The sequence below is a fragment of the Nocardia alba NBRC 108234 genome, from assembly GCF_001612665.1.
GTDB lineage: Bacteria > Actinomycetota > Actinomycetes > Mycobacteriales > Mycobacteriaceae > Nocardia > Nocardia alba.
In genome coordinates, this window is sequence record NZ_BDAX01000004.1 from 55840 (window position 1) to 113510 (window position 57671).

Annotated in this window: 53 protein-coding genes (2 of these 53 only partly in view); 31 read left to right on the forward strand and 22 right to left on the reverse strand. The window is 68.2% G+C overall.

Annotated elements, in window-relative coordinates:
- On the forward strand, positions 1-402 hold the 3' portion of the coding sequence (locus tag NA12_RS33565; protein ID WP_132370169.1) for a hypothetical protein. Its footprint begins 12 nt before the window's first position; 402 of the gene's 414 nt are visible here — the last part of the coding sequence; its start codon lies beyond the left edge, outside the window; it ends in the stop codon at positions 400-402.
- A gap of 9 nt (positions 403-411) precedes the next feature.
- On the opposite strand, the gene NA12_RS07625 is transcribed toward NA12_RS33565, so the two are convergent.
- Positions 412-834: an acyl-CoA thioesterase gene (locus NA12_RS07625; protein ID WP_067447785.1), complete on the reverse strand. Its 423-nt coding sequence runs from the start codon at positions 832-834 to the stop codon at positions 412-414.
- A 7-nt stretch (positions 835-841) separates the two neighbouring features.
- Positions 842-1774: an AraC family transcriptional regulator gene (locus NA12_RS07630; protein ID WP_067447787.1), complete on the reverse strand. Its 933-nt coding sequence runs from the start codon at positions 1772-1774 to the stop codon at positions 842-844.
- A 94-nt stretch (positions 1775-1868) separates the two neighbouring features.
- Here NA12_RS07630 and NA12_RS07635 point away from each other — a divergent pair, with 94 nt between their 5' ends.
- Positions 1869-2714, forward strand: coding sequence for an NAD(P)H-binding protein (locus tag NA12_RS07635; RefSeq protein ID WP_067447789.1), 846 nt, complete (start codon positions 1869-1871; stop codon positions 2712-2714).
- Between the two features lie 104 nt (positions 2715-2818).
- Positions 2819-4141 carry an MFS transporter gene (locus NA12_RS07640; RefSeq protein ID WP_067447991.1) on the forward strand — a complete coding sequence of 441 codons (1323 nt, stop codon included), beginning with the start codon at positions 2819-2821 and terminating at the stop codon, positions 4139-4141.
- Here NA12_RS07640 and NA12_RS07645 read toward each other — a convergent pair.
- Positions 4131-5825, reverse strand: coding sequence for a nitroreductase family deazaflavin-dependent oxidoreductase (locus NA12_RS07645; RefSeq protein WP_132370167.1), 1695 nt, complete (start codon positions 5823-5825; stop codon positions 4131-4133). The genes NA12_RS07640 and NA12_RS07645 overlap by 11 nt on opposite strands.
- A 104-nt stretch (positions 5826-5929) precedes the next feature.
- Between NA12_RS07645 and NA12_RS07650 the strand changes: the two genes are divergently transcribed.
- Positions 5930-6505 carry a TetR/AcrR family transcriptional regulator gene (locus NA12_RS07650; RefSeq protein ID WP_067447791.1) on the forward strand — a complete coding sequence of 192 codons (576 nt, stop codon included), beginning with the start codon at positions 5930-5932 and terminating at the stop codon, positions 6503-6505.
- Between the two features lie 23 nt (positions 6506-6528).
- Here NA12_RS07650 and NA12_RS07655 read toward each other — a convergent pair whose 3' ends face one another.
- The gene (locus NA12_RS07655; RefSeq protein ID WP_067447793.1) at positions 6529-7686 is read right to left on the reverse strand and encodes a DUF5925 domain-containing protein; all 1158 of its coding nucleotides are present in this window, start codon (positions 7684-7686) and stop codon (positions 6529-6531) included.
- A gap of 96 nt (positions 7687-7782) precedes the next feature.
- Here NA12_RS07655 and NA12_RS07660 point away from each other — a divergent pair, with 96 nt between their 5' ends.
- Entirely contained in the window at positions 7783-9348 is a 1566-nt protein-coding gene (locus NA12_RS07660; protein WP_067447795.1) for an MFS transporter, read from the forward strand.
- 118 nt (positions 9349-9466) lie between these two features.
- On the opposite strand, the gene NA12_RS07665 is transcribed toward NA12_RS07660, so the two are convergent.
- Complete coding sequence (locus NA12_RS07665) at positions 9467-10180, reverse strand: DUF8020 domain-containing protein (RefSeq protein ID WP_067447797.1); 714 nt, start codon at positions 10178-10180, stop codon at positions 9467-9469.
- A gap of 153 nt (positions 10181-10333) precedes the next feature.
- Here NA12_RS07665 and NA12_RS07670 point away from each other — a divergent pair, with 153 nt between their 5' ends.
- Genes NA12_RS07670 through NA12_RS07695 form a run of 6 tightly spaced genes read left to right on the forward strand, consistent with a single transcriptional unit; the run spans position 10334 to position 15311 of the window.
- Positions 10334-11332, forward strand: coding sequence for a FecCD family ABC transporter permease (locus NA12_RS07670; RefSeq protein WP_067447799.1), 999 nt, complete (start codon positions 10334-10336; stop codon positions 11330-11332).
- Positions 11329-12384 (forward strand): FecCD family ABC transporter permease, encoded by a 1056-nt coding sequence (locus NA12_RS07675; protein WP_067447801.1) that lies wholly within the window; start codon positions 11329-11331, stop codon positions 12382-12384. Before NA12_RS07670 ends, NA12_RS07675 begins: the two co-directional genes overlap by 4 nt.
- Positions 12385-12396: 12 nt before the next feature.
- On the forward strand, positions 12397-13203 hold the full coding sequence (locus NA12_RS07680) for an ABC transporter ATP-binding protein (RefSeq protein ID WP_067447803.1): 807 nt from the start codon (positions 12397-12399) through the stop codon (positions 13201-13203).
- Between the two features lie 37 nt (positions 13204-13240).
- The gene (locus NA12_RS07685; RefSeq protein WP_084472481.1) at positions 13241-14239 is read left to right on the forward strand and encodes an ABC transporter substrate-binding protein; all 999 of its coding nucleotides are present in this window, start codon (positions 13241-13243) and stop codon (positions 14237-14239) included.
- Between the two features lie 13 nt (positions 14240-14252).
- Positions 14253-15092 carry a siderophore-interacting protein gene (locus NA12_RS07690; protein ID WP_067447808.1) on the forward strand — a complete coding sequence of 280 codons (840 nt, stop codon included), beginning with the start codon at positions 14253-14255 and terminating at the stop codon, positions 15090-15092.
- A gap of 3 nt (positions 15093-15095) precedes the next feature.
- Positions 15096-15311, forward strand: coding sequence for a phosphopantetheine-binding protein (locus NA12_RS07695; protein ID WP_067447810.1), 216 nt, complete (start codon positions 15096-15098; stop codon positions 15309-15311).
- A 52-nt stretch (positions 15312-15363) separates the two neighbouring features.
- Here NA12_RS07695 and NA12_RS07700 read toward each other — a convergent pair whose 3' ends face one another.
- Positions 15364-17070 (reverse strand): (2,3-dihydroxybenzoyl)adenylate synthase, encoded by a 1707-nt coding sequence (locus NA12_RS07700; RefSeq protein ID WP_084472482.1) that lies wholly within the window; start codon positions 17068-17070, stop codon positions 15364-15366.
- A gap of 30 nt (positions 17071-17100) precedes the next feature.
- Here NA12_RS07700 and NA12_RS07705 point away from each other — a divergent pair, with 30 nt between their 5' ends.
- The 6 genes from NA12_RS07705 (at position 17101) to entS (ending at position 30813) form a co-directional block, all read left to right on the forward strand.
- On the forward strand, positions 17101-17889 hold the full coding sequence (locus NA12_RS07705) for an SDR family oxidoreductase (protein WP_067447812.1): 789 nt from the start codon (positions 17101-17103) through the stop codon (positions 17887-17889).
- Positions 17890-17961: 72 nt separating this feature from the next.
- The gene (locus NA12_RS07710) at positions 17962-19032 is read left to right on the forward strand and encodes an isochorismate synthase (protein WP_243655061.1); all 1071 of its coding nucleotides are present in this window, start codon (positions 17962-17964) and stop codon (positions 19030-19032) included.
- 35 nt (positions 19033-19067) lie between these two features.
- Positions 19068-19736 carry an isochorismatase family protein gene (locus NA12_RS07715; protein ID WP_067447816.1) on the forward strand — a complete coding sequence of 223 codons (669 nt, stop codon included), beginning with the start codon at positions 19068-19070 and terminating at the stop codon, positions 19734-19736.
- 250 nt (positions 19737-19986) lie between these two features.
- Entirely contained in the window at positions 19987-28515 is an 8529-nt protein-coding gene (locus NA12_RS07720) for a non-ribosomal peptide synthetase (protein ID WP_067447818.1), read from the forward strand.
- A gap of 37 nt (positions 28516-28552) precedes the next feature.
- Positions 28553-29551 (forward strand): ABC transporter substrate-binding protein, encoded by a 999-nt coding sequence (locus tag NA12_RS07725; protein WP_067447820.1) that lies wholly within the window; start codon positions 28553-28555, stop codon positions 29549-29551.
- A complete protein-coding gene (gene entS / locus NA12_RS07730) occupies positions 29548-30813 on the forward strand; it encodes an enterobactin transporter EntS (protein ID WP_067447822.1) in 1266 nt (421 codons plus the stop codon). The genes NA12_RS07725 and entS overlap by 4 nt, the downstream gene beginning before the upstream one ends.
- On the opposite strand, the gene NA12_RS07735 is transcribed toward entS, so the two are convergent.
- The 4 genes from NA12_RS07735 to NA12_RS07750 all read right to left on the reverse strand — a co-directional run bounded on the left by NA12_RS07735 (position 30810) and on the right by NA12_RS07750 (position 34895).
- Positions 30810-31895 carry a mechanosensitive ion channel family protein gene (locus NA12_RS07735; protein WP_067447824.1) on the reverse strand — a complete coding sequence of 362 codons (1086 nt, stop codon included), beginning with the start codon at positions 31893-31895 and terminating at the stop codon, positions 30810-30812. The genes entS and NA12_RS07735 overlap by 4 nt on opposite strands.
- Positions 31896-32044: 149 nt before the next feature.
- Positions 32045-33457 (reverse strand): NAD(P)(+) transhydrogenase (Re/Si-specific) subunit beta, encoded by a 1413-nt coding sequence (locus NA12_RS07740; RefSeq protein WP_067447826.1) that lies wholly within the window; start codon positions 33455-33457, stop codon positions 32045-32047.
- 17 nt (positions 33458-33474) lie between these two features.
- The gene (locus tag NA12_RS07745) at positions 33475-33777 is read right to left on the reverse strand and encodes an NAD(P) transhydrogenase subunit alpha part 2 (protein ID WP_056818017.1); all 303 of its coding nucleotides are present in this window, start codon (positions 33775-33777) and stop codon (positions 33475-33477) included.
- Positions 33777-34895, reverse strand: a complete 1119-nt coding sequence (locus NA12_RS07750; RefSeq protein ID WP_067447828.1) for a Re/Si-specific NAD(P)(+) transhydrogenase subunit alpha — start codon at positions 34893-34895, stop codon at positions 33777-33779. The genes NA12_RS07745 and NA12_RS07750 overlap by 1 nt, the downstream gene beginning before the upstream one ends.
- 404 nt (positions 34896-35299) lie before the next feature.
- On the opposite strand from NA12_RS07750, the gene NA12_RS07755 reads away from it, so the two are divergent.
- From NA12_RS07755 to NA12_RS07765, 3 genes are read left to right on the forward strand one after another with little or no spacing between them, the layout of a single operon-like run.
- Complete coding sequence (locus tag NA12_RS07755; RefSeq protein WP_067447830.1) at positions 35300-35752, forward strand: HIT family protein; 453 nt, start codon at positions 35300-35302, stop codon at positions 35750-35752.
- On the forward strand, positions 35749-36588 hold the full coding sequence (locus NA12_RS07760; RefSeq protein ID WP_067447832.1) for a maleylpyruvate isomerase N-terminal domain-containing protein: 840 nt from the start codon (positions 35749-35751) through the stop codon (positions 36586-36588). Before NA12_RS07755 ends, NA12_RS07760 begins: the two co-directional genes overlap by 4 nt.
- Positions 36588-37229 carry a Type 1 glutamine amidotransferase-like domain-containing protein gene (locus tag NA12_RS07765; RefSeq protein ID WP_067447834.1) on the forward strand — a complete coding sequence of 214 codons (642 nt, stop codon included), beginning with the start codon at positions 36588-36590 and terminating at the stop codon, positions 37227-37229. Before NA12_RS07760 ends, NA12_RS07765 begins: the two co-directional genes overlap by 1 nt.
- Here the strand turns inward: NA12_RS07765 and NA12_RS07770 are convergent.
- Positions 37218-37724, reverse strand: a complete 507-nt coding sequence (locus NA12_RS07770; protein WP_067447836.1) for a GtrA family protein — start codon at positions 37722-37724, stop codon at positions 37218-37220. The two genes, NA12_RS07765 and NA12_RS07770, sit on opposite strands and share 12 nt — an antisense overlap.
- A gap of 57 nt (positions 37725-37781) precedes the next feature.
- The gene (locus tag NA12_RS07775) at positions 37782-38093 is read right to left on the reverse strand and encodes a hypothetical protein (protein ID WP_067447838.1); all 312 of its coding nucleotides are present in this window, start codon (positions 38091-38093) and stop codon (positions 37782-37784) included.
- Positions 38094-38356: 263 nt separating this feature from the next.
- Between NA12_RS07775 and NA12_RS07780 the strand changes: the two genes are divergently transcribed.
- From NA12_RS07780 to NA12_RS07790, 3 genes are read left to right on the forward strand one after another with little or no spacing between them, the layout of a single operon-like run.
- Positions 38357-39730, forward strand: coding sequence for an FAD-binding oxidoreductase (locus NA12_RS07780; protein WP_243655060.1), 1374 nt, complete (start codon positions 38357-38359; stop codon positions 39728-39730).
- A 42-nt stretch (positions 39731-39772) separates the two neighbouring features.
- Positions 39773-40888, forward strand: a complete 1116-nt coding sequence (locus NA12_RS07785) for a metallophosphoesterase (RefSeq protein WP_067447840.1) — start codon at positions 39773-39775, stop codon at positions 40886-40888.
- Positions 40889-40941: 53 nt separating this feature from the next.
- Positions 40942-41226, forward strand: a complete 285-nt coding sequence (locus NA12_RS07790; protein ID WP_067447843.1) for a GNAT family N-acetyltransferase — start codon at positions 40942-40944, stop codon at positions 41224-41226.
- Positions 41227-41349: 123 nt separating this feature from the next.
- Here the strand turns inward: NA12_RS07790 and NA12_RS07795 are convergent, their stop codons facing one another.
- The 3 genes from NA12_RS07795 to NA12_RS07805 all read right to left on the reverse strand — a co-directional run bounded on the left by NA12_RS07795 (position 41350) and on the right by NA12_RS07805 (position 43961).
- The gene (locus NA12_RS07795) at positions 41350-42510 is read right to left on the reverse strand and encodes an acyl-CoA dehydrogenase (RefSeq protein ID WP_067447997.1); all 1161 of its coding nucleotides are present in this window, start codon (positions 42508-42510) and stop codon (positions 41350-41352) included.
- Between the two features lie 174 nt (positions 42511-42684).
- Complete coding sequence (locus NA12_RS07800) at positions 42685-43344, reverse strand: TetR/AcrR family transcriptional regulator (RefSeq protein WP_067447844.1); 660 nt, start codon at positions 43342-43344, stop codon at positions 42685-42687.
- 35 nt (positions 43345-43379) lie between these two features.
- A complete protein-coding gene (locus NA12_RS07805; protein ID WP_067447847.1) occupies positions 43380-43961 on the reverse strand; it encodes a TetR/AcrR family transcriptional regulator in 582 nt (193 codons plus the stop codon).
- Positions 43962-44045: 84 nt separating this feature from the next.
- Between NA12_RS07805 and NA12_RS07810 the strand changes: the two genes are divergently transcribed.
- Positions 44046-44984: an alpha/beta fold hydrolase gene (locus NA12_RS07810; protein ID WP_067447848.1), complete on the forward strand. Its 939-nt coding sequence runs from the start codon at positions 44046-44048 to the stop codon at positions 44982-44984.
- A gap of 94 nt (positions 44985-45078) precedes the next feature.
- Here NA12_RS07810 and purE read toward each other — a convergent pair whose 3' ends face one another.
- Both purE and NA12_RS07820 read right to left on the reverse strand, forming a co-directional pair.
- A complete protein-coding gene (purE, locus tag NA12_RS07815) occupies positions 45079-45588 on the reverse strand; it encodes a 5-(carboxyamino)imidazole ribonucleotide mutase (protein ID WP_255284068.1) in 510 nt (169 codons plus the stop codon).
- A 43-nt stretch (positions 45589-45631) separates the two neighbouring features.
- Positions 45632-46837, reverse strand: coding sequence for a 5-(carboxyamino)imidazole ribonucleotide synthase (locus NA12_RS07820; protein ID WP_255284069.1), 1206 nt, complete (start codon positions 46835-46837; stop codon positions 45632-45634).
- A 57-nt stretch (positions 46838-46894) separates the two neighbouring features.
- On the opposite strand from NA12_RS07820, the gene NA12_RS07825 reads away from it, so the two are divergent.
- Positions 46895-47437, forward strand: a complete 543-nt coding sequence (locus NA12_RS07825; RefSeq protein WP_067447850.1) for a GtrA family protein — start codon at positions 46895-46897, stop codon at positions 47435-47437.
- 1 nt (position 47438) lies between these two features.
- On the opposite strand, the gene NA12_RS07830 is transcribed toward NA12_RS07825, so the two are convergent.
- The 3 genes from NA12_RS07830 to NA12_RS07840 all read right to left on the reverse strand — a co-directional run bounded on the left by NA12_RS07830 (position 47439) and on the right by NA12_RS07840 (position 50091).
- The gene (locus NA12_RS07830; protein ID WP_067447852.1) at positions 47439-48746 is read right to left on the reverse strand and encodes a sensor histidine kinase; all 1308 of its coding nucleotides are present in this window, start codon (positions 48744-48746) and stop codon (positions 47439-47441) included.
- A 6-nt stretch (positions 48747-48752) separates the two neighbouring features.
- Complete coding sequence (locus tag NA12_RS07835; protein WP_056818039.1) at positions 48753-49451, reverse strand: response regulator transcription factor; 699 nt, start codon at positions 49449-49451, stop codon at positions 48753-48755.
- Between the two features lie 106 nt (positions 49452-49557).
- On the reverse strand, positions 49558-50091 hold the full coding sequence (locus tag NA12_RS07840; RefSeq protein ID WP_067447854.1) for a PH domain-containing protein: 534 nt from the start codon (positions 50089-50091) through the stop codon (positions 49558-49560).
- A gap of 149 nt (positions 50092-50240) precedes the next feature.
- On the opposite strand from NA12_RS07840, the gene NA12_RS07845 reads away from it, so the two are divergent.
- Positions 50241-51209: an acyl-ACP desaturase gene (locus tag NA12_RS07845; RefSeq protein ID WP_067447856.1), complete on the forward strand. Its 969-nt coding sequence runs from the start codon at positions 50241-50243 to the stop codon at positions 51207-51209.
- Between the two features lie 35 nt (positions 51210-51244).
- Here the strand turns inward: NA12_RS07845 and NA12_RS07850 are convergent, their stop codons facing one another.
- Positions 51245-52033, reverse strand: a complete 789-nt coding sequence (locus tag NA12_RS07850) for a biotin--[acetyl-CoA-carboxylase] ligase (RefSeq protein ID WP_067447859.1) — start codon at positions 52031-52033, stop codon at positions 51245-51247.
- Between the two features lie 123 nt (positions 52034-52156).
- Here NA12_RS07850 and NA12_RS07855 point away from each other — a divergent pair, with 123 nt between their 5' ends.
- From NA12_RS07855 to NA12_RS07865, 3 genes are all read left to right on the forward strand, one after another.
- Positions 52157-53797, forward strand: a complete 1641-nt coding sequence (locus tag NA12_RS07855) for an acyl-CoA carboxylase subunit beta (protein ID WP_067447861.1) — start codon at positions 52157-52159, stop codon at positions 53795-53797.
- Between the two features lie 129 nt (positions 53798-53926).
- The gene (locus tag NA12_RS07860) at positions 53927-54256 is read left to right on the forward strand and encodes an acyl-CoA carboxylase epsilon subunit (RefSeq protein WP_067447862.1); all 330 of its coding nucleotides are present in this window, start codon (positions 53927-53929) and stop codon (positions 54254-54256) included.
- 22 nt (positions 54257-54278) lie between these two features.
- Positions 54279-54914 (forward strand): nucleoside triphosphate pyrophosphatase, encoded by a 636-nt coding sequence (locus NA12_RS07865; protein WP_067448003.1) that lies wholly within the window; start codon positions 54279-54281, stop codon positions 54912-54914.
- Here NA12_RS07865 and NA12_RS07870 read toward each other — a convergent pair.
- Positions 54840-55604, reverse strand: a complete 765-nt coding sequence (locus tag NA12_RS07870; protein WP_067447864.1) for a helix-turn-helix transcriptional regulator — start codon at positions 55602-55604, stop codon at positions 54840-54842. The two genes, NA12_RS07865 and NA12_RS07870, sit on opposite strands and share 75 nt — an antisense overlap.
- Before the next feature lie 148 nt (positions 55605-55752).
- Between NA12_RS07870 and NA12_RS07875 the strand changes: the two genes are divergently transcribed.
- Both NA12_RS07875 and NA12_RS07880 read left to right on the forward strand, forming a co-directional pair.
- On the forward strand, positions 55753-56643 hold the full coding sequence (locus tag NA12_RS07875; RefSeq protein WP_067448004.1) for a sulfurtransferase: 891 nt from the start codon (positions 55753-55755) through the stop codon (positions 56641-56643).
- A gap of 189 nt (positions 56644-56832) precedes the next feature.
- A protein-coding gene (locus NA12_RS07880) for an acetyl/propionyl/methylcrotonyl-CoA carboxylase subunit alpha (RefSeq protein ID WP_067447866.1) crosses the window boundary here: on the forward strand, positions 56833-57671 show its start. Its footprint extends 976 nt past the window's final position; the window shows 839 of its 1815 coding nt (coding positions 1-839); the start codon lies at positions 56833-56835; its stop codon lies beyond the right edge, outside the window.

The window sequence follows — 57671 nt, forward strand, 5'->3', positions numbered from 1 at the left end:
AAGGTTCGGACGACGACCGGTGGATTTCCGGTATGCGATGGTTTCAGACCATGTTGCGCGCAGGAACATCCGACAGTCCGCCCGAAATTTTTCGGCGAGGTAGCGGCGAGATCGCTCGATTCCTGCCACGATGGTGTCGCCGGTCACGATCCGCTGACCGGCGGAGGTCTACGCGGAGATCCGGCGATGGCGCACCTGGTGTATTTCAAGAAGATTCGCGACGAGCTCACCGAGGTCGAGTACCTCTGGGGGCCGAGTCGAGATGAACTCGACTCGTCCCTGGTGATCGACAAGACGACCTTCGCCGCCCTACCCGGGCCACCCGACTCACCCGCGGGCCAGATCATCCTGCGCGCCCGCCGCGGCAGCGACTGGCCCGAGGTCGGCGTCATAGCCTCCTGAACGCCGTCCTCAGTGCTGGTCGGTGACGAGCTCCGCGGCCGCGGCCCGCACGACCTCGGGGATCGCCACCGGTTTGCGAGTCTCGGCATCGACATAGACGTGGACGAATTCGCCGGTCGCGGCGAGCTCGGGTCCGGTTTCGCCCGCACGGAAGATCGCCAGATCGTAGGTGATGCTCGAGTTGCCGAGGCGGGCGATCCGCAGACCCACCTGGAGCTGGTCGGGAAAGCTGACCGACCCGTGGAATCGGCACGAGGTCTGCGCGACGACGCCGAGCGCGGGCAGCGCGGTGATGTCGGTGCCGGTGGCGCGCATCAGCCAGGCGTTCACGGCGGTATCGAAGTAGGAGTAGTAGGTCACGTTGTTCACGTGACCGTACTGGTCGTTGTCGGCCCACCGGGTCGGCATCGGCCACAGGACGGGATAGCTCATCGGGCCATCATGCCGCGCTCGCCTGCCGGTGCTCGCGCGGGCTCACGCCGAAGTGTCGTTTGAAGGCGGTACTCAGGGCGAAGGCGCTGCCATATCCGACCTGGTGGGCGATGGACTCCACGGTCGCGTCTGATTCGGCGAGCAGGTCGGCCGCGAGCGAGAGTCGCCATTCGGTCAGAAAACTCATCGGCGGTTCCCCGACCAGCTCGCTGAACCGGCGGGCCAGCGCGGCACGGGACATGCCGACCGCGTCGGCCAGCGCGACCACCGTCCACGGGTGGGCAGGATTGTGTTGGAGCAGACGCAGGGCCTTGCCGACCAGTGGATCACCGTAGGCGTGGTACCAGGCGGGGGCGTCGTCGCGGGCGAACCAGGCGCGCAGGGCGGCGATGAGCAGCAGGTCGAGTAGCCGGTCGAGGACGGCCGTTTGCGCGGGCAGGTCCTTGGTCGCCTCGTCGACGAGCAGGTCGAGCAAACGGGTATCGAGCTCGCCGCGCGGCAGCACCGCCACCTGCGGCAGCGCACGCAGTAGCCGTCGGCTCACCGCGCCCGCCGATTCGTAGGTTCCGGTGACCATCAGCGTCTCACCGTCGATATCGGTACCCCACTGACGAACACCCAGACTCAGTGTCTCGCACAGGATCTCACCCTCGGGCGTGGTGGTGACCTGCCCCGGCCGGATGACGACCTGTGGTTCGGTCGCCGGATCGTCGGCCACCGTATACGGCTGCGGCCCACGGAAAATCGCGACATCGCCCGCGCCGAGTTGCCGCGGCGGCAGCGAATCGGTACTGACCCAAGCCTTTCCGCGGATCATCGCGAGCACCGTGAGCGGGGCTTCGTCCTGCACGCGCAGCGACCACGGCGGGTTCAGCAGCGAACACATGAGGAACGCACCGCGGGCGCGTGGACCTTCGAGCAGACCGGCTAACGCATCCACCTCTCCACAGTAGACGACAACGCCTAGACGACAACGCATGTTCGTGAGCGGCACGACGATGTCGCCGCCCGCCGCGCGGCGGTGTACTTATCTCATGACAAACACCACTTCTCACCAGCGTCTTTCCCTCATCACCGGCGCTACCGGCAAGACCGGAAGCCGCGTGGCGGCCCTGCTGGACGCCGCGGGCCGCCCGGTCCGCCACGGCTCGCGCACCGCCGCGATCCCCTTCGACTGGACCGACCGCAAGACCTGGGGGCCCGCGCTCGCCGACGTCGACTCGGTCTATCTCGCCTTCCAGCCCGATCTCGCCGTGCCCGGCGCCGCCGACGTCATCCGCGCCTTCACCGCCGCCGCCCGGGCCGCGGGCGCGCGCTCGGTGGTACTGCTGTCGGGCCGCGGCGAACCCGAAGCGCTGGAATGCGAGCAGATCGTCCGGGATTCGGGTCTGAGCTGGACCATCGTGCGCTGTGCCTTCTTCGCGCACAACTTCAGCGAGGGCGCCTTCGTCGACGACGTGCTCGCCGGTACCGTGGCGCTGCCCAACGGCGATGTGCCGGAACCGTTCGTGCACGTCGACGATATCGCCGAGGTGGCGGCGGCCGCGCTCACCGATTCGCGCCACGCGGGTCAGCTCTACGAACTCACCGGTCCGCGCGCGCTGACCTTCGCCGACGCGGTGGCCGAGATCGCCGCGGCCACCGGCCGCGAGATCGCCTTCATTGCCGTCTCCCGGCCGGAATTCGCTGCGGCTCTTCGGGAATACCAGGTTCCCGATGACGTGGTCAGCCTGCTCGACTACCTGTTCGGCACCATCCTCGACGGCCGCAACACCCCCACCGCCGACGGTGTCCGGCGCGCCCTGGGCCGCGAGGCCCGCGATTTCACCGACTACGCCACGGAAACCGCCGCCGCAGGCGCTTGGACGCCGCAGCGGTAGTCGAGCAGTTCGATCACCGGGCTCGCGCCGAGGCAGCGAACCACCCGGGCGGGGTGATCTTGAATTACCGGGCGTCCCGCGCCGAGACCGGTACCGTCGAAGTGGTGGGTTCAGCGACGATCGACCGCGGGTTTCGGATGGCCAGGGCCGCGGTGTTCGCGGCTTTCACGCTGAACGGGATGCTGCTGGCGATGTGGGTGGTCCACATTCCGGCGATCACCGACCGAGCGGGGGTATCGGCCTCGGGACTCAGCGTGCTCGTGCTGCTGATGGCGGGCGCCGCGCTCGTCGGTATGCGGCTCGCGGGCCCGGCCGCCGACCGGTTCGGCAGCCGTGCGCTGGTGGCCGCTGCCGCGTCGGCGATCTCGGTGACGGTTCTCGGCCCGGGACTGGCGACCGACCCGCTCACCTTGGCGATCGCGGTGGCCTGCTTCGGGTTCGGCTTGGGCGCCCTCGACGTATCGATGAACACCCAGGCGGTGTACGTCGAACGGGCCTATCACCGGCCGATCATGTCCGCCTTCCATGCGATGTTCTCGGCAGGCGGGTTCGCCGGTTCGCTGGTGGGCGCGGCTACCCAATACGCGGGGTGGCCGCCGCAGCTGACGTTGACGTGCGCCGGGATCGGCGGACTGGCCGTCACCGCGGCCCTGGTACCGCACCTGCTCGGCCGTCAACAGCCCGAATCACCCTCGCGCCCCGAATATTACGACAACGAGGATGCGCGATCCGCGACCGGCGCGCGAGAGCGGCCGACCGACGCGGCCGAACCGGCAGGCGCGCGATACGACACCGACCCGGGCAGCTCGACAAGTTCGCCACCCGCGACCTCCGGTCCCACCGCGACTGTTGAGCTCGGCGCCGAGAAGCGTGAGCAACGACGTCGGCGGACACGAAAGGTGCTCTCGCTCGGGGCCGTCGCGTTCATTCTCCTCCTCGCGGAGGGTGTGGCGGCGGACTGGAGTGCGCTCCAGGTCCGCGAGCGCCTCGATACGTCCGAAGCCAGTGCCGCCCTGGCCTTCGGCGCCTTCTCCGCCACGATGACGCTCGGGCGATTCCTCGCCGATCGGGTGAGTGGCGCCTTGGGCCCGGTGGCCATCGTCCGCTACGGAAGTCTGCTCGCCGCAGTGGGATTCGCAGTTGTCATCGGATCGCCCTGGTTGCCGGTCACGCTCCTCGGCTGGGCGATGTGCGGGCTCGGGCTGGCGGGCGGCGTCCCCCAGATCTTCTCCACCGCGGGCAATCTCGGCGGCACGGCGGCGGCGACGGACATGTCGCGCGTGTTCACCATCGGCTACCTCGGCCTGCTCGCGGGCCCCGCCATGATCGGCTGGCTCACCGCCGTGGTTCCGCTGACCGCGGCGCTGACCGTTCCGCTGGTGCTCACCCTGGCCTGCGCGGCCACGGCGAGGGTGGTCAGTCGGTGAAGGTGATCCGGACCGAGACCGGGGCGCTCTGCAACGCGCGGAAGGTCGCCGCGGTCAGCCCGGCGAACACCGGGTTGGGCGCGAAGGTCCGCGACCGCGCGACGACATCGTCGGCCGGGCGCAGTTGCGCGGTGCCGGTGCGCCACCGATTCCCCTGACGGACCCGCACTTTCGGTTCCGCCACGATGTTGGCGGCCCACCCCGACCTGGTGCCGTGCTGGCTGATCACCCACGCGCCGCTGTCGTCGAACGAGACCGAGACCGGCACCACCCGGATCTGTCCGGACTTACGTCCGATCGTCTCGAGGTCGGTCGCGAAGGAGGTTCGGACGCCGATCCGGCCCAGCGCGCGGACCGCCGGGTTGGCGACATAGCGACCGAACGCCCGCTCGATTTCGAACTTGCGGCGCGCCGGGTCCTTGCGGTTCATCGTCGAACTCCTTCTGCTGCGAAACGCGTCGACGCCGTGATGTCTCAGCATCGCCGCCGCCGTGAGCCACGGTGTGCGGTCGGGGTCGGGATCGGCGCCCGCCCCGAGCAGATGCAGCTGATCGGTGTGCCACTGCAGGTCGAGCGCGCCTTCGAGCATCTTGATGTTGGGGTGAGTAGCCACTCGTGCGGGCAGGCGCAGCGAGATCTGTCGAGCGTGCAGGCGTGCTGTGCGCTCGTGCAGGATGTCGCCCGCGGCGTTCGGCGACACCGCGCTCGGCCTGCCGAGGCCGACGACATCGCACTGCCCCGACTCGACCGCGTCGACCATGGCCGGGCGGGAACGGAATCCGCCGGTGACGGCCAGCGGCACCGATCCGGCGACCGCCCGGACCGACTCGGCGTACTCGAGGAAGTACGCCTCACGCGCGACGGTGCTCGCCGAACGCGCCACCGGCCTTCCCGTCATCGCGGGCGATTCGTAACTGCCGCCGCTGATCTCGATCAGATCGAGCTTTTCGGCGGCGAGGCGGCGCACCACCTCGCGTGACTCGTCCTCGGTGAAGCCGCCGCGCTGGAAGTCCGCGGAGTTGAGCTTGATCGCTACGGCGAACGACGGCGCTACCTCGGCCCTGATCGCGCGCACCACCTCCAGCACAAAGCGCGCTCGCCGTTGTGGATCACCGCCCCAGCGATCATCGCGCTGATTGGCCAGCGGTGAGAGGAACTGCGAGACGAGGTAGCCGTGCGCGCCGTGGATCTGCACGCCGTCGAAGCCCGCGCGTTCGGCGATCCGCGCGGTGGCCGCGAATCGGTCCACGATATCGACGATCTCGCCGTCGGTGAGCGCGCGCGGCGCCGGAACACCGGGCAGCCCGAGACCGATCGCCGATGGCGCCACCGGCTGCGACCGCGTTACCAGCGGATTCGCTTGCCTGCCAGGGTGATTGATCTGCATCCAGAGATCGGTGCCGCCGTCCTTGGCGGTTCGCGCCCAGCGGCGCACGTCGTCGAGGTGACGTTCATCGGCGATGACGACATTGCCCGGCTCGCCGAGATGGTCATGGTCGACCATCACATTTCCGGTGATGATCAGGCCGAAACCGCCACTGCCCCAACGGCTGTAGAGCCGCTCGAGCCGTTCGTCCGGCGCGCCGGCGGAGGTGCCGAGGCCCTCACTCAGCGCGGCCTTCATCAGCCGGTTGGGCAACACCTGGCCGCACGGCAGGGTGAGCGGATCGCTCAGGGCTGTCATCGTCGGCTCCTCCGCGGATAGCATCGAGTACACCGATCGGTGTACTCGACTCGACGGTAGTACACCGATCGGTATACTTCAATGGACCGACCGAAAGGAAGTCGATGGCGGCACGTGACGGACTCGTCCAGAGCACGATCGATCTGGTGCGCCGCAACGGCGTGGCCGGGACCGGTGTCGCGAATCTGCTCCACCACAGCGGGCTCTCCCGCCGGACGATCTATCTGAACTTCCCCGGCGGTAAGTCCGAATTGATCACCGAGGCCACCCGCGTCGCGGGCCGGGCGATGACAACACTGATCGAGACCTTCACCAAGGACGCCGAGCCCGAACAGACCGTGGCCTCGTTCGCCGACGCGTGGAAACAGGTCGTCGAATCCAGCGACTTTCTCGCCGGCTGCCCGATCGTGGCCGCGGCGCTGGGCCGCTCGGAGTCCCCCGCGGCGGCGGACGCGGCCGGCGAGGCGTTCGACTCCTGGGAGCGGGCACTGGCGGCCCGGCTACGCGCGGAGAACATCGACCCCGATACCGCGTGCTCCTTGGCGACAACCGTCATCGCCACGATCGAGGGCGCGGTGGTGATGTCGCTCGCCAAGCGCAGCACCGAGCCGCTCGATCGCGTCGGCCGCCACCTCACCGAGCTGGTCAGGGCGCATATCCGCCCGGTCGGCACGTCCTGACCAGCGCGTTGCGCGCACGACGGCTAGAGGTACATGCCGACGTCGGCGCTGTGGTCGATGGTGGTGCGGATCTGGATCCCGCCGTCGCGGTGGGCGACCAGTTCGGCGAGGGTCGCGCCGTCAGGAAAACTCGACTCGGCGATGACCCCGTCCTGGCGGGCCAGCCACTCGTCGGCTTCCGTCGCCGAGAGCCGACCGACCTCGAGTTGGGCCAGGCAGCGTCCGGGCCGAACCACCGCGGGGTGCAGCCGGGAGAGGTCTTCGTTGGTGGTGATCGCGATCAACACATTGCGGCCCTGACCGAGCATCCCGTCGGTGAGATTGAGCAGACGCGAAAGTTTCTGCCCCGCCGCCTCTTTCGCCTCGCCGCGGATCAGCTCATCGCAGTCCTCCAGCACGAGCAACCGCCAGCGGCCGTCCTCGTCGTCGCCGTCGGCACCCGCCGCGACCTCCATCAGATAGCCGGGATTGCTGAACAGTTCTTCCGGGTCGACAACACAATCGACCTGACACCACGGTGCCCATGACCGCGCGAGCGCGCGCAACGCGGTGGTCTTGCCGGTGCCGGGCTCACCGTGCAGCAGCACCAGCCGCCCCTTGATATCGGCCACACCCAGCCCCATCAAACGCTGCATGCTCGCCGATACCGAGCCGGTGTAGTTGCCGCGAATCTCGGCCCACGCGGGCGCCGCGATGTGACGCCGCCGGCGCGCGGGGCGCCGAACGTCCATATGCCAGAAGCCCATCTCTACCGTAGTCGCACTGTCACGTGACAGTTCAGCTCCCTCGGTTGAACGCGCCAGAATTTCGACGGCGAGTTCGTCGCTGACGGCGGTCACCTCGATCGTGGCCGAACCGCTCGCCCAGCGCACGGCCCGCAACGCCCACCCGTCACCGGCGGCGAGCAACGCGCTGCTGTCATCGTCGGCGACCGAGCGCACGATCCGCGAGTCGGCAGGCCGCAGCGCCGCCTCGGGTCGTACCCGATCGAGATGTGCCTGACGGGCGAACGGCTGATCGCCGCGCAGGAAGGGGGCGAGGGCGAGCGCGTCGATCGCGTCGCGGGTGGAATAGGTGGAGTCGATGGCCGCCGACCACGGAAACGGCTCGCCCTGATCCTGCGGCTGACGCGGCGAATCGACGAGCCTGAGCTGTTCATTGCGTGTGGACACCGAGCCCATGATCGTGGTCGTCGGCCCGGAATGTCCAATGACTTTCGGCGAACATCACCGAAAAATCGCTGGCACCGCGAGCGAATCCGTCGGTACCGTCGAAGTGTGACGTCCACCCAGCACGACCAATCCCCGCCGGAATCCACCACGACGGCCGGGATCAAGGAGTGGATCGGACTGGCCGTCCTCACCCTGCCGACGCTGCTCATCTCGATGGACCTGAGCGTGCTGTACCTGGCGATCCCCAGCATCAGCGCGGCACTCGAACCGAGTAGTACCCAACTGCTGTGGATCCTCGATATCTACGGTTTCCTGGTCGCCGGGTTCCTCATCACCATGGGCACCGTCGGCGACCGCATCGGCCGACGCAAATTGCTGATGATCGGCGCGCTGGCCTTCGGCGTAGCCTCCGTGCTCGCCGCCTACTCGACCAGCGCGAACATGCTGATCGGTACCCGCGCGCTGCTCGGCATCGCGGGCGCGACGCTGATGCCGTCCACGCTGGCACTGATCCGCAACATGTTCCACGACGACCGCCAGCGCACCACCGCGATCAGCGTGTGGATGACCAGTTTCATGGTCGGCATGGTGATCGGACCGCTCGTCGGCGGCGCGATGCTCGAGAACTTCTGGTGGGGTTCGGTATTCCTGGTGGCGGTGCCCGCGATGGTGTTGCTGTTGGCGACCGGACCGTTCCTGCTGCCCGAGTACAAGGACCCGAACCCTGGCAAGCTCGATATCCTCAGCGCGGTGCTCTCACTGCTGTCGGTGATGAGCGTCATCTACGGCATCAAGGAACTCGCCAAAGACGGCTGGTCGATCGAGGCGGTCGGCGTACTGGTAGCCGGTCTGGCGCTCGGCACGGTGTTCGTCCTGCGCCAGAAACGCCTGACCAACCCGCTGATCGATCTACAACTGTTCGGCAATGTCCGGTTCAGCGGCTCGCTGGCCGCGTTGATGGTGGCCATGCTGGCCATGGGCGGACTGTTCCTGCTGCTCTCGCAGTATCTGCAGCTGGTGCTGGGCCTTTCGGCATTCGAAGCCGGACTGTGGACCGTCCCGCAGGCGGCCGCGATGGTGGTGGCGGCGGGCGTGGTGAGCGCGCTCGCGCCCAGGTTCCGGCCCGCCTACCTGATGACCGGCGGCCTGATCGTCGCCATCGCCGGGTACGCGCTGTTCACCCAGCTCTCCGGTACCGACGACCTCGCGTTGATCGTCACCGGCATGGTGGTGTTCTCGCTCGGCCTGAGCCCGATGTTCGTCCTCGGCCTCGATCTGATCGTCGGCGCGGTCGACCCGGCCCGCGCCGGCGCCGCCTCGGCCATCTCCGAAACCGGTCAGGAGTTGTCCGCGGCACTCGGCGTCGCGGTGATCGGCAGCATCGGCACCGCCGTCTACCGCGGGCAGATGTCGCAGCAGCTGCCCGACGGACTCCCCTCGGAGGTCGCCCACGTCGCGCAGGACACGCTCGCGGGCGCCCTGCACGTCGCGGCGACACTGCCCGAAGCACTCGGCACCGAGTTGACCACCGTCGCTCGCGAGGCCTACACCCAAGCGCTGCAGGTGAACTCGGTCGTCGGCATCGGGCTCACCGCTGTGGCCGCCGGACTGGTGGTCGGGCTGCTCCGGCACATCCCCGCGCCGAACGAGAAGGCAGCCGACATCGACTGACGGATGTGGTGCGGGCACAACGAATCCCGCCCGATGCTGACCGGGCGGGATTCGCCTCTCGCGCAGTTGTCCCCTCCGCGAGCTTCGTGTTCGGCCGATCCGGCCGAGGTCTTATCGCCTACTTGGCCGGGGCCGGGTTGTTCGGCATCGGGGAGTTGATGGTGGTGAAGTACTGCACCGCGGCCAGGATCGCGACGGGAGCCGTAACGAGGATCTGGCCCGCGAGGGTACCGAGGGCACCGATCGCCATGATGCCGGCGAGGCAGCCGACCGCCGCGGCCGGGATGAACGGACCGAACATACCGACGATGGTCGCCGAGGCGATGGTGGCGCCCGCGATGCCGCCGAGCACACAACCGACCGCGCCGCCGCCGATGCCGCCGATGATGGCCGCGACGCCGGCGCCCAACGAGATGGTGCTGCCGAGACGGCTCCAGGCCGCCTGCTCACGGTCGTATTCGTTCTTCCACGGCGCCTTGTCCTCGTACGGCAGCGCGACCGGCTTGTAGGTGGCGTGCTCGAGGTCCAGCTGCGGCGTCAGGGTGGCGGTGCGGCCCGAGATGTCGGCGGCGATCGGGAACACGAATTCGTCTACGCGGAAGGCCAATTCGGTGCCCGCGACGGTGGTGCCGTTGGCGGCCTTGATCTTGAAGACACCGTCCTCGACCACCATCGACCCCGCGTCGGTGCCGATGATCGTGGACTTCTCGGTGGTGCTGGAGGTGAAGTTGATCGGCTCATCCGCGGCAGGTGCTGCGTGGCTGGTTCCGGCTGCGATGCCGAGGGCAACGCTGACGGTGGATGCCAGCAGAGCGAACTTGGTGATTTTCACGGGATGAACCTTTCGTGTTCCTCGTGGTGAGATGCGCGGCGCACAAACTGCGGACCGAACGAGATGTGACCATAGCTAGGTAAGCCTCACCTATCAATACCTTGCTTAGGCTAACCTCCAGTAGATCCAGTTTCGCCGTGAGAGAGAACCCTGATGAGAAATCCGCGTTGGCACGGTTGGCTTCTCGCCGTCCTCGTGCTGGTCGCAGTCTGCGCTCTCAGTCTGCTGGTCGGCACGAAAGCTATTGCCATCAGCGATGTTTGGCAAGCACTGTTCGGTGCGAGCACCACCCCTGACCACGTCACCATCACCGAATACCGGGTGCCACGCACGCTGCTCGGATTGCTCGTCGGACTGGCGCTCGGCGTCGCCGGCTGCTTGATGCAGGGCCTGACCCGCAACCCACTGGCAGACCCCGGCCTACTCGGCGTCAACGCGGGCGCGGCCTTCGCGATCACCATCGCCGTCGCGATATTCGGCGTGAGCGAAATCACATCGTATGTCTGGTTCGGGTTTCTCGGCGCCGCCCTGGTGTCGGTGGTCGTCTACCGTGTGGGCACCGCCGGACGATCCGGTACCGATCCGGTGCGGCTCACGCTGGCGGGCGTCGCCGCCACCGCGGTGCTGGGCGGACTGACCAGGGGCTTGATCCTGCTGCACCCCAAGGCTTTCGACGCGATGCGCCAATGGGACTCCGGCGGTCTCGCCGGACGTGGGTTCGACATCCTCGTCGGCGCGACGCCGTTCATCGCGGCGGGCCTGATCATCGCGGCGCTGTGCGCTCGCTCGCTCAACGCGGTGGCGCTCGGCGACGATCTGGCGCACTCGCTCGGCGTGCACGTGGGACGCACACGCCTGTTCACCGCGCTGGCGGTGGTGCTGCTGTGCGGCACCGCGACCGCCGCGGTCGGCCCGATCGCGTTCGTGGGTCTCGCGGTACCGCACGTGTCCCGGTGGTTGATCGGGCCCGATCAGCGCTGGATCTTCGCCTACTCGCTGGTGCTGGCGCCGATCCTGGTGCTGTCGGCCGACATCGTGGGCCGCATCATCATTCGTCCCGATGAAGTCCCCGCCGGCCTGGTCACCGCGTTCCTCGGAGCGCCGGTGCTGATCTGGCTGGCCCGTCGCGCAAGAGTAGGTGCCGCCGCATGAGTTCGACGATCGATTTCGGCCGCGCGATGCTGGTGATCCGCCCACGCGGCACCCGATTCTCCGCCCGGATCGGCGTGCGCACGCTGGTGGTGTGCGCTGTCCTGCTGACGATCTCGGTGGTGACGGCGGTGCTCGCGCTGGGCAGCGGCGACTATCTGATCCCGCCGATGCGGGTGCTGCGCGCGCTGGTGATCGGCGACGAGCGGTTCGACCGACTGGTGGTGTGGGACTGGCGGCTGCCGCGCATCCTGCTCGCGCTGATCCTCGGCGCGGCACTGGGTGTGAGCGGGGCCATCCTGCAATCGGTGACCAGGAATCCGCTGGGCAGCCCGGACATCGTGGGATTCAACACCGGCGCCTACACCGGCGCGCTGATCGCCATTCTGACCCTCGGCGGTGGTCACGTGCAGACCGCGGCCGGTGCGGTGATCGGCGGGCTCGGCGCCGCGTTGGTCATCCATCTACTAGCGTTCCGGCACAACGTGACCGGGTTCCGGCTGATCATCGTCGGCATCGGCGTCAGCGCCATGCTGGCCTCGGTCAACACCTGGCTGATCCTGCGCGCCGACCTGGACGCGGCGATGTCGGCGGCGGCTTGGGGCGCGGGCACGCTCAACGGACTCTCGTGGCCGCAGGTCGGTCCCGCGGTGGTGATCCTCGCGCTGCTGGCGATCGCGCTGGTTCCCGCGGCTCCCCGGTTGCAGATCCTCGAACTCGGCGACGACACCGCGCGTGCGTTCGGGCTGAATGTGAGCCGCGCGATGCTGTGGCTGATCGTGCTCAGCGTCGCGTTCACCGCGGTGGCGACGGCGGTCGCGGGCCCGATCGCGTTCGTCGCCCTCGCCGCACCGCATCTGGCGCGCAAGCTGGCCCGCACACCCTCGATCGCACTCGCGCCCTCGGCGGCGATGGGAGCGATGTTGCTGATCACCTGCGACTGGATCGCCCAGCACGCGTTCGCCCCGACCACCGTGCCGGTCGGACTGGTCACCGTTTCGGTCGGCGGTCTGTACCTGGCATATCTGCTGGTCACCGAGGCGCGACGGAACTAGGAAAGCGAAACGATGAACGACACTTCACGGCTGCGCGCCGACCGACTCCGCCTCGGCTACAAGGGCACCACGATCAGCGACCAACTGTCGGTGGATATCCCGGACGGCAAGTTCACGGTGATCATCGGCCCGAACGCGTGCGGCAAGTCCACGCTGTTGCGCGCGCTGGCCCGGCTGCTCACCCCCGAGTCGGGAACCGTGCTGCTCGACGGAAAGCCGATCGGTTCCTATCCGGCGAAGCAGGTGGCCAGGCAGATCGGCCTGCTGCCGCAGACCTCGACGGCGCCGGACGGCATCCGGGTCGCCGATCTCGTTGCCCGCGGCCGCTATCCGCACCAAACGCTGCTGCGGCAGTGGTCGAAGGCCGACGAGGAAGCCGTCACGTCGGCGATGGCGGCGACCGGCGTCACCGAACTGTCGGCGCGGATGGTCGACGAACTGTCGGGCGGTCAGCGCCAGCGGGTGTGGATCGCGATGGTGCTGGCCCAGGACACCCCGCTGATCCTGCTCGACGAGCCGACGACCTACCTCGATATCGCCTATCAGATCCAGCTTCTGGACCTGTGCCGGTCACTGAACCGGAATTCCGGGCGGACCGTGGTGGCCGTACTGCACGACCTCAACCACGCCTTCCGCTACGCCGATCACCTCATCGCCATGCGCGACGGACGGGTGGTCGCGTCCGGAGCGCCCGCCGACATCGTGACCGCAGAACTCGTCGACGAGGTCTTCTCGCTGCGGTGCCGGATCGTCGACGACCCGGAAACCGGTACGCCGCTGGTGATTCCGCTCGCGGAGAACGCCGCCGAGCTGCTCTAGAGCTGCCGTCGAAAGAAAGATGAGGACAACCCCTTCCATGTTCACCACTCGATCATCGGGCAGGCTCCGCGCCACCCTGGCCCTGCTGGTTCTCGCGCTGATCGCAGCGCTCACCGGCTGTAGCAGCTCTTCGGGCGAGACCGCCGCACCGACCGGTCCGCGCGAGGTCCAGACGCCGAAGGGCGCCGTCGCCGTGCCCGCCGACCCCCAGCGCATCGTCGTGCTCAACGGCACCCTGGCCGGTTACCTCTACGACCTGGATGTGCCGGTCGCCGCCGCCGACCCGCGGCTGCTCGGTGTCGCGGGCAAGCCGGGTGAGTTCCCGGCCGGCTGGGCGCAGGACGCGACGACACAGGGCACCAAGGCTCTGCCGACCGGCGACAACATCAACCTGGAGTTCATCGCCGCCCAGCGCCCCGACCTGATCATCGGCGGCGGCCAGGGCTACCCGGGCCAGCAGTCGGTGAACGCCTACGACCAGCTCAGCGCGATCGCCCCGACCGTGCTGGTGCCGACCGAGACCACCTACTGGCAGGACCAGCTGCGGCTGATCGCCGAAGTGGTCGGCAAGCCGGGCAAGGTCGACCAGCTGATCACCAACTACAAGGACAAACTGGCCAAGGCCAAGGCGCTCATCAAAGCGCCCGCGGGCAACACCGTGGTCATGCAGTCGATCAAGAGCCAGAAGCCGACCGCGTTCCTGCCCTCGGCCGCGCTGCCCACGCTGCTGTCGGAGGTCGGGTTCACGCTCGATACCCAATTGGAAGCCAAGGCGGGCAACCCCACTCGTGAACCGAGCGCCGACTTCATCAGCTTCAGCCCGGAGTTGCTCAACACCGTCGTCGACGCGCCGGTGCTGTTCATGATCCCGCTCAACGGCGGCCGCACCGTGGCCGAACTGCGGGCCGACCCGCTGCACGCGTCGCTGCCCTCGTTCACGGCGAACACCGTCTTCGAACTGCCCGCGACCAGCTCGCGTCCCGACTACCGCACGGTCATGACCACGCTCGACCTGCTCGTGGAACGCTTCAAGTGACAAAGGAACAGCAATGACAGATCGAAGTGGCTATGCCGCGCGCATCGCGGAAGTGCTCGCCGGTGAGCACGGCGCCAAGGTCCCCTACCCGATCGGCCTGCGGGAAGTGGAGGTGATCCGCACGGCCCCGATCGGCGCCGGACTGCTCCGGATCACCTTCGGCGGGCCCGATATCGCGTCTTTCCACAGCTATGTGCCGGATGAGCATGTGCGCCTGGTGTTTCCGGACGAATACGGCGTGCTGCGGCTACCGAAGCTCGACGGCCAATCGCTCGAGTGGGGCAACCCGCGCCCGGTGTCGCGCGAGTACACGGTGCGCCGCCACAGCGTGGCCGACAACGAACTCGATATCGATTTCGTGATCCACCCCGGCGGTTTGGCCTCCGATTGGGCGAACACGGCGACCCCGGGCACCAAGGTCCACATCGCGGGCCCGCCCGGTGGCGTCGTGGTCCCGGAGTCCTACGACCGGTTCCTCTTCGTCGGCGATATCACCGCGCTGCCCGCCATCTCGCGCTGGCTGGAACGGATCAGGCGCGACGCGCAGGGCTGGGCGTTCATCGAGGTGGCCGGACCGGATGAGGAGATCGAGATCGACGCGCCCGCGGGCATCGAGGTGCGGTGGCTTCATCGCGGCGACTTGGAGCCGGGCACCGGTGACGCACTGGAGAAGGCGGTGCGTGGCGTGGAAATCGCTGCTGGAGAACGTGTTTACGCCTGGGTCGCCGGCGAGGCGGGATGCCTGCGCGGCATCCGCAAGGTGGTCCGCAACGAGCTCGGTATCGGCCCGAAGGACTCCCTGATCGCCGGCTATTGGAAGCGCGGCGTCGCCGACTTCGATCGAGAGGAATGACCGATGACAGACGAACAGATCATCACGGACGTGGCCGCCGTACTCGGGGTGGACCGCTCGGAACTGGACACCGACACCGATCTCCTCGACGCGGGACTCGACTCGGTACGCATCATGTCGCTCGTGGAGAAATGGCGGTCGGCCGGACATGCGGATATCGACTTCCCCACGCTCGCCGGTGACCCCGTTCTCGGGTCGTGGATCGAACTGCTGGCCTGACGGCGTGATCGCGGCCGGGGGTGGCTCGTCATCGGCGCCACCCCCGCCCCGGTCACTTGCCGTGCGCGCCGTCGGCGAGCGCCTGCCGCAGATCCTTGCGGCTGGTCTTGCCCACTCCGGTCTCCGGGAACTCGTCGACGACCACCACCGTGTCCGGCATCTTCCAGGCCGCCACGCCGCGCGAGCGGACGAACGAGCGCACCGAGATCAGCGTGGGGCGTTGCGCGGGGTCGACAGGCTGGACGAAGGCACAGATACGTTGGCCGAGAACGGGATCCGGGGTGCCGACGATGACAGCGTCGCGAACAGCCGGGTGTTCGAGCAGGTGCGCCTCCAGCTCTTCGGCCGAGACCTTCTCCCCGCCCCGATTCACCCAGTCGCCCGCACGACCCGCGACCACGAGGTTGCCGTCGGGACGCACGGACACGATGTCGCCGGTGCGGTACCACCCCTGTGCGGTGAAGCTGCGCGCGTCGGCGTCGGGATTGTTGTAGTAGCCGCGAATCGTGTACGGGCCCTGGGTGATCAGGTTGCCCGTGCCGCCCGGCGCGACCTCGACGCCGTTGTCGTCGACGACGGCGAGCTGATCGTGCTCCGACATCGGCCGGCCCTGGGTGCTCACCACCACGTCGATCGGATCGTCCAGCCGGGTGTAGCAGACCAGGCCCTCGGCCATGCCGAACACCTGCTGCAGGGTCACGCCGAGCGCGGGGCCGATCCGGCGGGCCAGCTCGTCCTGGCACCGGGCACCGCCCACCTGGAGCACTCGCAGACTGGACAGATCGGCGGTGTCGCCCGCTTCGGCGCGCTCGGTCCACAGCCGGGCCAGCGGGGGCACCAGCCCCGTGATGGTGACACCGAACCACTCGATCAACGGAAAGGCCGTCGCCGGAGTCGGATCCGGCGTCATCGCCACCGCACCACCCGCCCAGATCGCACCCAGGATGCCCGGCGAGCTCATCGGGAAGTTGTGCGCCACCGGCAGCGTCGCGAGATAGACCGTGTCCTGATCGAGCTCGCAAACCTCGGCACTGCGGCGCACGCTGTAGAGGTAGTCGTCGTGGGTGCGGGCGATGAGCTTCGGAATGCCGGTACTGCCGCCCGACAGTTGCAGAAACGCCACATCGCCGGCCGACGGGCCCGCCAATTCGGCAGGGGTGTCGCGATATTCGTCGAGGTGGCGCGCGCCCTGTGGCAGCGACTCGCAGTCGACCAGCAGCAGGTGACGCAGGCTCTCGACCTCGTCGCGCACCTGCGCGGCCAGTGCCGCGTAGTCGAAACGCTGATGTGTGCCGCAGGTGATCATGGCCTCGGCCGCGGCGGCGCCGGCGATCGGCACCAACTCGGCCTTGCGATGGGCGGGCAGGCAGAACACCGGCAGTGCGCCGAGTTTGAACAGCGCGAAGATCACCTCGACGAATTCCGCGCGGTTGGGCAGCTGCACCAGCACCCGGTCGCCGGGCACGATGCCGAGGCGGGCGAAACCGGTGGCGAGCGAGCTCGAACGGTGGTCGAGTTCGGCGTAGGTCCAGCTGTTCGCGTCGTCGAGAACGGCGATCCGGTCCGGCGCCGCGGCGGCGCGCGCGGTGAGCACATCGCCGAATGTCTCACTCGTCCAACAGTTCTGGTCTCGATATCGTTGTGCGAGGTCAGCGGGCCACGGGGTGAAGCCGGCGAGCACGGGATCGGTCAAGTCGAGCACCTCTTTCCAGCGGATCTTCGAACAGTCTCGCCGGTCGATGTAAGCGAAGGTAACCATCTGACGGCAGAATCAGGTTAGGCTAACCTCATGCTAAATGGTGATTCCCGTGGACGAATCGTCGTCATCACCGGCGCGGCCGGGGGTATCGGGGCCGCCATCGCCGCTCGTTTCGCCGATGAGGCCGGGGTGCTCGCCCTGTGGGACCGCGACCCCGCCGTACACAAGATCGCCGCCGACCTTCCGGCGCGATCCGCGTACGGCGTGGAGCTCGACGTGAGCGACGAGGCCGCGGTGCGGGCCGCCTTCGACCACCTCGGAGCCGAGCACGGGACACCCGATGTCGTCGTGCACGCGGCCGGGCTCATGGTCGGCGGCTCCGCGCTCGAGCTCGATCCGCAAGACTGGACCCGCTGCCTGAGGGTCAACGCCACCGGCACGATGCTCATCGGCCAACGCGCTGCCGCCGACATGGCCCGCGCCGGTCGCGGTGCGATCGTGGTCGTCTCCTCGAACGCGGCCGCGACCCCCCGCGTCGCGATGGCCGCCTACGGCGCCGCCAAGGCCGCCGCGACCTCGTTCACCCGATCGCTGGCCCTGCAGGTGGCGCCGCTGGGCGTACGGGTCAACCTGGTCTCGCCCGGCTCCACCGACACCCCGATGCTGCGCGACATGTTCGGCGGCACCGCCCTCGACGACGCAGCCGAGAACGCCCTGTTCGACGGCGATCCCAGCGCCTACCGCCTCGGAATCCCGTTGCGGCGCATCGCCACTCCCGCCGATATCGCGGGCGCAGTCCATTTCCTGGCGTCCGAGGACGCCCGCCACATCACGATGCACGACCTGCGGGTCGACGGTGGCGCAACGCTCGACATGTGACCGAGAGGAATGATCACCATCAGTACCGACAGTTCAGACCCCGCCTTCTTATTGTCCCGTCCGCAGCGGACCGTGTCCGCCAGCGCGGGCGGGACGGTATTCCGCTCGGCACACGACGCCATCACCGCGTTGCGCAGCGGCCGGATCAGCCACATCGTCGGCGCGCTGCCCTTCACCCCCGGTGCGCCGACCGCGCTGTGGGCGCCGGACTCGGTGACGATCACCGAGGCGCCGCACCAGCCCGCGGCCACCACGCTGCCCGGTTTCGAACTCGACGCCGAGCTGCCCGCGCCGGAGGAGCACCGTCAGCGCGTCGCCACCGCCGTGGAGCTTCTCGGCGATCCCGCGCATCCGTTGCGCAAGGTAGTGCTGGCCCGTTCCGTTCGCGCTCGCTCGTCGAAACCGGTTCGCGCCATGGACATTCTGGATCTGATGGTCGCGTCGGATCCGATGTCCAACGGCTTCCTGGTCGATCTCTCCGTCGCGGGCGGGCGCTTCCCCGGCCGTCATCTCGTCGGTTCCAGCCCCGAGATCCTGGTGCGCCGCAACGGGAGTCAGATCCTGAGCCACCCACTGGCGGGCTCGGCCCGGCGCATCCTCGACGACAGCGACGCCGATCGCACCGCGGCCGACGCTCTGCTCGCCTCGACCAAGGACCACGCCGAACACCGCTTCGTGACCGATCAGGTCTCCGCCGTACTCCGTGACCGCTGTGCCGACGTGCACACTCCCGCACCGGAACTCACCGCCACCCCGGCGATGTGGCACCTGGGCACGCCGATCTCGGCGACCGTCCCGCTGGCCGGGCCGTCGGCACTGGAACTGGCGGTAGCCCTGCACCCCACCCCGGCGATCTGCGGCACGCCCACCGCCGCGGCAGCGCGCGTGATCGCCGAACTGGAAGGCGAGCGCGGCTTCTACGCCGGCGCGGTCGGCTGGTGCGATGCCGACGGCAACGGTGAGTGGATGGTGAGTATCCGCTGCGCCGAGCTGTCCGCCGACGGCATCACGCTGCTCGCGCACGCGGGTGGCGGGATCGTCGCCGCCTCCGACCCCACCGCCGAATTGGCCGAGACCACCGGCAAATTCCAGCGCATCCTCGGGCCGCTCGGTATCTCCGACCTGCCCGTCACCGTCGGCTGACCCCGCCGACCACTTCGCCGACGAAAGACTTCGCCATGCCTATCCCCCCGATCGCGCCCTATCCGATGCCGAGCGCGGACGAGTTCACCGCCGACCAGGTCGACTGGATCGCCGAGCCAGGCCGCAGCGCGCTGCTGATCCACGACATGCAGCAGTACTTCCTCGATGCCTACGACCTGTACCGCGATCCCGCCCGCACCCTGATCGCCAATATCGCGAAACTGCGCGACCACTGCCACCAGCTCGACATCCCGGTGATCTATACCATGCAGCCGGGCGACCAGCATCCGTCGCGGCGCGGCATCCTCGCCGACTTCTGGGGCACCGGCATGGCAGAGGGCGCCGACACCGAGGTGATCGCCGCCATCGCCCCTGAACCGCAGGACATCCAGGTCACCAAGTGGCGCTACTCCGCTTTCCAGCGGACCGACCTGCGCGAACTACTCGGCTACTACGGCCGCGACCAACTGCTCATCACCGGCGTCTACACCCACATGGGCTGCATGCTCAGCGCCGCAGAGGCTTTCATGGGCGACGTGCGGCCCTTCCTCGTCCACGACGCCACCGCCGACTTCAGCCGCGACGAACACATCATGGCGCTGAACTACGTAGCCCGCCGCTGCGGCGCGGTCACCAGCACCGACGAGCTGATCCGCCAACTCGGCACCGCGACAGTGGAATCCGCCGAGCGCCGATCCGCCTGATCGGTGCGGCCGAGGGGTGCCCTGCCGTCTCGACGGGAGGCAGGGCGCCGTCGTGCCCGCATCGAACATGCTGTGCCACTGATGATTCCGCCGTTTCCGGCTACGGAGACGGCGGAACGGTGACGCACGACACAATCCACTATTGAAACTGAAGTTAGGCTAACCTTCGTTTTCACCTCGCTCCGCTGGCCTTCTCCAGTCCCAGCGGTCGGTGAGCGTCGGTCGGAGTTGAACGGTGAAGGAGTCTGTTGTGGGTTCGGTGGAACGGGACAGCGTAGGCGCCGAAGATCCCGGATTGCCGCTCACCGGAGCACAATTGGGCATTTGGAACGCCCAGCGCCTCGACCCCGACTCGCTCAGCTACATGGTCGGCGAGGTACTCGAGATCTCGGGACCCGATCCGCTCGACATGACGTCGATGGACACCGCGATCCGGCGCACCATCGCCGACACCGACACCATGCGACTGCGCTTCGCCGACACCGCCGACGGACCACGCCAGCGGATCACCGACGCGGAACCGGAGCTCCGTCCGCTCGTCGATCTCCGCGGCGAAAGCGACCCGATCGCCGCCGCGCACCGGCTGGTCGCGACCGAACGCGAACGCGCCGCCACCTATTGCCGGGCCATGGTCGACCGGCAGCTGTACACCTACACACTGCTGCGCCTCAGCGACAACGAAGTGTGGTGCATCCAGCTCTACCACCACCTGATCATCGACGGCTACAGCGCGGCGATGGTCTCGCGCCGGGTCGCGGCCCACTACACCGCGCTGCGCCGCGGTGGTGAAGTGCCCACCCTGCGCTGGGGTTCGATCGAGACACTCGTCGCCGAGGACCTGGAATACCGTGCCAGCCAGGCGCATCAGCACGACCGCGACTACTGGCGCGATCGGCTCACCCCGCTGCCGCCGCTGGACGGGCGCGGTCGCGCCCCCGAAGGCGTGGTCGAACAGACCCACGAGATCCGTGCCGTTCTCGACGCCGAGCTGATGGCACGCGTCAAGGAGGCGGCCACGGCGGCGGGCATCACCTGGGCCGACGTACTCGTCGCCGGCTATGTGGGCTTCGTGCACCGGTTGCTCGGCGAGACCGATGTGGTCATCGCCCTGCCGGTGATGGCGCGGGTCGGCAAGACTGCCCTCACCACCCCGTCCATGGCGGTCAACGTACTGCCCCTTCGTATTTCGGTGTCCAGCCAGGATCGCCTCGACGAACTCGGTAAACGAGTGGCGGGCGCGCTGCGCGAGGTCCGCGCCCACCAGCGATTCCGCGGCGAGGACCTGGCCCGCGAATTCGGCGGCGCCCAGACCGGCGCGCTGCTGCACGGCATCGGCATCAACCTCAAGGCCTTCGACTTCGCCCTCGACTTCGACGGTGCCACCGGCACGCTGCGCAATGTCGCCGGTGGTCCGCCGGAGGATCTGGGCCTGACGGTCACCCCGCTGTCGCAGGATCGGATTCAGCTCGGCTTCGAGGTCGACGCCCGATCGCTGGACGCGGCCACGGTCCGACGGCGGATGGACGCGCTGGTCACGTTGCTCACCGAACTGGTCGGCGCGGCGGACAAGCCCATCGGCGCGATCGCCATGTACCCGGCCGAGACCGGTGCGAGCACCGGCGAACGGGCCGCGACCGCGCTGGCCGGTACGCCGCAGGACACGGTCGAGATCTTCGATCGAATGGTCGCGGCGCAACCGGACGACGTCGTACTCGTCAGCGGCGCCGACGAACTCACCGCCGCCGAACTGGGAGCACGGGCACACCGGTTGGCACGGTATCTGCGTGGCAGGGGCGTGGGTCCGGAGGACATCGTCGGCATCGCCCTGCCGCGCACCACGGACCTGGTCGTCGCCCTGCTCGCGGTGCGCCACGCCGGGGCGGCCTTCCTGATGCTGGACATCGGGCATCCCGCACAGCGCCTCGCCGACATCGTCGACGACGCCGCACCGGTGCTGATCCTCACCCACGACACCGTGTTCACCGATCGATCGGACACGCTGGTCCGACTCTCGGACAACGGAATTCGGGAAGCGATCGCCGCGCTCCCCGACGGGCCGCTGACTCCGGGCGATCTCGCCGCGCCGCGCTCGCCCGCGCATCTGGCCTACGTCGTGTACACCTCGGGATCCACCGGCAAGCCCAAGGGCGTGCAGATCTCCTGCGGCGCGATGGCCCAGCTGCTGCACCACCACCGATCGACCGTCTACGCCGACACCGCCGCGCGAGTGGGCGGGCGAGGGCTGCGTGTGGCGCACACCTATTCGTTCGCCTTCGACGCCGCGCTGGACCAGCTGCTGTGGCTGTGGTGCGGGCACCGGGTCCACCTGTACGACACCGATATCCAGAAGGACGCGGCCGCGCAGATCGCAGCATTGCGCGCCGATGCCATCGATGTCGTCGACACCACTCCATCGATGGCAACAGCCCTGATCGACAACGGACTGCTCGGCGACGCACATCGGCCGCAGCTGCTGCTGCTCGGCGGTGAGGCGACCCCGCCCGCACTGTGGTCGGTGATCGTCGCGTCGAAGGTGGCCGCGCGCAATATGTACGGCCCGACGGAAGCCACCGTCGACGCGCTCAGCGCGCCGGTCACCGGTGGGCTCCCACACGTCGGCGGCCCACTGCCCGGCACCCGCGCGTATCTGCTCGACGGTGCGCTGCAATGGGTTCCCGACGGTGAGATCGGCGAATTGTATTTGGCGGGGCCACAATTGGCGCGCGGGTACCTCGGCCGCGTCGCGGTGACGGCGGACCGGTTCGTCGCCGATCCGTTCGCGGCGGGCGAGCGCATGTACCGCACCGGCGATCGCGCGCGCTGGCTGCCCGGCCACGGCTACGACTACCTCGGGCGCGCCGACTCCCAGATCAAGGTGCGCGGCTACCGCGTGGAACTGGGTGAGGTCGAGGCCTCGCTCGGCGCGCTGCCCGGCGTGGCCGCCGCGGCCGCCACCATCCGCAAGTCCGGCGACAGCACCCGCTTGGTGGGCTACCTGGTGCCGGAGACGGGCCGCGCCCTCGACGCCGACCAGCTGCGCCACCGATTGACCACACTGGTCCCCGATCATCTGGTGCCCTCGGCGCTGGTGGTGCTCGAGGCCCTGCCGACCACGGTGAACGGCAAACTCGATCGCGCCGCGCTGCCCGCGCCCCAGTTGACCTCGACCGGTCGCCCGCCCCGCACCGAGCAGGAGCGCGCGCTGTGCGGGGTGGTCGCCGAAGTCCTCGGCGTGCCGCGGGTCAACGCCACCGACGACTTCTTCGGACTCGGCGGCGACAGCATCACCGCGATCGGCGTGAGCAGCCGCCTGCGCGCGCTCGGCTGGGAGGTCCAGCCGAAAACCTTGCTGGCCCAACGTGATCTGGCCGCCATCGCCGCGGCGGCACAGGTGACGGACCAGCAGGCCGCCCCGACCCCGGACGAGGCGACCGGCGTCGTGCCGATCCCACCCATGGTGGCCGCGCTGCTCGAAGCGAACACAGGTCGCGGCGCCGTCGCCGGATACGCCCAGTGGACGGCACTGACCCTGCACGAGGATCTCGCGTTCGACCACCTGACCACCGGCCTGCAAACATTGCTCGACCGCCACGATGTCCTGCGTCTGGTGCTCGACGAATCGGACCGGCTGGAAGTCGCGGGACTCGGCACGGTGCGCGCGGCCGACCTGACCCGCGAGCTGCCGTTCGACGAGTCGCGGTCGAGGACCGGAACGTCCGAGCGGGCGGCGACGCCACCGTCGAAGTCTCCCGAGGACGCCCTGATCGAGTCGGTGGCGGCCACACTCGCGGGGGAACTGGATCCCGCCGCAGGTGTTGAACTGCGCGCCGCGTTGGTGCGGACCGCGCCGGGGATGCCCGACCGCTTGGTCCTGGTGGCCAATCACGTGGTGGTGGACGGGGTTTCCTGGCGAATCCTGGTACCCGAACTGTACGAGGCGTGTGCGGCCGCGCGGGACGCGCGACCGGTGCGACTGTCCGCGAAAGGCAGTTCCTGGCGGCGATACGCCACCCTGCTCGCCGAGGCCGGGGCAGCGGGCGATCATCGCCGGGAACTGGCGCACTGGGAACGCGCGCTCGGTGACGACACTGTCGCCACACTGGGCGAACGGGCTCTCGACCATGCCGAGGACTTGGTCGAGAGTGCCGAACAGACAAGAACTTTCGCAGCACCGGAGATCTCCGAGGCGCTGCTCACCACCTTGCCCGCCGCCTATCGGGCCAAGACCGACGAGGTGCTGCTCGCGGCACTCATGCTGGCGCTCAACGCGTGGCGACTCGAACGCGGCGAAGCGCTCGAACCGGGCAGGCCGGTCACCGTCGAGGGGCACGGGCGCGAAGCCCTGCGCGCCGATACCGATTTCGCCGGCACCATCGGCTGGTTCACCAGCGAGTTCCCGGTCTGGACTCCCGCGACCGGCATCGAGGACCAGGCCGGGCTGTCCGAGGCGCTGGCGGGCGGCGCGGCGGCCGGCCGGCTGCTGCGCGCGGTCAAGGAGGCCAAGCGCGCGGTCCCCGGCAACGGCGTCGGTTACGGCGTGCTGCGCAGGCTCGACCCGGAGACCGCACCGCGGTTCGCGCGACGCCGTGCCCCGGAGGTGCTGCTGAACTACCTCGGCCGCTTCGGCGGCGGTGGCGCCCCCGGCTGGAGTCTGCCCGAACACGACGCGTTCGCGGTGATCGAACCTCCGGAAAAGGCACTCACGGAGGTGCTTTCGCTCAACGTCTTCGTCCACGAGCCCACCCCCGCGCAGCCGGGTACCGCCCGGCTGGCCATGGAGTGGACCGCGGCGAGCCGGATTCTCGACGCGCACCAGGTCGCGCGGATCCAGCGGCACTTCGAACTCGCGCTGGAGGCATTCGCCGCACACGCGATGCTGTTTCCCGGTGGCCTCACACCCTCGGACTCCCCCGGCCTGCCCGTCACGCAGGAGATCATCGACGCGCTGGAGTCCGCGCACGGCCCGCTGGCCGAGCTACTGCCGCTGTCGCCGCTGCAGGAAGGGCTGCTGTTCCACGCGATTCGCGATGGCGCCGACGATGTCTACACCCTGAGCGCCCGCGTCGACCTGCACGGACCGGTGGACGGTCCACGCCTGTCGGCGGCTTTCGACACCGTCGTGGGCAGGCACCCCACCATGGCCGCCGCCTTCCACTACGAGGGCCTCGACCAGCCGGTCCAGGCGGTTCCCCGGGCGGTCGGCATGCCGTGGCGTGAGATCGACCTGTCCGGATTGCCGCTGCGTGCCGCGCGGGCCGCCGCCGACCGATTGGAAACCGAAGCGACCCGGCACCGGTTCGCGGTGGACCGGTCGCCGATGTTGCGCGCCACCCTGATTCACATGCCCGACGCGGCGCACCGGCTGGTTCTCAACACCCATCACCTGGTGATCGACGGCTGGTCGACGCCGATCGTGCTGCGCGAGGTGCTCGCCACCTATCACGGCGACGAACTGCCCTCGGCCGCGTCCTACAGCGACTATCTGGCGTGGATCGGCACCCGTGACCGCGCGGCCGTCCGCGCGGCATGGGCGCGACGACTGCACGGCCTCGACGCGCCGACGCTGGTCCGCACCGAGACCTCGCGCGACCGTGAATTCCGGCAGTGGCAGGTTCCGCTGCCGGAATCGCTGGCCACCGCGCTGGCCGAGCTCGGCCGTCGGCGCGGCCTGACGATGAACACCCTGGTGCAGGGCACCTGGGCACTGGTGCTCGCCGCGCTCACCGGACGCACCGACGTCGTGTTCGGCGCGACCGTCTCCGGCCGACCGGCGGAGCTGCCCGGGGTAGCGGGCATCGTCGGCTTGTTCGCCAATACCGTGCCAGTGCGCTGTGCCTTCGAGCCGGAGCGAGCGCTGCTCGAGCAGTGGGCGCAGTTGCAGCAGAACCAGTTCGAGATGCAGGAGTTCGACTACGCGGGACTGGCCGAGATCGAGCGGATCGCCGGTCTCGGCACCCTGTTCGACACACTGGTGGCGTTCGAGAACTTCCCGAATTCCGGCCCAGGACAGCCTGATTCGCACGAATTGCGACGCGGCGAGTTCCACAATCACGGCAACACGCACTATCCGATGACCTTGATCGCCCCGCCGGGCGAGCAGCTGGAACTGGTGATCTGGTACGACCGCGCCGCCGTCCACGACACCACGCTGGCCCGGATCGGCGATCGGATCGGCGCGATCCTGACCGCCGTCACGACTGCCACCGAGCCCACCCCCGCACAGTTCCTCGAGCCCCTCGTCGCCGAATCGGCGATCTCCCGCACCCGGCTCACCGTCGCCGAACAGCCGGACCCGACGGGACGGACCCTGGCCGACTGGGGCACGCCCGTCGATCCGACGGCGCCCGCCATCACCGCCGAGGGCGTCACGATCGATTTCGGGGAGTTCGACTCCAGGGTGAATCGCCTGGCCAGGTGGCTCGTCTCGCGCGGCGTCGGACCCGAAACCGTGGTGGCCGTCGCCATGCCACGCACCATCGACTCGGTCGTCACCGCGCACGCCATCTGCCGCGCCGGTGGCGTGTACCTGCCGGTGGACCCGCAGCAACCCGTGCAACGGGTCGAACAGATCTTCGACACCGCCGCTCCCGCCCTGGTGCTGCGCTCGCTCGACGACGTGGACACCACCGGACTCGACGACGGCGCGCTCGCCGACACCGACCGGCTCGCGCCGCTGCGCCCCGCCAACACCGCCTGCCTGCTGTTCACCTCGGGCTCCACAGGTGTGCCCAAGGGCGTGAGCCTGTCGCACGCCGCGATCATCTCCACGTTCGAATGGCTGCACCGCGAAACCCGATTCGGCCGCGGCGACACGATGCTCTTCCGCACCCCACCGATCTTCGACGCCTCGCTCATGGAGATGTTCCTGCCGCTGCACGTGGGCGCTCGGATCGTGCTGACCCGGCCCGGCGGTCACCGCGACCCCTACTATCAGGCGCGCCTCATGAGCGCGGAGCGGGTGACCGCGATGTGGATGACGACGTCCATGCTGACCGTGCTCGCCGAGGAGGCCGACCTTTCCGGGTGCGCGGATCTGCGCGTGGTCCTCACCGGGGGTGAGGTGCTGCCGCCCGCGACGGCCCACCGCATGCGCGCGCTGACCGGCACCGCCGTCTACAACTTCTACGGTCCCACCGAGGCCGCCATCGGTTTCACCTTCCACGAGACCGTCGACGCCGACACCGCCTCGGTGCCGGTCGGCGCACCCGCCGACGCCATCCGCATCCTCGACGACCAGCTGCGACCGGTCTCCGACGGCACCATCGGCGAGCTCTACATGACCGGCGTCCGGCTCTCCCGTGGTTATCTGGCCCGGCCCGACCTGAGCGCCGCCGCCTTCGTCGCCGACCCACACGGCACGGGCGAAAGGATGTACCGCACCGGTGATCTGGTGAAACTGAATCCGCACGGCGAACTCGACTACGTCGGCCGCACCGACAGCCAGGTGAAACTGCGCGGCCAGCGGATCGAGCTGGGCGATATCGAGTCCGCCCTGCGCGCCTGCGCCGGTGTGAGCAACGCGGTGGTGCTGTTGCGCGAGGACACCCCGGGCGATCAGCGCCTGGTCGCCTATCTCATCGCCGAGTCCGCGACCGTGCTCGACATCGACACGGTGCGTGAACAGCTACGAATGGCGTTGCCCGCGTACATGATCCCCGCCGCGTTCGTCGAGCTCGATCACATTCCGCGCACCGCGACCGAGAAGATCGCCCGCCGAGAGCTGCCCGCGCCGGGTGACAGTGTCGCTGATCGCGTCCGAACACCTTCCGCGACAGCGGCCGGCGAGCAAGCGCGGGTCACGGATTCCGGACTGCTCGACACGGTCCGGCAGGCCATGGCAGCGGTGCTTTCGCTCGACGAGATCGGCGCGGACGAGGACTTCTTCGACCGAGGCGGGCACTCGTTGCTCGCGGTGCGACTGGTCGGCCGTCTGACCCGCGGCGAACTGCCGGTGGTCCTCGACGACGTGTTCGCCGCCCCCACCCCGCGCGCGCTGGCGGGCCTGATCGGCGCCGTCGATCCCAGCGCGCCTCGCCCCACCGACGGCCTCGCCAGCTTGGGCAGCCGCCTGGACCCGGTGCTGGAACTGCGTGCCGAGGGGTCGGTCCCGCCGCTGTTCTGCATCCACCAGATCGGTGGCACCGCATGGAAATACGCCCCGCTGGCCCGGCTGCTGCGGGCCGAACGACCGATCATCGGCCTGCAGATGCCCCAGCTCACCGAGCCGGGAAAACAGACTCGCACGCTCGACGAACTGGCCCGGTTCTACCTCGACGCCGTCCGCCGTATCCAGCCGCACGGCCCCTACCATCTACTCGGCTACTCACTCGGCGGCAACCTCGCCCACGCGATGGCCGCCATCCTGGAAACCGAGGGCGAACAGGTCGGCTACGTGGGGCTGCTCGACTCGCACCCACTGTCGAACCTGACCGATCGTGCCGCCGCAACCCTGGCCGACCCGTCCGGCATGGACGCGCTGCTACCCGAAATCGCGGAATACGCGCCGGAATTGGCGGCCGTGGTCCGCAATGCCGCGACCGAGCTGCTGCGCATGGTCACCCAGTCCGAATCCCCGCGCTACAGCGGCCCGATGGCCCTGTACTGCGCCGACGCGGGCGACGAACCCGAACGCGTGCACGCCCAGCTGACCGGCTGGAAAGCGGCGGGCGCGCAGCTGGTGATCCGACGGCTGCCGTACTCGCACAACGACATCGCGATGCCCACCGGCTGGACCGAAGTCGCGGCGCTGCTCGATGTGGATCCAGCGATCCGCACCTGAACCTCCCGTAGAAGAAAGAGAAAGAGGAACAAGTTCCATGTCAGTTCACAGCATGACGGCACGTATGCGTGCCGCCGTCGGACTCCTGATCGTCGCGGTGGCCGCGACGGCAGCGGGCTGCGGCAGCTCGACCGCCGACGAGGCGCCCGACACCGGCACCCGCCAGGTGGAGACCGCCAAGGGCCTGGTCACCGTGCCGGCCAGCCCCCAGCGCATCGTGGTTCTCAACGGCGCTCTCGCCGGATACCTCTTCGATCTCGACGCCAAGGTCAAGGCCGCGGATCCGCGTATTCTCGGCCTCACGCTGAAGCCCGGCGAGTTCTCGCCGTCGTGGTCGGCGGATGCCAAGAAGCAGGGCACCGAGGCCGTGCCCTCCGGTGACGACCTGAACCTGGAGTTCATCGCCGCCCAGCGACCGGACCTGATCATCGGCGGCGGACCGGGCTTCCCCGGCCTGCAGTCGATCAAGGCCTACGACAAGCTCACCGCCATCGCCCCGACCGCGCTCGTGCCCTCGGATGCCACCAGCTGGCAGGACCTGTTGAAGTCGGTGGCCACCATCGTGAACCGCGCCGACAAGGTCGACCCGATGATCACCTCCTACAACGACAAAGTCGCGAAGGTGAAAGCCAAGCTGAAGCTGCCGCAGGGCGCGGCAGCCGTGATGCAGTCCCAGTCGGACGGCAAGCCGATCATGCTGCTGCCCAACACCCCGCTCGGCGGACTGCTGACCGCGGTCGGCTTCACCATGGACGACAAGATCGAGCAGAAGGCGGGCAACCCGCCCCGTACCGCGGCGGCCGACTTCGTGACCTTCAGCCCCGAGCTGCTGAGCACTGTCGCCGATGCTCCGGTGCTGTTCGTGATCAAGCTCGACGGCGGTCGTGACATCGCCGGTCTGAAGCAGGACCCGGCGCTGTCCCTGCTGCCCGCGTTCCAGAAGAACCAGGCCTACGAGCTGCCCGCGGACACCAAGCGCCCGGATTACCGGGTGGCCATGGCGACCCTCGACCTGTTGGCGGAGCGCTTCAAGTGATAGCCGTCGGCGGCCTGCTGATCGATACCTCGCCCCTGCGCGCCAGCCGGGAATTCCGTAATGCCTTCGCGGCCAGGCTCGTCTCGGTCCTCGGTATCGGATTGCTCATGGTGGCTCTGCCCGTGCAGATCTATCAAGCCACCGGATCGTCCCTGCATGTCGCCGGCGTCACCACCGTCACCGCGATCGCCCTGTTCGCCGGAAGTCTGGCGGGCGGGGTGGTCGCGGACCGGTACGACCGGCGCGATGTCATCCAATGGGCGCGTACCGCAGCCGGTTTCGGCTTCCTCGCACTCGGCGTGAACGCGCTGCTACCGCATCCGTCGCTGGTCGTCATCTACGCCGCCGGTCTCGTCGACGGTCTGGCGGGCGGGGTCAGCGGCTCCGCGCTCATGGCGCTCATCCCCATGCTCGTCGGCCGGGAGAAGGTGGCCGCCGCCGGTGCGCTGACCTCGCTCACCACCGATCTCGGCACCATGATCACACCGGCGATCGCCGGCCTGCTGATCGCGAAAACCGGCGTGGCACTGCCATTCTTTCTCTGTGCGGGCGCGACCGTGGCCACCGTGGGGCTGATCCGCTCCATCGGGCCGCAGCCGCCGCCCGTCCGGGACATCGCCCATCCGTTGCGCGAGCTGGCCATCGGCATCTCGTTCGCGGCGCGGCACCGGGTCATCCGCGCGGCGCTGCTCACCGGCGCCGTGGCCATGATGGTGAGCGGCCCGCTGGTCCTGCTGCCCGCGTTCGCCGGCGCCGAGCTCGGCGCGGGGGAAACCACGCTCGGACTGCTCTACGCCGCACCGGGCGCGGGCGCGGTACTCGGTTCGCTCACCAGCGGGTGGATCGGCCGCAGCCGACGCCCCGGCCTGGCGCTGCTGATCTCGTTGGCGCTCATGCCGATCGGGGTCATCGCCGCCGGACTCGCACCGCACGCCGCGCTGGCCTTCCTCGGCCTGGCCGGATTCGGCTTGGCCCGGGCACTGAACATGGTGCTGCGCTACGCGATCCTGCAGCGGGAATCGCCCGAGGAACTGCGCGGGCGCCTGTCCGGTCTGCTCATGGTGCAGTCGGTCGCGGGCACCGCGGTCGGTTCCATGGTGGCCGGCGTGGTCGGCCAATTCTTCACGCCGGGAACCGCCCTGGTGGTGTACGGGCTGTCGGTCCTGCTCCTCGTCGCGTTGACAACGATCGCCGCCGCGCCGCTGTTGGGCAGGAAGCAGCCTGACACGGCGGACTCGATCGACGAGCAGCCCAAGTCCTAGGTCGCGGTGGCCCGCAGGCTCTCATCGCGGTCATCGGCACGGGCCGCCGCGACGGCGGGGGTGATCGACGTCGGGATCTTCGGGAACGCGTGGGCGTGGTGGCGCCCGATCCAGGTCAGCAGCTCCTCGCGGACCGCGCAGCGCAGCGTCCACGCGTCGTCGGCATCGGCGGCCGACATCGTCGCACGCACGACGATGTCGGTCGGCGTGCTGTCGGTGACCAGCAGGTTCCAGTTGCGGCCGTCCCATTCCCGGCACTCACGCAGGTAGGTGTGCAGGTGCTCGCGCAACGCGGGCACCGGGGTGCTGTGGTCGAGGTGCAGCAGCACGATGCCGGTAACCTGCGAACCGCCCCGTGACCAGTTCTCGTAGGGCTTGCTGTTGAAGTAGGACACCGGCATGGTGAGCCTGCGGTCGTCCCAGATCCGCACGGTCAGGAACGTCAGGGTGATCTCCTCGACGGTCCCCCACTCCCCCTCCACGACAACGGTATCGCCGATCTTGACCGAGTCGCCGAAGGCGATCTGCAAACCGGCCATGAGATTGCTCAATGTCGACTGGGCCGCGACGCCGACGATGATGCCGATCACGCCCGCCGAGGCCAGCATCGAGGTACCGAGGGTCCGCAGACTCGGGAACAGCAGCATGATGGCCACCGCGGCGGTGGTGACCACCAGCACCGAGGTGACGATGCGGCGCACGAGTCCGAGCTGGGTGCGCAACTGGCGCACGCGCGAAATCTCGCTGGCGCGTTGGGCATAGCGGCCCAGCAGGCCTTCGGCGACCACATCGGTGGCCCGGATGACCAACCACACCGCGGCGATGATGGCCGCCGTCGCCAGGAAGTTCCGGATCACCACATCCTGGCGCAGATCGAGCTCGGCGAGCGGGTAGACCCCGTGCAAGGTGACCGCGCCGACCAGCACTTGAAGCGGGAGCTGCAGCCGCCGCAGCGAAGCCAGATTCACGCCGGTACTGCGTCGCGCCGCGTAGCGCAGTACCCGGTCCACCAGCACACCCACCGAAACCGTGATCGCCGCCGTGCCGAGCAGCACGATGATCGGCCTGAGTATCTCCTCCACGAGATCGAACTCCTCTCGTTGTCGGGTCACATCAGCTGCGGCATACCCACACCCGATTCCGTCAGACATGACCGTCTGATGGAGAAACGACACGAGGCTCCGCTGTCCTCGACGGACAGCGGAGCCTCGTGCGGATGTATTCGGTTGTCTTACAGCGCCTTCAGTTCCTCGGTGACCGCACCGACGGACTTCTTCGCGTCGCCGAACAGCATCGAGGTGTGATCGGCGTAGAACAGCGGGTTGTCGATACCGGCGAAACCGGAGTTCATCGAGCGCTTGAGCACGATGACGCTCTTGGCCTGGTCCACATTGAGCACCGGCATGCCGTAGATCGGGCTGGATTTGTCGTCGCGGGCCGCCGGGTTGGTGACGTCGTTGGCGCCGATGACCAGAACCACATCGGTACGGTTGAACTCGCCGTTGATGTCGTCCATTTCCTTCATCGCGTCGTAGGACACCTCGGCCTCGGCCAGCAGCACGTTCATGTGACCGGGCATGCGACCGGCGACCGGGTGGATCGCGTACTTGACCTCGACGCCCTTGCCCTCGAGCAGCAACGCCATCTCCTTGACCGCGTGCTGAGCCTGCGCCACGGCCATGCCGTAGCCCGGGACCACGATCACCTGGTTGGCGTAGGCCATCTGGATCGCGGCATCGGCGGCCGAGGTCGCCTTCGCGGTCTTGGCCTCGCCGTCGCCCGAACCCGCGACCGCGCCGCCGAAGCCACCGGCCACGATCGCGGGGATGGAGCGGTTCATGGCCTTGGCCATCAGGTTGGTGAGGATGGTGCCCGAAGCGCCGACGATCATGCCCGCGACGATCATCGCGGTGTTGTTCAGCGCCAGACCCGCGGCCGCGGCCGACAGGCCGGTCAGCGCGTTGAGCAGCGAGATGACGACCGGCATGTCCGCGCCACCGATGGGCAGCACGACCATCAGGCCGAGCACACCGGCGAGCACGAGCAGGCCGATCATCCACAGCTGCGAGACGCCACCGTTGTCGGCGCCGAGGCCGATCACCACGGCGCACACGATGGCGCCGACGAGCAGGATCAGGTTCAGCGGCTGCTGCAGACGACCGACGCTGATCGGCTTGCCGGACAGCAGTTCCTGCAGCTTCGCGAAGGCGATGATCGAGCCCCAGAAGGAGACCGAGCCGATCACCGCGGCGAACAGCGAGCCGATGATGATGTGGATGGTCGGCTCTTCGTGCAGCTGCGAAAAGCCCGCGCTGTCGACGAACTCGGCCCACGCGATCAACGCGACGGTGCCACCACCGACACCGTTGAACGCCGCGACCAGCTGCGGCATCTCGGTCATCTTGGTGCGGATGGCGGGCGGAACACCCAGTGCCACACCGACGATCAGACCCGCGGCGATGAGAATCCAGTTGAGCATGGCGGCGTGGCGCACCGAGATCAAGGTGGCGACCACCGCGATAGCCATACCGACCGCGGCGATCTGGTTACCGCGCACGGCCGTCTTCGGGCCGGTGAGACCCATCAGGCCGTAGATGAACATGGAGAAGGCCACGATGTAGAGGCCGTTGACCAGGTAGGTCATATTATCGACTGCGTGCATCACTCGGCCGCCTTCTTCTTACCCTTGAACATGCCGAGCATGCGGTCGGTGACCACGAAGCCACCGATGACGTTCAGTGTTCCGAACACCACGGCGACGAACAGGATCACCTGCACCAGCAGCGAGGGGTCCTTCACATTGCCCAGGGTCACCAGCGCGCCGAGCACGACGATGCCGTGAATGGCGTTGGTGCCCGACATCAGCGGGGTGTGCAGGGTGTTGGGGACCTTGGAGATCACCGCGAAGCCGACGAAACCCGACAGCACGAGAATCGCGATATTGGCGAGAAGTTCGGTGTACATCAGGCTTCCACCTCACGAGTGACACAGGAATCCGCCAGGACCTGATCGTCGAAGTCCGGGGCGAGCTTGCCGTCGACCAGCATCAGTTCCAGCAGGGCCGAGATGTTCTTGGAGTACAGCTCGGAAGCGTGCTCGGGCATCGTGGCAGGCAGGTTCAGCGGCGAGGCGATGGTCACCTCGTGCTTGACCACGACCTCGCCGGGCTCGGTGAGCTCACAGTTGCCGCCGGTCTCACCGGCCAGGTCGACGATCACGCTGCCGGGCTTCATGCCCTCGACAGCGCCTGCGGTGACCAGGCGCGGTGCGGGGCGACCCGGCACCAGCGCGGTGGTGATCACGACATCGAAACCCTTGATGGCGTCTTCGAGCGCCTTCTGCTGCTGTGCCTTCTCCTCGTCGGTGAGTTCGCGGGCGTACCCGCCCTCACCGGCCGCGTCGATGCCGAGATCCAGCCACTGCGCACCGACCGAGCGCACCTGATCGGCGACCTCGGGACGCACGTCGTAACCGGTGGTCCGCCCGCCGAGACGCTTGGCGGTGGCCAGCGCCTGCAGACCGGCGACACCGACACCGAGCACCAGCACGGTGGCCGGCTTCACGGTGCCCGCGGCGGTGGTCAGCATCGGGAAGAACCGGGTCGACTCCGACGCGGCGAGCAGCACGGCCTTGTAACCGGCCACGTTCGCCTGCGAGGAGAGGGCATCCATCACCTGGGCGCGCGAGATACGCGGAATCGCCTCGACCGCGAAAGCCTGCACACCGGCGGAGCGCAGCGCCCCGATCTGGTTCTCGGCATTGCGCGGGGCAAGGAAACCGATCAGGGTCTGCCCGGAGGACAGCTTGCCCACCTCGGCATCGCTGGGCGGGGCGACCTTGACGACGACCTCGGCCGACCATGGGTCACCGATGGTCGCGCCGGCCGCTACATAGGCAGCGTCGGGAATGAGAGCGCCGAGGCCTGCACCGGCTTCCACGATCACCTCGACACCCTGCTTGGACAGGGTTGGGATGATTTTGGGCACCAATGCGACTCGCCGCTCGCCCTGGCCGGACTCGCGAACGACTCCGACACGCGCTCCGCGCGGCGAACCCTCGCCCACGTTTTGCGTTGTCTCCACTAGTCAGACTTCCTTTTCGTGCTGGCTTCGAGCCTGGGAACAACGGGGCAGCCGAAGTTACCTGTGAGTAAGTCCGACTGAAATCCTGGCAACTGTACTCGGCTCGCGGTGAGCCTAGCCGAGATGCTCGTCACAACGGAGAACTGGACTGACGACCACAAAACGGACACCTCGGCACTCGTCAACCGTGACAACGAAGTCCCGACCCGGCGGACACCGGTCGGCGCCCGCACCGGGATTCGTCGCCGCAGGTGAGAAAGACGAGAGCGCACATCCGGATCGGTCGCCTACTCGACGGCGGACTCCCGGCCCGGCACCCGCGCATCCGGCCAACGTGATGCGCGTCATGGTAGTGGCCTGTTCGGGCTGTTGCGCGACCCAGGTCACACCGTAGGGTCGAGGCCGTGAACGACTGCGTCTTCTGTCTGATCGTGGCGGGTGCCGCACCGGCGACCATGGTCTACTCCGATGACGCGGTCTGCGCGTTCCTCGATATCCGCCCCATCACCCGTGGTCACACCCTGATCGTTCCCAAGGTCCACGCGACCGAACTCGACGATCTCGATCCCGACCTCGGCGCCAGGGTGTTCCGCACCGGCCACCGCCTGGCCCGTGCGCTGCGCCGCAGCGGGCTCGCGAGCGACGGAGCCAATCTCATCCTCAACGACGGCACCGCCGCGTTCCAGACCGTCGGCCACGTCCACCTGCACGTGGTCCCCCGCAAACACGGTGACAAACTCACCTTCGCCAAGGGTTTCCTCTTGCGTCGCCCGCACGAACCGAATTCGACCGCAGCGGCGATCCGCGCCGGCCTCACCGCGCTCGACCAGAGCGAAGCAGAAGGAGCACAGGGATGACCGAGACGCCGGGGCGCGAACAACTCACCGACCTACTCGCGCAGCAGTGGGAAGCTATCGCGCTGCTGGTCACCGATCTCGACGAGAAGGCATGGCGCCGAACATCTCCGCTGCCCGGTTGGACCCTGTTCGACGTGGTCGCGCACGTGGTCGGCACCGAGTCGTGGTTGCTCGGCGAGACGCCGCCGCCACACGATCCCCTACGCCCCAAGACCGATGTGCGAACCCTGCCGCACGTGCGCAACGAAGTGGCCGTGCTCAACGAGATCTGGGTCGACCGGTTGCGCCCGCTGTCGGGCAAGCGGCTGCTCGCGCTGTTCGACGAGACCACCGAGCGTCGTCGGGCCGCACTGGCCGCCATGGACGACGACGCCTGGCAGGCTGCCACCGTCTCGCCGGTGGGGCAGGTCCCCTACGGTCGGTTCATGCGCGTGCGGTTGTTCGATTGCTGGATGCACGAACTCGACCTCGCCGACGGGATCGGGCGCAGCGTGTCCGAGGGCGGAGCGCGGGCCGAAACGGCGTTCACCGAGCTGACCCTCGGGCTCGGCCGCGCGGTGGTGAAAGGCGCCAAGGCACCGGATGGTTCGCTGATCACGCTGGACCTGACCGGCCCGGTGACCAGGCAGGTGCATCTGTCGGTCGCCGGTGGGCGCGGGTCGGTTCTCGACGAGGCCGCCGACGAGCCGACCACGGTGATTCGCGTGGACTCCGGGCTCTTCGCGCGGCTGCGCGGTGGGCGCACCACCGCCGACCGGCACCCCGGCGAGGTGGTGGTCGAGGGCGATACCGCGCTCGGTGAGCGGCTCGTGCGGAACCTGGCGTTCACCATCTGATGCGACTTTTCCTGGCGTCGTACAGGTTCGGTGGTTTCGCCGATCGGCTCGTAGGGCTCGTCGGTGCGCCGGGACGGGTGGCGGTGATCCCGAACGCGTGTGACGCGTGGCCCGACGCCTGGTCATCGGCGGTGATGAGCGATGTGAAACCGCTGGAGCGGCAGGGTTATTCGCCGGACGTACTGGATCTGCGCGACTACGTCGGCCAACCGGATCGGCTGGAGCGCCACCTGCGCGGATTCCCGATGGTCTGGGTACGCGGCGGCAATACCTTCGTGCTGCGCGCCCAATTCGCCCGCAGCGGAGCCGATTCCGTACTGCCCGCGCTGGTGCGGGCGAACGCGCTGGTCTACGCGGGCTACAGCGCGGGAGCGTGTCTGCTCGGACCCGATCTGCGCGGACTGGAAACCATGGACGACCCCGCCGAAGTGCTGCCCGCCACGGGCATCGAACCACAGTGGGACGGACTGGGTTTGGTGGATCGGCGCCTGGTGGTACACCTGGACTCCCCCACCGACCCCGACGGCGACTCCGCCGCGATGCTGGCCCACTGCGTCGCCGACGCCATCCCGCACTGGGCGCTCACCGACAACGACGTCGTCCTGGTGGACGGCGATCGCACCGAGGTCCTACGGGGCTGACTCCGTGGCAGCGACCGGCGCGGGTGCGCGACCGAAGACGATCCAGCGCATCGCGCAGTACATGTATACGGCCTCGCAACCGCCCGCGAGCAGCCTGGCCAGGTGGTATTCCAGGCCGAGCGCGGTGAGACCAGAGCCGACGCCGAGAATGAACGCCAGGTAGTTCACCACCACCACGACCACATACACCGCGGCCTGCTTGCCCATCGGCGCGTGGGAGTGGAAATTGAAGGTGCGGTTGAGCAGGAAGCTGAGCCCGAACGCGACGATGTAGGCGAGGGTGATCGACAGCCAGACAGGCAGGCCGAAACCACCGTGCAGCAGGGTGAGCAACAGCAGGTCGACACCGAAGGTGAAGCTGTTGATCAGCGCGAAACCGAGAAACGTCGCGGGTACGTACCGCTCGAGCCCCCACGGCAGCCGGGCGACGACCGCCTCGCACCAACGGGTGAATCGGTCGGCCACCGAGTCGGTGACGCTCGCCTGATGCTGCACGCGGCCAGCCTGCCAGCGGCAGATGAAGACAGGGTGAGCAATCGGCAAACGGGCGCGTCAGGGACCGACAGCCGCGATCGGACGCGTGTCGAAGGTGGTCCACGCGGCCAGGCAACGGCGGCGGGTGAACTCGTCGGCTTCGGCGAGGAGCGCGTCGCGCAGCACACGCGGATCGGCGGCCCAGCGTTCGGTGATCTCGGCGATCGCGCGCACCCCGAATACACCGGTCGCTTCGAGCGCGCGTGTCCATTCGCCGTGCGCGCCGCTGTACACCCGTTCCATCGCGTCGGCGTCGATGCCCGCGTCGGCGAACTCGGCGGCCAGCAGGGCGACGACCAATTCGCGGCGATCCTGCGGTTCCCTCATCATCCGGTCCTCCTTGCGGTAGCGGTGCGGCGCGGGCGGCGGCGCGTAGTTGATGCGCGGAGCGCACCGGTGGAGCGGAACTCGAAACGCACGGGGCAGCGCGGTAATTCACCCTCGATCCACCCCGTAGGAGCATTCTGACGGATTGGACGGCGTATACACCAATGGGGCGCGCCAGATCACAGTCATGCGGAAACTCACTTGTTTCGCAGCACACGGGGACGAACTTGCCGCGGCCGGTAAGGCGGGCGGGTTAGCGTGGGCGCGTGGACGAGCGCAGCATTGACCTCGATTCGTTGATTTCGGGCTTGTCGGACGGGGCGGTCGTCATCGATCCGGATCTGCTGGCGGGCTATCGGCAGGACTGGGCGCGCGATCCCGACGCGGGCACGCCGCTGGCCGTGGTGCGGGCGCGCGGTACCGCCGATGTCGCCGCCACACTGCGCTGGGCACACGCCAACAGGGTTCCGGTCGTGCCGCGTGGGGCCGGATCGGGCCTGTCCGGCGGGGCGAGCGCGGTGGACGGCGCGATCGTGCTCAGCACCGAGTTGATGCGAGAGATCAGCGTCGACGCGGTGACCCGGATCGCGGTGACCCAGCCCGGGCTGCTCAACGCGGAGGTGAAGCGGGCCGTCGCGGAGGTCGGGCTGTGGTATCCGCCCGATCCGTCCTCGTTCGAGATCTGCTCGATCGGCGGCAACGCGGCAACCAACGCGGGCGGGCTGTGCTGCGTGAAGTACGGCGTGACCACCGACTATGTGCTCGGCATGGAGGTGGTGCTGGCCGACGGGACCGTGGTGCGACTCGGCGGACCACGCCTCAAGGACTCGGCCGGGCTGTCGCTGACGAAACTGTTCGTGGGCAGCGAGGGCACGCTCGGCGTCATCACCGAACTCACCCTGCGACTACTGCCCGCACAGCCACCGCAGTCGACCGTCGTGGCGAGTTTCGGCTCGCTCGCCGCCGCGACCGACGCGATCCTGGCGATCACCTCGACCCTGCGTCCCGCCATGCTCGAATTCATGGACACCGTCGCGATCAACGCCGTCGAGGACGAGATGCGCATGGGGTTGGACCGCACCGCCGCCGCCCTGCTGGTCGCCCGCTCCGACGCCCCCGGCGAATTCGCCGGGCACGAAGCGCAAGTGATGGTGGGGCTGTGCGAGAAAGCCGGGGCGACAGAGGTTTTCCACACCGCTGATCCCACCGAAGGTGAAGCCTTCACCGCCGCGAGACGATTCGCGATCCCGGCCGTGGAAAAGATCGGGCCGCTGCTGCTCGAAGATGTCGGCGTGCCGCTGCCCCGCCTCGGCGACCTGATCGCCGGCGTCACCGCGATCGGCGAACGCAACGACGTGCTCGTCTCGGTCATCGCGCACGCGGGCGACGGCAACACCCACCCGCTGATCGTGCACGACCCCACCGACCCCGACAACGTCGCCCGCGCCCACCGCGCCTTCGGCGAGATCATGGACCTGGCCATCGCCCTCGGCGGCACCATCACCGGCGAACACGGCGTCGGCCGCTTGAAAAAGGCCTGGCTGCCCGACCAGGTCGGCCCCGAGGTGATGGCGCTGACCCGGCGCATCAAAGACGCGCTCGACCCCACCGGCATCCTGAACCCCGGCGCCGTTCTCTAGTCGTCCGCGAGCCGCTTCCTACGGTGATGCGATCATGGGCGAATGCTTCAGATGCTGTCGGTCGGCGCCGTACTCGGGCTGTTCCATTGGCTGCTGTATCGGCGGCTGGCGGTCGCCACCGGCCTGAACCTCGCGTGTCGCCGGATCGCCGGAGGTATCCTCGTGGCGCTGTGGGCTTGCGCCGTCACCGCGGTCGGGGCGGGAAACGTCTACTCGCCGCGCCCGATTCGGCCGGTCGTGTGGATCGGCGAGGTCTGGACCGCGGTGCTGTTCTATCTGGCGCTCGGGCTCATCGTCATCGGGCTGATGCTGGCGGTGGCGCGGCTGACGAAATACTCGGGGCGGCGCGTATTGCTGCAAGTCTCGTCCGCGGGGTTGGTGGTCGCGGCGCTGGGCACAGTGGCCTACGGCGTAATGGAGGCCGACCGGTTGCGGGTCGTCGAGACCGACCTCACGCTGGCGGGACTGCCACAGTCCTTCGACGGACTCCGGGTGGCGGTCGTCGCCGATATCCATGTGGGGGCAGCACGCGGTGCGGAGTTCTCACAGCGGGTGGTCGACCTGGTCAACGAGCAACAACCCGATGTCATCGTGCTGCCGGGTGACCTCCTCGACGGTTCGGTCGAATTCGTCGGGCCCGATATCGATCCGATCGCCGGCCTGCGCGCGAAGTACGGAAAGTTCGTGGTCGCGGGCAATCACGAGGGCTATGTGAATCGCCCCGACAACTGGCTCGACTACTACGAGAGCCTTGGCATGACCACTTTGCGCAACAGTCACCAGCCGCTGACCATCGGTGACGCGACCATCGACATCGCCGGCGTGTACGACTTCGCCGCCGACGACCCGAGCCCCGATGTGCAAGCGGCCCTTGGCGGTCAGGATGCGGGCAGGTTCACGATCCTGCTCGCGCACCAACCCTTGCAGGGCGCCGACGCCAGTGAACGTGGCGTCGATCTGCAACTGTCCGGCCACACCCATGGCGGCCAGATGTGGCCACTGATGTACCCGGTGAAGTGGATCAACGGGACCGTCTCCGGAGTCAGCCACGTCGGCGAGATGCCGATGTACACCACCCGCGGCATCGGCGCGTGGGGGCCGCCGGTCCGCGTCGGCGCACCGCCCGAGATCAGCATCGTGACGCTGCGAACGAAGTAGCGACCCGGCCCAGCCGGGGAACACCGCGCCCGGCCGCCGAGTTACCATCCGATATGACCACCAGGCTCGAGCACAACGTCGACGACACCCGCTACGAGATCTACCACGACGACGTCCTCGCGGGCTACGCCGACTACGCCGAACGCGAAGACCCCAAGGTCCGCGACTTCCACCACACCATGACCTTCCCCGAATTCCGAGGCCGCGGCGTGGCAGCCGAAGTCGTGAAATACGGCCTCGACGACTCCCGAGACCACGGCTACCAGATCATCCCCACCTGCTGGTACGTAGAGAAGTACATCGCCGAAAACCCCGAATACGCCGACCTCGTCCCGTAATTCGGCACGCTCGTCGAGTTTGCGCGAGTCGCTCGGGCCCCACAAAGCAATCGACCGGGCGCTCCGACCGCCCACCAGGAACAGCCTGGGTAGGCGATGTGGAACACCCGGTCGGTGCGGGAATCAGCCCTTGAGCAGGTTGCGGGCCATCACCAGGCGCTGGATCTGGTTGGTGCCCTCGTAGATCTGGGTGATCTTGGCGTCGCGCATCATTCGCTCGACCGGGAAGTCGGTGGTGTAGCCGGCGCCGCCGAAGAGTTGGACGGCGTTGGTGGTGACCTCCATGGCCACGTCCGAGGCGAAGCACTTGGCGGCGGCGGAGATGAAGCCGAGGTTCTTCTCGCCGCGCTCGGCGCGGGCGGCCGAGGTGTAGACCATCAGGCGGGCGGCCTCGATCTTCATGGCCATGTCGGCCAGCATGAACTCGGTGTTCTGGAAGCTGGCGATGGTCTTGCCGAACTGCTTGCGATCCTTGGTGTAGGCGATCGCGGCGTCGAGCGCGCCCTGGGCCAGGCCGACGGCCTGCGCGCCGATGGTCGGGCGGGTGTGGTCGAGGGTCTGCAGCGCGGTCTTGAAACCGGTGCCGGGCTCGCCGACGATGCGATCGCCGGGGATGCGGCAGTTCTCGAAATACAGCTCGGCGGTGGGCGAACCCTTGATACCGAGCTTGTGCTCGAGCGGGCCGACCACGAAGCCCTCGTCGTCCTTGTGGACCAGGAACGAGGAGATGCCGTTGGCGCCCTTGTCGGCGTCGGTCACGGCCATCACGGTGTACCAGGAAGACTTGCCGCCGTTGGTGATCCAGCACTTGGAGCCGTTGAGGATCCAGTCGTCGCCATCGGCCTTGGCGCGGGTGCGCATGGCGGCGGCGTCGGAACCGGCCTCACGCTCGGACAGCGCGTAGGAGGCCATCTCGCCGTTGACGATGTCGGCCAGAACCTTGGTCTTGAGCTCTTCGGAGCCGTTGAGGATCAGGCCCATGGTGCCGAGCTTGTTCACGGCGGGAATCAGCGAGGACGAGCCACAGACGCGGGCGACTTCCTCGATCACGATACAGGTGGCGACCGAGTCGGCGCCCTGGCCGCCGTAGGCCTCCGGCACGTGCACGGCGTTGAAGCCGGCGGCGTTCAGCGCGGTGAGCGCCTCCTCCGGGAAGCGAGCGTTGCCGTCGACGTCCTTGGCATACGGCGCGATTTCCTTCTCCGCGAGGCCGCGAATGGCGCCACGCAGCTCGTCGTGGAAGTCCTCGAGCTTGAACAGATCGAAATCGGGGTTACCAGCCATCGGGGGCACACTCCTGGTCGTGGTCGTGATCGCTGCGATGATGCTCACAGCGCGTGTGGCGTCGGCACGCAGTGCCAACCTACCGAGGATTATACGCGCGCCACTCTATCGCCACATGCGGATATACGGGTGGCACTCAGTGTCACCACCGAAGCGTTGCGACTCCGGTGGCGTTCACAGGTTACCGAGGCGGGCGGTGAGTAGATCGGCCACCTTGCGTGGCGGCATGTCGCGCGGGAACACGGCCAGCACCAGCTCCTCCTGCTCGGTCGGCGCCCGCCTGCCACGCGGGATCATGGCCAGCTCGGTGCGCAGATCGGCCAGGGCCGCGCCCGATTCCCCGCGCACCATCCGCCGCAGCAGATAGTTGTGCGTGGCGGTGACGGCGGCCGTGTACTGCACCCGGGCCAGGTCCGGGACCTCCGGCAACCGGCCGCGCAGGAACTCGGTGAACAGGCGCTCGTACCGGAACACCGTGACGATCTCGCGCTCACGCAACGCGGGCACCCGCCGCACCACCTGATACCGCCGCACCGCGATGTCACGCCACTGCGTGAACCGCTCGAACACCCCGATCACGGCCTCGCACACCGCTTCCCACGGATCCCCCTCGACCCCTTCGAGAAATTCCTGCGCCGAGGCCAACTGGAACTCGTGATCAGCGAAGATCACATCCTCTTTGGACCGGAACTGCCGAAAGAACGTGCGCCGCGAGATCCCCGCCGCCACCGCGATCTCATCCACCGTCGTCGCCTCGTACCCCCGCTCGGCGAACAATCGCAACGCCTGATCAACCACCGTGAGCCGAAACTGCGCCGCGTCATCGTGTGCCACGGGGCTATACCGTAGTCACTGACCCGCGGCACGAATCAAGCAGGCGATTCCGGCGGCTCGGCGAAGGCCCCGATCAGCCCGGTCATCCCCGCGACGACCTGGTCGGGGGACCCGCCGCCGGCCAATCGGCGCAGTTGCAGGCCGACCAATGTCGCGACCGCCAGTGGCGCCACCGACTCGGCGTCGCCCACCCCGAGCGCACGCAGTATCGATACGGCGAGGCGATCGTAGGTGTCGAAGAATTCCGTGGTCGCGGAATGCAGGGCCGGGCGTCGGGCCGCTTGGACGAAGAGCTCGAACCACGCGACGTGGTCACCCCCGAAACCGGTGTCGGTGACGATGGCACCGAGCATCTCCCCGGCCTGCGCGAGGTCGATCTCACCGTTGGCGGCCCGGTCGGCGAGCTGGGTGAACTTCACGGTTTCCGCGGCGACGAAGGCGGCCATGCCCGCTTCGACCAGGTCGCTCTGGGTGGCGAAGTGGTAGGTGAGCGTTCCCAGCGAGATGCCCGCCTCGGCGGCGATCCGCCGATTGGTCACCGCCGCCGCGCCGTCCGCGCCCATGATCCGCACGACGGCCTGGACGATGCGTTCCCGAGCGGGCTCCACTTGTGACATGGGTCTCACTTCCCTCGGCGGCGCGGGCCGCGTTATCGTTGATTCGTTCGTTCGAACGAACGATACCAAGGATCGGAGCCCCCGGTGGCCACAGCCGTCCAGCCCACCCCCTTTCGCCAGATGCGATTCCGGGATCTTCCCGCCGAACCCGCTCGCCCCCATTCTTTCTTCCAGCTTCCGGCGGTAGATCTGCCGATGGACTCGGCCCGGTACGGCCGGGTCCGAATTCGATACCGCAGCACCGGAACCGGACCGCCGCTGTTGCTCGTCCACGGCCTGATGACCGCGTCCTACTCGTGGCGATATGTGCTGGGCGCACTCGGCGCGCATTTTCGTGTGGTGGCGGTCGACCTGCCGGGTTGTGGTCGCAGCGAAGCACCCGATGGTGCGACGTTTCGATCCGCCGAGATCGCCGAATGGCTGGGCGAATTCCAGCGCGCGCTCGGCATCGAAGGTTGTGCGGCGGTGGGCAATTCGCTCGGGGGATTACCCGTTCTCCATCGCGCGCTTGCCGACGCCGATGCGTTCCGAAAGGTGGTGATCCTGCATTCGCCGCTGTTGCCGGAATTCAAGCATCGCGCCCTCGCCGCCGCATTGGCGGTGCCCGGCGTCGCGGCCGGGCTCGCGGCATATGTGCGACGACGGCCGTTCCGATGGGCGCACCACCGCACGCACTATTTCGACGAAACGGTGAAATCGCTGGAAGAGGCGGGCGAATACGGATCCGCGCTGGCGAGCGTCGCGGGCTCGCGCGCCTTCGTGCGGCACCTGCGGGACGGTCTTCGCCCCGCCGATCTGACCGCGCTCGCGGCCACCCTCGCTGATCTCGACAGCTTCCCGGTGCCGCTGCTCGCCGTCTACGGCACCGAACCCGACCCGATCGTGTCCCCCCGGGTCGCCGATACACTCGCCGCCCACCTGCCGTCCGCGCGGATGGCACGCGTCGACCGAACCTCCCATTTCGTCCAGGTCGACCGTCCCGACGCGGTCATCGACGCCATCGTCGATTTCCTGCACCCATGAAAGTGCAGGGTTTCGCGCCGGGGTGCCGACATCCTGCGGGAGTTCCTGGACTGAGTCCCCGCGGCGACCTATCGCGCCTTCTGGCCGGTCTGATTCAGTTGCCGAGCAGTTTGTCGCGCAGGGCTTCGTCCTTGGCGAGGACCATTTTCTCGAGGTCGGCCTGGAACTGTTCCATGCGGGTGCGCAGGGACTCGTCGGAGGCACCGAGGATGCGGGCCGCCAGCAGGCCCGCGTTGCGGGCGCCGCCGATGGAGACGGTGGCCACCGGGACGCCCGCGGGCATTTGGACGATGGAGAGCAGGGAGTCCATGCCGTCGAGGTATTTCAGGGGGACGGGGACGCCGATGACGGGCAGGGGGGTGGCCGAGGCGACCATGCCGGGCAGGTGGGCGGCGCCGCCCGCGCCAGCGATGATCACCTTCAGGCCGCGGCCCGCGGCTTCACGGGCGTAGTCGAGCATGCGCTGGGGAGTGCGGTGGGCGGAGACGACGCCGACTTCGAAGCGGATGCCGAATTCGGCGAGCGCCTCGGCGGCCGCTTCCATGGTCGGCCAGTCGGAGTCGCTGCCCATGATCAGGCCGACCTGGGGTCCATTGGTGCTCACGTGGGTTCCTTAAGTGGTCGAAAGCGTTGTGGTCGAAGCGGTTTCACGCGCCGTGCGGGTCCCAGCCGTCGGTCCAGACGGCGTGCGACATCCAGTGCGCCGCCCGCTCGGCCTTTTCCCTGACCTCGGTGGTGTCCTCGCCGAGGATGTTGATGTGCCCGATCTTGCGGTCGGGGCGTTCGCCTTTGCCGTAGAGGTGCACCTTGGCATCGGGCAGGCGGGCGAACAGGTGGTGCAGGCGTTCGTCCATCGCCATCTCCGGGGCCTGCGCGGCACCGAGGATGTTCGCCATCACCGTCACCGGGGCGAGCGGCGTCGTATCACCGAGCGGGTAGTCCAGGACCGCGCGCAGGTGCTGCTCGAACTGGCCGGTGCGGGCGCCGTCCATGCCCCAGTGACCCGAGTTGTGCGGGCGCATCGCGAGCTCGTTCACCAGGAGTTCGCCGTCGTGGGTCTCGAACAGCTCGACCGCCATGACACCCACCACCCCGAGGCCGGCGGCGAGCTCGAGCGCCATGGTCTCGGCGCGCGCGGCGAGGTCCTCGTCCAGGTCCTGGGCGGGGGCGATCACCACGGCACACTGACCGTTGCGCTGCACGGTCTCCACGACCGGCCAGGTCGCGGCCTGCCCGAACGGCGAACGCGCGACCATCGCCGACAGCTCGCGCCGCAACGAGACCTTCGACTCGGCCAGCAACTGCACACCGTGCGCGAGCTGGTCGGTGACCAACCGGGTGGCCTCGGCCGCGTCGGCGGGCATCCACACCCCGCGACCGTCGTACCCGCCGCGCACGGCCTTCAGCACGAACGGCCAGCCGTGCTCGTCCCCGAAGGCGACGGCGTCGGCGACCGCGTTCACCTCGACGAACGCCGGAACCGGCAGGCCGAGCGCGGACAGCTTCGTGCGCATGGCCAGTTTGTCCTGGGCGAAGATCAGCGCCCGCGGCGGCGGCGCCACATTCACGCCCTCGGCGACCAGTACCTCGAGGTGCTCGGTCGGCACGTGTTCGTGGTCGAAGGTCAGCGCGTGCGAACCGCGCGCGGCCTCGCGCAGCGCGGACAGATTGTCGTGGCTGCCGAGTACGACGTCGGGGGTGACCTGAGCGGCGGGGTCGTCGGGCCGCTCGGCGAGCACCCGTAGACGCTGGCCCAAGGCCACCGCGGCCTGGTGCGTCATGCGCGCGAGTTGGCCCCCACCGACCATCGTGACGGTGGGCATGGCTGACGGATCGAATGAACGTGCACTCACGTCGTGCAATGTTGTCACGTCGAATGCGAATGTTTGCGACCGGTACACTCAGAACTCGTGTCAATCGTCGACGACGTGGTCAGCGTCCTTCCCCCGCGCGTGCGCGAAACCGCGATCAAGCACAATGAGCTGATCAAATTCGCCCTCGTCGGCGCTACGACGTTCGTGATCGACAGCGGCCTGTACTACTTCCTGAAATGGACGATTCTCGCGGACAAGCCATTGACCGCGAAGATCATCTCGGGCGTGGTGGCGGTGATCGCCTCCTACGTCCTGAACCGGGAATGGTCGTTCAAGAATCGCGGCGGTCGGGACAAGCACCACGAAGCACTGCTGTTCTTCGCGGTGAGCGGGATCGGGGTGATCCTGGCCAATATTCCGCTGTGGATCTCGATCTACGGGCTCGACCTCCGTGAACCCCATGTGAGTTTCATGGTCGCGAACGTGGCCGATTTCTTCAGCGCGTTCATCATCGGCAATCTGCTACAGATGGCCTTCCGCTTCTGGGCGATGCGGCGCTGGGTGTTCCCCGACGAGATCGACGACATCGTCGCCCAGCTAGAGGACCTGATCGAAGAGGAGCCCCTCGGCCAGTCCTGAGTCAGCGCGGCTCGGTCAGCGTCGCGTTCTGGGGGCGGTTGAGCTTGGAACCGAGGAACACCGCGAACAGGGCCGGGCGCCGACGCTGCAACTCGAGCCGGCCGCCGTCGGCCTCGACGAGCGCGCGGGCCAGCGCGAGACCGACACCGGTCGACCCGCCCGCGGAGAATCCACGATCGAAGATGTGCGGCGCGAGTTCGTCGCGCACACCCTCACCCTCGTCGGACACCTCCACGCAGATCAGCGGATCCCGTGAGCTCATGGTCGGGACCGTGCGCACCGAGATCGTGCAGGTACCGCCCCCGTGCATCAGGGCATTGTCGACCAGCACCGCGACGGCCTCGCGCAGCCGCGAACCGGTGATCGGGGCCTGCAGGGACTCGTCACCGAGCAGGAGTAGTTCGCGCCCGGTCTCGTGGAAGGGGTGGGTCCACTCGGTGGCGACACCGCGCAGTTCGGCCATCACCGGCACCGGATCACGGTCGGTGGCGTCTTCGTCGCGGGAGGTGCGGACCAGGTCGTCGATGGCGTCGGTGAGCCGGTCGACCTGTGCCATCGCCTCCTCGGCCTCGTGCACCACCTCGGGGTCGGCATGGGTGGACAGCTCGTCCAGACGTAAGCGAACGGCAGTCAGCCGGCTGCGTAGCTGGTGGGAGACATCGGCCACCAGCGCGTGCTCGCGTTGCAGGCGGCCCGCGATCTCGACGGTCGCCGAATCGAGCACATCGGAGACCCGGTCCAGTTCGGCGATGCCGTGGCGGCGCGGATCGGGCCGGAAGTCGCCCATCGCCAGCCGGGCCGCCCTGGCGGCCACATCGCGCAGCGGGTCGGCGACACGGCGCGCGGTCACCACCGCGACCGAGAACGCCGCGCCCAGCGAAGCGAGCACGGCCAGCGCTACCGCGGCCACCGCCTGCTCCTGCCGGGAATGCATCGGTCCGGCGGGCACCTCGAGCCGCAACGACCCGGAGGTGCCCATCGACAGCGATTCGACCAGCGGATCCGTCACCTGCGCGACGCCGATATCGGTGCGCGCGGCGTTGTCGAGCGGAGTCGGGTAGACGATGGTGAGTTTGCCGCCCTCCGGCACCAGCGCGCTCATGGCGCGCACGTCGAGCCCGTCGTGGACGGTCCCGTCGACGCGCTCCTGGGCGATCACCTCCGACGAGATCCGATCGAGGCGGCTCTGCAGATCATTGCGGGTGATGTCCTCGACCCACAGCCACGCGGTGTAGATCAGCGGCACGCCGAGCACCACCGTGGTGATGGTCAGCACGGTCAGGATCGAACGCAGGATGCGACGGCGCATTGCCGGTCAGCCTCGGTGCGAGGTGGGTCCGTCGGTATTGAGCCGGAACCCGACCCCGCGCACGGTGACGATGCGACGCTCCGCCATCGGGCCTTCGTCGCCGATCTTGCGACGCAACCAGGACATGTGCATATCGAGTGTCTTGGAGCCGCGCAGGTCGGCGTCGCCCCAGACCTCGCGCAGGATGGTCTCGCGCGCCACCACCTGGCCCGCCCTGTCGATGAGGACCTTGAGCAGCTCGTACTCCTTGTTGGCCAGGTTCACCTCGGCCCCGTTGACCAGCACGCGCCGCGCCGCGGGTTCGAGCCGGATCGCGCCGACCTCCACCGCGTCGTCACCGATTCCGCTGCGCCGCAACAGGGCTCGCACCCGGGCGAGAAGTTCGGCGAGCCGGAACGGTTTGCCCACGTAGTCGTCGGCGCCCGCGTCGAGACCGACGACGAAGTCGACCTCGTCGGTGCGGGCGGTGAGCATCAGCACGGCGAGGTCGGCGCCGCTCGCGCGCACCTGACGGCACACCTCGAGCCCGTCCATCCCCGGTAGGCCCAGGTCCAGGATCAGCAGGTCGTGATTGCCCTCGAGGGCACGGCGCAATACCGCGGGGCCGAAGCGTTCGACGGTGACGGTGTAGCCCTCGCGTCCCAGTGCGCGCGACAGGGGTGCGGCGATCGCCTCATCGTCTTCGGCCAGCAGAACAGCGGTCATCTGCACAGGTTAGGCGAAACCTCCGCCCGCGCTGCGGCCATGCGCAACGGAGCAACGTCGCGCGTCGACACCCGATCGGTGTTCGCGATCAGCGAGGACGGGCAGCTCACCGGTAGCCGCCGCCCCAGTGCTGCTCGTTGGCGGAGCGGCCCGCCTCGAACACATGGTGATAGAGCAGCGCATGGACCTGTTGGACCTGGGGCACGTCGTCGTACTCGAGTGGCTCCTCCGAGGACGAGCCGATGATCAGAGTGCCGGTGCCGAGCGCCCGGTCCAGTAGGCCGTGCCGGAACTGCACACTCGAGATCCGGCTGAGGGGGATATCGATGCCGGTATGGGTGAGTACGCCCTGGCGCACCAGCACCCGTCGACCGGTGACGATGAAATGCGTCGACTTCCAGGCGATCACGCGCGCGACGACCCGCCACGCGACGAGCCCGAGCCAGGCCAGCCCGATCAGGATCAGCAACACCGTGCGCACATGGCCGGTGGTGTTGCGCCAGGCCAAACCGCCGAGGAAACCGGCGATCGCGGTCACGACGATGAGAATGACGATGGGCCACACCAACATTTTCCAGTGCGGGTGGCGGTGCAGGATCAACTGCTCGTCGGGCGCGAGCACATCCTCCGGATAACCCATGATGCGACAGTACCGCGCCGACACATCCAGTCCGGTGACAGTCGCGCCGCATTTCTCGATGCCACGGCTGAGGCGATACTGTGGATTACACGCTAGCTGCCAGGTTTTGCCCCTTATCTGCTTGCTCGACACCAACAGTGGAGGCACGCATGACCGAAGATCTGACTCAGCTCGAAATCCTCACTGCCCTCGAACCTGTGGCCGAACAGAACCTGAACCGGCACCTCTCCATCGCCAAGGACTGGAATCCGCACGATTACGTCCCGTGGGAGGAAGGCCGCAATTTCGCCGCGATGGGCGGAATCGATTGGGAGCCATCACAATCGGGTCTCAGCGATGTCGCCAAGGCTGCGATGATCACGAACCTGCTCACCGAGGACAACCTGCCGTCCTACCACCGCGAGATCGCCCAGAACTTCTCCCTCGATGGCGCGTGGGGTACCTGGGTGGGCCGCTGGACCGCGGAGGAGAACCGCCACGGCATCGTGATCCGCGACTACCTCGTCGTCACCCGCGGCGTCGACCCGGTGGCGCTGGAGCAGGCGCGGATGGTCCACATGACCCAGGGCGCGCACGCGCCGGCGAACTGGGGCGGGTTCCTGGTCAACGTCGCGTATGTGACGTTCCAGGAGTTGGCCACCCGGGTGAGCCACCGCAATACCGGTCGGGTGTGCGAGGACCCGATCGCCGACAAGCTGCTGGCCCGCGTCGCCACCGACGAGAACCTGCACATGATCTTCTACCGCAACCTGTGCGCGGCGGCCCTCGACCTGGCCCCCGACCAGGTGATGCCCGCGATCACCAAGGTGCTCGTCAATTTCCAGATGCCGGGCGCGGGCATGCCCAACTGGCGGCGCAACGGCGTCCTGATGGCCAAGCACGGCATCTACGACCTGCGCCAACACCTCGACGAGGTGATACGGCCGGTGCTCAAGAACTGGAATGTCTTCGACCGCAACGACTTCGGCGCGCGCGGCGAGGCCGCGCGCGATGAACTCGCGCTGTTCCTCGACAAGCTGGAGAAAGACGTGCTGCGGTTCGAGGAACAGCGCGACCGACTGCTGGCACGCGAGCTCGAGGTGGCCGAGCGCGCGACCCCGAGTGCCGCGGCACGCTGATCAGTACTGACGACGGGCCCGCGCCGGGTCCGTCGTCAGTACTGTCCACGCAGGTGGGAAACGTCGCCCGCGGATACCGCCCGCTCACCGATGAGCAGTCGGCCGGTGTCGTCGACATCGGTCGCCACCCCGGTGAGCACCGTCCCGCCGGGCAGTTCGGCACGCACTTGCCTGCCGATAGTGGCGCACCGCCGGCGATACTCGCCGATGAGATCGGCTGTCTCCCAGCCCGACCGCTCCCATTCGGTGAACCGACGCGAGAACTCGGCCAGGATCGCCGCGACCAACGCGGTGCGGTCGACGTCGGGCGCGCCGGCCAGGTTCAGCGAAGTCGCGTGGGCGACAGGCAGTTCCGACTCCTCGAGGCTGACATTCATCCCGATGCCGACCACCACGGCGGGCGCGATCCCGGTCACGGCGACCTCGGCCAGGATGCCCGCGAGCTTGCGGCCGTCGAGCAGCACATCGTTGGGCCACTTCAATTCCGGCGAGACCCCCGCGGTGGCGCGCAGCGCGTCGACCACGGCGATACCGGTGAGCAACGACAACCAGCCGAGCGCGGCGGGGTCGATGCCGGGCAGGCGCGTCAGGATCGACAGTGAGATCTGCGCGCGGGGCGGACTCACCCACGCGCGGGCATGCCGTCCGCGACCACTCACCTGCTCTTCGGCCAGCAGCGCGACCCGGTCGACGGCCGGGTCGGCGGCACGGGCGACCAGATCGGCGTTGGTCGATCCGGTCGACTCGACCACATCGATCCCGTCGTAGAAAGACAGGCCCGGCGAGCTGCGTAGAACCTGTACATCGATGGGCGCCCTGTTCATTTCCGCAACGTTACTCGAGTTCGCTGTGAACGATCATGACCACACAGAGCTGCGGTTTCTCTACTGGCCGGTAGGCGAGACTGCCGTGGTGCGCGACGGTGTCACTCGTTACACTCGCAACCCATGACGAGTGTCCAGCAGCAGCCCGCATCGGAATCGGCGGGCGCCCCCGATATCCACACCACCGCCGGGAAGCTGGCTGATCTGCGGAATCGGCTGGAAGAAGCGCAACACCCGATGGGTGAGGCCGCGGTGGACAAAGTGCACGCCAAGGGCAAGATGACAGCGCGCGAGCGCATCCTCGCCCTGGTCGACGAAGGCTCCTTCGTGGAACTCGATGCCCTCGCCAAACACCGCAGCGTGAATTTCGGCCTGGAGCACAACCGCCCGCTCGGCGACGGCGTCGTCACCGGTTACGGCACCATCGACGGCCGCGACGTCTGCTTATTCTCCCAGGACGTCACCGTGTTCGGCGGTTCCCTAGGCGAGGTCTACGGCGAGAAGATCGTCAAGGTGATGGACCTGGCGATCAAGACCGGCCGTCCGCTGGTCGGCATCAACGAAGGCGCGGGCGCGCGGATCCAGGAGGGCGTTGTCTCCCTCGGGCTCTACGGCGAGATCTTCCACCGCAACGTGCAGGCCTCCGGCGTGATCCCGCAGATCTCGCTGATCATGGGCGCCGCCGCGGGCGGTCACGTGTACTCCCCCGCGCTCACCGACTTCGTGGTGATGGTCGATCAGACCTCGCAGATGTTCGTCACCGGTCCCGACGTGATCAAGACCGTCACCGGTGAAGAGGTCTCGATGGAGGACCTCGGTGGCGCGCACACCCACATGGTCAAGTCCGGCGTGGCCCACTACGTGGCCTCCGGCGAGCAGGACGCCCTCGACTACGTCAAGGATCTGCTGAGCTACCTGCCGAGCAACAACCGCGCCGAGTCCCCTCGGCACGCGCCGACCGACCCGATCAACGGCGCGATCGAGGATGCCCTCACCGACGAGGACATCGAGCTCGACACGATCATCCCGGACTCGCCGAACCAGCCCTACGACATGCACGAGGTCATCCGCCGTCTGCTCGACGACGACGAGTTCCTCGAGGTCCAGGCCGAGCGCGCGATGAACATCATCTGCGGCTTCGGTCGCGTGGACGGGCGCAGCGTCGGCATCGTCGCCAACCAGCCGACCCAGTTCGCCGGCTGCCTCGATATCGACGCCTCGGAGAAGGCCGCGCGCTTCGTGCGCACCTGCGACGCCTTCAACGTCCCGATCATCACCCTGGTCGACGTGCCCGGCTTCCTGCCCGGCACGGGCCAGGAATACAACGGCATCATCCGGCGCGGCGCGAAGCTGCTCTACGCCTACGGTGAGGCCACTGTGGGCAAGATCACGATCATCACCCGCAAGGCCTACGGCGGCGCCTACGACGTCATGGGCTCCAAGCACATGGGCGCCGATGTGAACCTGGCGTGGCCGACCGCCCAGATCGCCGTGATGGGCGCTTCCGGCGCCGTGGGTTTCGTCTACCGCAAGCAGCTGGTCGATGCCGCCAAGAACGGCGACGATGTCGATGCGCTGCGCCTCGAGCTGCAGAACGAGTACGAGGACACTCTCGTGAACCCGTATGTCGCCGCCGAGCGTGGCTACGTCGACGCGGTCATCCCGCCCTCGCACACCCGTGGCCAGATCGTGTCGGCGCTGCGGCTGCTCGAGCGCAAGATGGTGACCATGCCGCCGAAGAAGCACGGCAACATTCCGCTCTGAAAACGCGATAACCCGGATAGGCCGCGCACACTTGTTGTGGAAGACAACTATTGATCGGTGCGGCCGCACCGGGAATGATCGCGTCAACCGCGCTGTGAAGCGAAGTAAGTGCAGGAAGGATCTGGCACTGTGACAACTGTGGCAGAAGAAGACGTGTTGACAGTCGCCGAGCTCGAGCTCGTCGTCGAGCCGGACGTCGCCAAGGCTGAACTGCCTGCGGACACGGCGGCACAGGCCGCCGTCGACGTCGCGGGCGAACCGCTGTTCCGCATTCTCAAGGGGTCACCCACCGATCAGGACATCGCGGCTCTGGTCGCCGTTCTGAGCGCGGCGTCCGCCGACGCGCCCGTCGGCGGACCGAACGGACCGGCCGACGCATGGGGCAACTCGACGTTGATGCATCGGGGCACGAACCCGTTCTCGCCGTACGTGTACCCGATGCTGTCGCACCTGCGCTGAGGTGACCGACGCTGATCCCACGGTGACCAGGCTGGTGCTGGCCTCGGCCTCGCCTGCCCGGCTCAGGATCCTGCGCACCGCGGGCATCGATCCCGTGGTGCGGGTCTCGGGCGTAGACGAGGACGCGGTATCGGCGGCACTGCCCGCCGGTACCTCCTCGCACGATGTCGTCGTCGCCTTGGCTCGCGCCAAGGCGGCCGACGTCGCCGCGTCGATTCCCGAATTCGATGCCGATTGTGTCGTCGTCGGCTGCGATTCGATGCTGCTCGTCGACGGGCAGCTGCAGGGCAAACCACACACCCCCGAGGTGGCGCGCGAGCGCTGGGCCGCGATGGCGGGCCGCGACGCGGATCTGGTCACCGGGCATTGCGTGCTGCGGTTGCGCGACGGTGCGATCGTCGCCGAATCGGCCGAATGCAGCAGTACCACGGTGTATTTCGCGAAGCCGACACCGGCCGAGCTCGATACCTACATCGCTTCGGGCGAGCCGCTGAAGGTCGCGGGCGCGTTCACGCTCGACGGGCTCGGCGGCTGGTTCGTCGACCGGATCGAGGGCGATCCGTCCAGCGTCATCGGGATCGGATTACCGCTGTTGCGCCGACTCCTCGAAGACGTCGGTGTCGGTGTCACGCAGCTGTGGCGGGATTCGCGGGACTGACGGCGCGATCACGTGCTGATCCCCCGAATCCTTGGCCGGGGTGCGGTCGGGCGCGGTCATCGTCAGGTCGAGCCGGGCCGTACACAGCTCCGGCTCGACGAAGGGGTGCAGCTGCACGTCCACCCGCCCACGTGCGCCGTTCCGTTCGAGCACCTCGCGCATGAGACCCATGTGCACACCACACACCACCTCGGAGTGTGAGCGGGCCAATTCCCGCAGCGGGCACGCCGTCAGATTGATCCGGACGTGCTCCGGCGTCTCGCCGACGGGTTCTTTCTCGGGCGCGAACCCGAGCTCGGACATCAGCGACATCGTGATATCCCTGGCATCGGCGAGGGTCTCCACCGCCTGGGTGCCGATGTCCATGCGGGCTCCCCACGCGCGTCCCGCGGCGACGGCGGCGGCGGAACGAGTCACCGGATCGGAACCGAGTTGGTCGGCGAGTACCTGCGCGAGCTCCTGATATCCCACCGAGCGCTGCACCGCGCGGTAGCCGATACGCGGGCGGCCACGGCCGCGCGGGGGCTGCTGGAACTGGCGAACCAGCGACTCACGGGTGAGGACATCGAGGTGGAATCGGACTGTGGTGACGTGCTGTCCGGTGATGCGGGCCAGTTCCTGGGCATCGAGGGGCTCGGTGGCGCCACGTAGGATCGCGAGCAGTCGCCGTCGCGGCCAAGAATCGGACATAGCTCACCCCTCCTCTCCAGAGACTTTATCGGACATCCGTGCCTTTTATTCGCCCATTGTGTCTATTCGTGATGTGCCACGACACACTTACCATCGGCTGCGACCACACCGTGGTCGCAGCCACCCAACTCGCGTGAAGGACCACACCGTGCCCGTCGCCCCGGATCCGCACCCCGCCTTCGGTTCCTACGCAGTCCCACATCGATTGGTAACCACAGAATGGCTGTCCGCAAACATCGGCGCGCGTGGTTTACGAATCATCGAGTCCAACGATGACATCCTGCTCTACGACATCGGCCATGTCCCGGGCGCGGTCAAGATCGACTGGCGTGGCGATCTGAGCGACCCGGTGACCCGCGATTATATCGACGGCCGGCGCTTCACCGCACTGATGCGCGCCAAGGGGATCGAGCGCGCCGACACCATCGTCATCTACGGCGATCGTGGCAATGCCCAGGCCGCGCACACCGCGTGGATCTTCACCCTGTTCGGCCACGAGGACGTGCGCCTGCTCGACGGCGGCCGCGACGCCTGGATCTCCGAGGAACGCGACACCACCTTCGATCGGCCCTACCCCACGCCCAGCGACTACCCCGAGGTCGTGCGCGACGACACGACCGCCCGCGCGTTCCGCGAGGACGTGCTCGCCAGGCTCGGAAAGCCCCTGGTCGACGTGCGCTCGACACAGGAGTACACCGGCGAACTCCAGGACAAGCCGGGCGACCAGGAGTACGCGATCCTGCGCGAGGGACATGTGCCGACAGCGGTCAACATCGCGTGGACCGAGGCTACGACCATCGACGGCCGCTTCCGTTCGCGCGCCGACCTCGACGAGATCTACGGCGCGCTGCCTGCCGAGGATCTGGTCGTGTACAGCCGGGTGGGCGAGCGGTCCAGCCACACCTGGTTCGTCCTCACATTCCTGCTCGGTCGCAGGTCGGTGCGCAATTACGACGGTTCGTGGATCGAATGGGGCAACTCGGTGCGCGTGCCTGTTGTAACGGGCGCCGAACCGGGTGTCGCGAATCAGATCATTTGAAACATGTTCACATCACTGGACCCCGCGTAGTGTGACCTGCGACCTACTCGGCAGTAGGGCTAGCCGAGTTCGAGCGGTGTTGGCACACTGCCTACACTCGCCCGAGACGAAAGTTGTCGATACCGGGTACGGGGCCTAACCGGCGACCTGTTCCCCGAAGCGACCACAGATTGCACACAGGAGGCTTCAGTGCCCAGCCATGCCAGCGCACGGATCACGAAGGTACTCGTAGCTAACCGCGGCGAGATCGCGGTTCGCGTGATCCGGGCTGCCAAGGACGCGGGAATCACCAGCGTCGCGGTGTACGCCGAGCCCGATGCCGACGCTCCCTTCGTGAAGCTCGCCGACGAGGCGTTCGCCCTCGGCGGTCAGACCTCCGCCGAGTCGTACCTCGTGTTCGACAAGATCCTCGACGCCGCGGCCAAGTCCGGCGCCGACGCGATCCACCCCGGCTACGGTTTCCTTTCCGAGAACGCCGACTTCGCCCAGGCCGTCATCGACGCCGGGCTGATCTGGATCGGCCCGTCGCCGCAGTCCATCCGCGACCTGGGTGACAAGGTCACCGCGCGCCACATCGCCGAGAAGGCGAAGGCGCCGATGGCCGCCGGTACCAAGGACCCGGTCAAGAACGCCGACGAGGTCGTCGCGTTCGCCAAGGAATACGGCGTCCCGGTGGCCATCAAGGCCGCCTTCGGTGGCGGTGGCCGCGGCATGAAGGTCGCCCACACCATCGAGGAGATCCCCGAGCTGTTCGAGTCGGCGACCCGTGAGGCCATCGCCGCCTTCGGGCGCGGCGAGTGCTTCGTCGAGCAGTACCTCGACAAGGCCCGCCACGTCGAAGCCCAGGTCATCGCCGACCAGCACGGCAACGTGGTCGTCGCCGGTACCCGCGACTGCTCGCTGCAGCGCCGATTCCAGAAGCTCGTCGAGGAGGCGCCCGCGCCGTTCCTGTCCGACGAGGTTCGCGCCGCCATCCACGAGTCGGCCAAGCGCATCTGCCGCGAGGCGGGCTACTACGGCGCGGGCAC

Excerpts from the sequence above, each read along its gene's own strand:
- NA12_RS07625 (WP_067447785.1), bottom strand. The coding sequence starts at position 834 with ATGAGCTATCCCGTCCTGTGGCCGATGCCGACCCGGTGGGCCGACAAC.
- NA12_RS07635 (WP_067447789.1), top strand. The coding sequence starts at position 1,869 with ATGACAAACACCACTTCTCACCAGCGTCTTTCCCTCATCACCGGCGCT.
- NA12_RS07645 (WP_132370167.1), bottom strand. The coding sequence starts at position 5,825 with ATGACAGCCCTGAGCGATCCGCTCACCCTGCCGTGCGGCCAGGTGTTG.
- NA12_RS07650 (WP_067447791.1), top strand. The coding sequence starts at position 5,930 with ATGGCGGCACGTGACGGACTCGTCCAGAGCACGATCGATCTGGTGCGC.
- NA12_RS07655 (WP_067447793.1), bottom strand. The coding sequence starts at position 7,686 with ATGGGCTCGGTGTCCACACGCAATGAACAGCTCAGGCTCGTCGATTCG.
- NA12_RS07670 (WP_067447799.1), top strand. The coding sequence starts at position 10,334 with ATGAGAAATCCGCGTTGGCACGGTTGGCTTCTCGCCGTCCTCGTGCTG.
- NA12_RS07675 (WP_067447801.1), top strand. The coding sequence starts at position 11,329 with ATGAGTTCGACGATCGATTTCGGCCGCGCGATGCTGGTGATCCGCCCA.
- NA12_RS07680 (WP_067447803.1), top strand. The coding sequence starts at position 12,397 with ATGAACGACACTTCACGGCTGCGCGCCGACCGACTCCGCCTCGGCTAC.
- NA12_RS07685 (WP_084472481.1), top strand. The coding sequence starts at position 13,241 with ATGTTCACCACTCGATCATCGGGCAGGCTCCGCGCCACCCTGGCCCTG.
- NA12_RS07690 (WP_067447808.1), top strand. The coding sequence starts at position 14,253 with ATGACAGATCGAAGTGGCTATGCCGCGCGCATCGCGGAAGTGCTCGCC.
- NA12_RS07695 (WP_067447810.1), top strand. The coding sequence starts at position 15,096 with ATGACAGACGAACAGATCATCACGGACGTGGCCGCCGTACTCGGGGTG.
- NA12_RS07700 (WP_084472482.1), bottom strand. The coding sequence starts at position 17,070 with ATGGTTACCTTCGCTTACATCGACCGGCGAGACTGTTCGAAGATCCGC.
- NA12_RS07705 (WP_067447812.1), top strand. The coding sequence starts at position 17,101 with ATGCTAAATGGTGATTCCCGTGGACGAATCGTCGTCATCACCGGCGCG.
- NA12_RS07715 (WP_067447816.1), top strand. The coding sequence starts at position 19,068 with ATGCCTATCCCCCCGATCGCGCCCTATCCGATGCCGAGCGCGGACGAG.
- NA12_RS07725 (WP_067447820.1), top strand. The coding sequence starts at position 28,553 with ATGTCAGTTCACAGCATGACGGCACGTATGCGTGCCGCCGTCGGACTC.
- NA12_RS07740 (WP_067447826.1), bottom strand. The coding sequence starts at position 33,457 with ATGACCTACCTGGTCAACGGCCTCTACATCGTGGCCTTCTCCATGTTC.
- NA12_RS07745 (WP_056818017.1), bottom strand. The coding sequence starts at position 33,777 with ATGTACACCGAACTTCTCGCCAATATCGCGATTCTCGTGCTGTCGGGT.
- NA12_RS07760 (WP_067447832.1), top strand. The coding sequence starts at position 35,749 with ATGACCGAGACGCCGGGGCGCGAACAACTCACCGACCTACTCGCGCAG.
- NA12_RS07765 (WP_067447834.1), top strand. The coding sequence starts at position 36,588 with ATGCGACTTTTCCTGGCGTCGTACAGGTTCGGTGGTTTCGCCGATCGG.
- NA12_RS07775 (WP_067447838.1), bottom strand. The coding sequence starts at position 38,093 with ATGATGAGGGAACCGCAGGATCGCCGCGAATTGGTCGTCGCCCTGCTG.
- NA12_RS07785 (WP_067447840.1), top strand. The coding sequence starts at position 39,773 with ATGCTTCAGATGCTGTCGGTCGGCGCCGTACTCGGGCTGTTCCATTGG.
- NA12_RS07790 (WP_067447843.1), top strand. The coding sequence starts at position 40,942 with ATGACCACCAGGCTCGAGCACAACGTCGACGACACCCGCTACGAGATC.
- NA12_RS07795 (WP_067447997.1), bottom strand. The coding sequence starts at position 42,510 with ATGGCTGGTAACCCCGATTTCGATCTGTTCAAGCTCGAGGACTTCCAC.
- NA12_RS07805 (WP_067447847.1), bottom strand. The coding sequence starts at position 43,961 with ATGTCACAAGTGGAGCCCGCTCGGGAACGCATCGTCCAGGCCGTCGTG.
- NA12_RS07830 (WP_067447852.1), bottom strand. The coding sequence starts at position 48,746 with ATGCGCCGTCGCATCCTGCGTTCGATCCTGACCGTGCTGACCATCACC.
- NA12_RS07835 (WP_056818039.1), bottom strand. The coding sequence starts at position 49,451 with ATGACCGCTGTTCTGCTGGCCGAAGACGATGAGGCGATCGCCGCACCC.
- NA12_RS07840 (WP_067447854.1), bottom strand. The coding sequence starts at position 50,091 with ATGGGTTATCCGGAGGATGTGCTCGCGCCCGACGAGCAGTTGATCCTG.
- NA12_RS07845 (WP_067447856.1), top strand. The coding sequence starts at position 50,241 with ATGACCGAAGATCTGACTCAGCTCGAAATCCTCACTGCCCTCGAACCT.
- NA12_RS07850 (WP_067447859.1), bottom strand. The coding sequence starts at position 52,033 with ATGAACAGGGCGCCCATCGATGTACAGGTTCTACGCAGCTCGCCGGGC.
- NA12_RS07855 (WP_067447861.1), top strand. The coding sequence starts at position 52,157 with ATGACGAGTGTCCAGCAGCAGCCCGCATCGGAATCGGCGGGCGCCCCC.
- NA12_RS07870 (WP_067447864.1), bottom strand. The coding sequence starts at position 55,604 with ATGTCCGATTCTTGGCCGCGACGGCGACTGCTCGCGATCCTACGTGGC.